The organism is Microvirga zambiensis WSM3693 (assembly GCF_016735695.1).
Lineage (GTDB): Bacteria > Pseudomonadota > Alphaproteobacteria > Rhizobiales > Beijerinckiaceae > Microvirga > Microvirga zambiensis.
On sequence record NZ_JAERQD010000005.1, the window covers coordinates 56,186 to 112,251 of the forward strand.

Annotated in this window: 54 protein-coding genes (1 of these 54 cut by a window edge); 25 read left to right on the forward strand and 29 right to left on the reverse strand. The window is 65.2% G+C overall.

Features of this window, described 5'->3' with window-relative positions; translation table 11 throughout:
• The 5 genes from JKL46_RS05870 to JKL46_RS05890 form a co-directional block, all read left to right on the forward strand.
• A protein-coding gene (locus JKL46_RS05870; protein ID WP_201830774.1) for a DMT family transporter crosses the window boundary here: on the forward strand, positions 1–33 show its final stretch. The gene continues 813 nt to the left of window position 1, outside the view; only the last 33 of its 846 coding nucleotides appear in the window; its start codon lies off the left edge, out of view; it ends in the stop codon at positions 31–33.
• A gap of 81 nt (positions 34–114) precedes the next feature.
• Positions 115–837, forward strand: a complete 723-nt coding sequence (locus JKL46_RS05875) for a DUF4142 domain-containing protein (RefSeq protein ID WP_201830775.1) — start codon at positions 115–117, stop codon at positions 835–837.
• A gap of 91 nt (positions 838–928) precedes the next feature.
• Positions 929–1,441: a hypothetical protein gene (locus JKL46_RS05880; protein WP_201830776.1), complete on the forward strand. Its 513-nt coding sequence runs from the start codon at positions 929–931 to the stop codon at positions 1,439–1,441.
• Between the two features lie 345 nt (positions 1,442–1,786).
• On the forward strand, positions 1,787–2,878 hold the full coding sequence (locus tag JKL46_RS05885) for a TRAP transporter substrate-binding protein (RefSeq protein WP_201830781.1): 1,092 nt from the start codon (positions 1,787–1,789) through the stop codon (positions 2,876–2,878).
• A gap of 124 nt (positions 2,879–3,002) precedes the next feature.
• Positions 3,003–3,164: a hypothetical protein gene (locus JKL46_RS05890; RefSeq protein ID WP_201830783.1), complete on the forward strand. Its 162-nt coding sequence runs from the start codon at positions 3,003–3,005 to the stop codon at positions 3,162–3,164.
• A 173-nt stretch (positions 3,165–3,337) separates the two neighbouring features.
• Here the strand turns inward: JKL46_RS05890 and JKL46_RS05895 are convergent, their stop codons facing one another.
• Positions 3,338–4,204 (reverse strand): DMT family transporter, encoded by an 867-nt coding sequence (locus JKL46_RS05895; protein WP_201830785.1) that lies wholly within the window; start codon positions 4,202–4,204, stop codon positions 3,338–3,340.
• Positions 4,205–4,508: 304 nt separating this feature from the next.
• Between JKL46_RS05895 and JKL46_RS05900 the strand changes: the two genes are divergently transcribed.
• Positions 4,509–5,399: a YihY/virulence factor BrkB family protein gene (locus JKL46_RS05900; RefSeq protein WP_201830787.1), complete on the forward strand. Its 891-nt coding sequence runs from the start codon at positions 4,509–4,511 to the stop codon at positions 5,397–5,399.
• Positions 5,400–5,425: 26 nt separating this feature from the next.
• On the opposite strand, the gene JKL46_RS05905 is transcribed toward JKL46_RS05900, so the two are convergent.
• The 6 genes from JKL46_RS05905 to JKL46_RS05930 all read right to left on the reverse strand — a co-directional run bounded on the left by JKL46_RS05905 (position 5,426) and on the right by JKL46_RS05930 (position 10,917).
• Positions 5,426–5,578, reverse strand: coding sequence for a hypothetical protein (locus JKL46_RS05905; protein WP_201830789.1), 153 nt, complete (start codon positions 5,576–5,578; stop codon positions 5,426–5,428).
• Between the two features lie 106 nt (positions 5,579–5,684).
• A complete protein-coding gene (locus JKL46_RS05910) occupies positions 5,685–5,927 on the reverse strand; it encodes a hypothetical protein (protein WP_201830791.1) in 243 nt (80 codons plus the stop codon).
• Between the two features lie 337 nt (positions 5,928–6,264).
• The gene (locus tag JKL46_RS05915; protein ID WP_201830793.1) at positions 6,265–6,489 is read right to left on the reverse strand and encodes a hypothetical protein; all 225 of its coding nucleotides are present in this window, start codon (positions 6,487–6,489) and stop codon (positions 6,265–6,267) included.
• Between the two features lie 74 nt (positions 6,490–6,563).
• Positions 6,564–7,286, reverse strand: a complete 723-nt coding sequence (locus JKL46_RS05920; protein ID WP_201830795.1) for a hypothetical protein — start codon at positions 7,284–7,286, stop codon at positions 6,564–6,566.
• A gap of 290 nt (positions 7,287–7,576) precedes the next feature.
• The gene (locus JKL46_RS05925; RefSeq protein ID WP_201830797.1) at positions 7,577–9,520 is read right to left on the reverse strand and encodes a bifunctional 2',3'-cyclic-nucleotide 2'-phosphodiesterase/3'-nucleotidase; all 1,944 of its coding nucleotides are present in this window, start codon (positions 9,518–9,520) and stop codon (positions 7,577–7,579) included.
• Positions 9,521–9,765: 245 nt separating this feature from the next.
• Positions 9,766–10,917 (reverse strand): trans-sulfuration enzyme family protein, encoded by a 1,152-nt coding sequence (locus tag JKL46_RS05930; protein WP_201830799.1) that lies wholly within the window; start codon positions 10,915–10,917, stop codon positions 9,766–9,768.
• 72 nt (positions 10,918–10,989) lie between these two features.
• Here JKL46_RS05930 and JKL46_RS05935 point away from each other — a divergent pair, with 72 nt between their 5' ends.
• Positions 10,990–11,499 (forward strand): TspO/MBR family protein, encoded by a 510-nt coding sequence (locus JKL46_RS05935; protein ID WP_201830800.1) that lies wholly within the window; start codon positions 10,990–10,992, stop codon positions 11,497–11,499.
• A gap of 213 nt (positions 11,500–11,712) precedes the next feature.
• Here the strand turns inward: JKL46_RS05935 and hpt are convergent, their stop codons facing one another.
• Entirely contained in the window at positions 11,713–12,282 is a 570-nt protein-coding gene (gene hpt, locus JKL46_RS05940; RefSeq protein WP_201830801.1) for a hypoxanthine phosphoribosyltransferase, read from the reverse strand.
• 390 nt (positions 12,283–12,672) lie between these two features.
• Here hpt and ftsE point away from each other — a divergent pair, with 390 nt between their 5' ends.
• The 5 genes from ftsE to JKL46_RS05965 all read left to right on the forward strand — a co-directional run bounded on the left by ftsE (position 12,673) and on the right by JKL46_RS05965 (position 16,773).
• Complete coding sequence (ftsE, locus tag JKL46_RS05945) at positions 12,673–13,377, forward strand: cell division ATP-binding protein FtsE (RefSeq protein WP_201830802.1); 705 nt, start codon at positions 12,673–12,675, stop codon at positions 13,375–13,377.
• A gap of 4 nt (positions 13,378–13,381) precedes the next feature.
• Positions 13,382–14,356 (forward strand): cell division protein FtsX, encoded by a 975-nt coding sequence (locus JKL46_RS05950; protein WP_201830803.1) that lies wholly within the window; start codon positions 13,382–13,384, stop codon positions 14,354–14,356.
• A 127-nt stretch (positions 14,357–14,483) separates the two neighbouring features.
• Positions 14,484–15,224, forward strand: a complete 741-nt coding sequence (locus tag JKL46_RS05955) for a YdcF family protein (RefSeq protein WP_246529172.1) — start codon at positions 14,484–14,486, stop codon at positions 15,222–15,224.
• 73 nt (positions 15,225–15,297) lie between these two features.
• Positions 15,298–16,065, forward strand: coding sequence for a lysophospholipid acyltransferase family protein (locus JKL46_RS05960; RefSeq protein WP_201830805.1), 768 nt, complete (start codon positions 15,298–15,300; stop codon positions 16,063–16,065).
• Positions 16,066–16,413: 348 nt separating this feature from the next.
• Complete coding sequence (locus tag JKL46_RS05965) at positions 16,414–16,773, forward strand: hypothetical protein (RefSeq protein WP_343074022.1); 360 nt, start codon at positions 16,414–16,416, stop codon at positions 16,771–16,773.
• Here JKL46_RS05965 and JKL46_RS05970 read toward each other — a convergent pair.
• Positions 16,761–17,324 carry a gamma-glutamylcyclotransferase gene (locus JKL46_RS05970; protein ID WP_201830814.1) on the reverse strand — a complete coding sequence of 188 codons (564 nt, stop codon included), beginning with the start codon at positions 17,322–17,324 and terminating at the stop codon, positions 16,761–16,763. The two genes, JKL46_RS05965 and JKL46_RS05970, sit on opposite strands and share 13 nt — an antisense overlap.
• A 148-nt stretch (positions 17,325–17,472) precedes the next feature.
• Here JKL46_RS05970 and JKL46_RS05975 point away from each other — a divergent pair, with 148 nt between their 5' ends.
• A complete protein-coding gene (locus tag JKL46_RS05975; RefSeq protein ID WP_201830816.1) occupies positions 17,473–18,528 on the forward strand; it encodes a DUF2125 domain-containing protein in 1,056 nt (351 codons plus the stop codon).
• Positions 18,529–18,797: 269 nt separating this feature from the next.
• On the opposite strand, the gene JKL46_RS05980 is transcribed toward JKL46_RS05975, so the two are convergent.
• Genes JKL46_RS05980 through JKL46_RS05990 form a run of 3 tightly spaced genes read right to left on the reverse strand, consistent with a single transcriptional unit; the run spans position 18,798 to position 21,749 of the window.
• The gene (locus JKL46_RS05980) at positions 18,798–19,748 is read right to left on the reverse strand and encodes a prephenate/arogenate dehydrogenase family protein (protein WP_201830818.1); all 951 of its coding nucleotides are present in this window, start codon (positions 19,746–19,748) and stop codon (positions 18,798–18,800) included.
• Positions 19,741–20,841, reverse strand: a complete 1,101-nt coding sequence (hisC, locus tag JKL46_RS05985; RefSeq protein ID WP_201830820.1) for a histidinol-phosphate transaminase — start codon at positions 20,839–20,841, stop codon at positions 19,741–19,743. The genes JKL46_RS05980 and hisC overlap by 8 nt, the downstream gene beginning before the upstream one ends.
• 56 nt (positions 20,842–20,897) lie before the next feature.
• Complete coding sequence (locus tag JKL46_RS05990; protein WP_201830824.1) at positions 20,898–21,749, reverse strand: chorismate mutase; 852 nt, start codon at positions 21,747–21,749, stop codon at positions 20,898–20,900.
• 365 nt (positions 21,750–22,114) lie between these two features.
• On the opposite strand from JKL46_RS05990, the gene metX reads away from it, so the two are divergent.
• Together metX and metW are read left to right on the forward strand one after the other, a co-directional pair.
• A complete protein-coding gene (gene metX / locus JKL46_RS05995) occupies positions 22,115–23,284 on the forward strand; it encodes a homoserine O-acetyltransferase MetX (RefSeq protein ID WP_201830826.1) in 1,170 nt (389 codons plus the stop codon).
• A complete protein-coding gene (gene metW, locus JKL46_RS06000) occupies positions 23,281–23,928 on the forward strand; it encodes a methionine biosynthesis protein MetW (protein WP_201830828.1) in 648 nt (215 codons plus the stop codon). The genes metX and metW overlap by 4 nt, the downstream gene beginning before the upstream one ends.
• 154 nt (positions 23,929–24,082) lie before the next feature.
• On the opposite strand, the gene xerD is transcribed toward metW, so the two are convergent.
• Both xerD and JKL46_RS06010 read right to left on the reverse strand, forming a co-directional pair.
• A complete protein-coding gene (xerD, locus tag JKL46_RS06005; protein ID WP_201830830.1) occupies positions 24,083–25,018 on the reverse strand; it encodes a site-specific tyrosine recombinase XerD in 936 nt (311 codons plus the stop codon).
• Positions 25,015–25,164 carry a histidine kinase gene (locus JKL46_RS06010; protein ID WP_201830832.1) on the reverse strand — a complete coding sequence of 50 codons (150 nt, stop codon included), beginning with the start codon at positions 25,162–25,164 and terminating at the stop codon, positions 25,015–25,017. Before JKL46_RS06010 ends, xerD begins: the two co-directional genes overlap by 4 nt.
• A gap of 137 nt (positions 25,165–25,301) precedes the next feature.
• Between JKL46_RS06010 and JKL46_RS06015 the strand changes: the two genes are divergently transcribed.
• The 3 genes from JKL46_RS06015 to JKL46_RS06025 are packed head-to-tail and all read left to right on the forward strand — an operon-like array spanning position 25,302 to position 28,371.
• Positions 25,302–25,934: a shikimate kinase gene (locus JKL46_RS06015; RefSeq protein WP_201830834.1), complete on the forward strand. Its 633-nt coding sequence runs from the start codon at positions 25,302–25,304 to the stop codon at positions 25,932–25,934.
• Complete coding sequence (gene aroB, locus JKL46_RS06020) at positions 25,931–27,076, forward strand: 3-dehydroquinate synthase (RefSeq protein WP_201830835.1); 1,146 nt, start codon at positions 25,931–25,933, stop codon at positions 27,074–27,076. The genes JKL46_RS06015 and aroB overlap by 4 nt, the downstream gene beginning before the upstream one ends.
• Positions 27,073–28,371, forward strand: coding sequence for an HlyC/CorC family transporter (locus JKL46_RS06025; RefSeq protein WP_201830837.1), 1,299 nt, complete (start codon positions 27,073–27,075; stop codon positions 28,369–28,371). Before aroB ends, JKL46_RS06025 begins: the two co-directional genes overlap by 4 nt.
• A 280-nt stretch (positions 28,372–28,651) precedes the next feature.
• On the opposite strand, the gene JKL46_RS06030 is transcribed toward JKL46_RS06025, so the two are convergent.
• The 6 genes from JKL46_RS06030 to JKL46_RS06055 all read right to left on the reverse strand — a co-directional run bounded on the left by JKL46_RS06030 (position 28,652) and on the right by JKL46_RS06055 (position 36,943).
• On the reverse strand, positions 28,652–29,521 hold the full coding sequence (locus JKL46_RS06030) for an alpha/beta fold hydrolase (RefSeq protein ID WP_201830839.1): 870 nt from the start codon (positions 29,519–29,521) through the stop codon (positions 28,652–28,654).
• Positions 29,518–31,314, reverse strand: a complete 1,797-nt coding sequence (locus tag JKL46_RS06035) for a glucan ABC transporter ATP-binding protein/ permease (RefSeq protein WP_201830842.1) — start codon at positions 31,312–31,314, stop codon at positions 29,518–29,520. The genes JKL46_RS06030 and JKL46_RS06035 overlap by 4 nt, the downstream gene beginning before the upstream one ends.
• Positions 31,315–31,421: 107 nt before the next feature.
• The gene (locus JKL46_RS06040) at positions 31,422–33,389 is read right to left on the reverse strand and encodes an ABC transporter ATP-binding protein/permease (RefSeq protein WP_210381282.1); all 1,968 of its coding nucleotides are present in this window, start codon (positions 33,387–33,389) and stop codon (positions 31,422–31,424) included.
• Positions 33,390–33,490: 101 nt separating this feature from the next.
• Positions 33,491–33,988 (reverse strand): CAP domain-containing protein, encoded by a 498-nt coding sequence (locus JKL46_RS06045; protein ID WP_201830846.1) that lies wholly within the window; start codon positions 33,986–33,988, stop codon positions 33,491–33,493.
• On the reverse strand, positions 33,985–36,498 hold the full coding sequence (locus JKL46_RS06050; protein ID WP_201830848.1) for a DUF3772 domain-containing protein: 2,514 nt from the start codon (positions 36,496–36,498) through the stop codon (positions 33,985–33,987). Before JKL46_RS06050 ends, JKL46_RS06045 begins: the two co-directional genes overlap by 4 nt.
• Positions 36,499–36,655: 157 nt before the next feature.
• Entirely contained in the window at positions 36,656–36,943 is a 288-nt protein-coding gene (locus tag JKL46_RS06055) for a hypothetical protein (protein ID WP_201830850.1), read from the reverse strand.
• A 330-nt stretch (positions 36,944–37,273) separates the two neighbouring features.
• Here JKL46_RS06055 and JKL46_RS06060 point away from each other — a divergent pair, with 330 nt between their 5' ends.
• Positions 37,274–40,024, forward strand: coding sequence for a glycoside hydrolase family 2 protein (locus JKL46_RS06060; RefSeq protein ID WP_201830852.1), 2,751 nt, complete (start codon positions 37,274–37,276; stop codon positions 40,022–40,024).
• Between the two features lie 76 nt (positions 40,025–40,100).
• Here JKL46_RS06060 and glf read toward each other — a convergent pair whose 3' ends face one another.
• From glf to JKL46_RS06095, 7 genes are all read right to left on the reverse strand, one after another.
• Positions 40,101–41,255 carry a UDP-galactopyranose mutase gene (glf, locus tag JKL46_RS06065; protein ID WP_201830860.1) on the reverse strand — a complete coding sequence of 385 codons (1,155 nt, stop codon included), beginning with the start codon at positions 41,253–41,255 and terminating at the stop codon, positions 40,101–40,103.
• A gap of 5 nt (positions 41,256–41,260) precedes the next feature.
• The gene (locus tag JKL46_RS06070) at positions 41,261–42,478 is read right to left on the reverse strand and encodes a glycosyltransferase family 1 protein (protein ID WP_201830862.1); all 1,218 of its coding nucleotides are present in this window, start codon (positions 42,476–42,478) and stop codon (positions 41,261–41,263) included.
• A gap of 194 nt (positions 42,479–42,672) precedes the next feature.
• Positions 42,673–42,984: a polyhydroxyalkanoic acid system family protein gene (locus JKL46_RS06075; RefSeq protein ID WP_201830865.1), complete on the reverse strand. Its 312-nt coding sequence runs from the start codon at positions 42,982–42,984 to the stop codon at positions 42,673–42,675.
• Between the two features lie 70 nt (positions 42,985–43,054).
• Positions 43,055–43,360: a hypothetical protein gene (locus tag JKL46_RS06080; protein ID WP_201830867.1), complete on the reverse strand. Its 306-nt coding sequence runs from the start codon at positions 43,358–43,360 to the stop codon at positions 43,055–43,057.
• 112 nt (positions 43,361–43,472) lie between these two features.
• Positions 43,473–43,829: a hypothetical protein gene (locus JKL46_RS06085; RefSeq protein ID WP_201830869.1), complete on the reverse strand. Its 357-nt coding sequence runs from the start codon at positions 43,827–43,829 to the stop codon at positions 43,473–43,475.
• A gap of 58 nt (positions 43,830–43,887) precedes the next feature.
• Entirely contained in the window at positions 43,888–44,307 is a 420-nt protein-coding gene (locus tag JKL46_RS06090) for a septal ring lytic transglycosylase RlpA family protein (RefSeq protein WP_246529173.1), read from the reverse strand.
• A 451-nt stretch (positions 44,308–44,758) separates the two neighbouring features.
• Positions 44,759–46,180 carry an MATE family efflux transporter gene (locus JKL46_RS06095; protein WP_201830871.1) on the reverse strand — a complete coding sequence of 474 codons (1,422 nt, stop codon included), beginning with the start codon at positions 46,178–46,180 and terminating at the stop codon, positions 44,759–44,761.
• Positions 46,181–46,322: 142 nt separating this feature from the next.
• Here JKL46_RS06095 and JKL46_RS06100 point away from each other — a divergent pair, with 142 nt between their 5' ends.
• Both JKL46_RS06100 and JKL46_RS06105 read left to right on the forward strand, forming a co-directional pair.
• Entirely contained in the window at positions 46,323–47,300 is a 978-nt protein-coding gene (locus JKL46_RS06100; RefSeq protein WP_201830873.1) for an amidoligase family protein, read from the forward strand.
• The gene (locus JKL46_RS06105) at positions 47,297–48,004 is read left to right on the forward strand and encodes a gamma-glutamyl-gamma-aminobutyrate hydrolase family protein (RefSeq protein ID WP_201830875.1); all 708 of its coding nucleotides are present in this window, start codon (positions 47,297–47,299) and stop codon (positions 48,002–48,004) included. Before JKL46_RS06100 ends, JKL46_RS06105 begins: the two co-directional genes overlap by 4 nt.
• 97 nt (positions 48,005–48,101) lie before the next feature.
• Here JKL46_RS06105 and JKL46_RS06110 read toward each other — a convergent pair whose 3' ends face one another.
• Positions 48,102–48,863: an alpha/beta fold hydrolase gene (locus JKL46_RS06110; RefSeq protein ID WP_201830877.1), complete on the reverse strand. Its 762-nt coding sequence runs from the start codon at positions 48,861–48,863 to the stop codon at positions 48,102–48,104.
• 81 nt (positions 48,864–48,944) lie between these two features.
• Positions 48,945–50,465 (reverse strand): response regulator, encoded by a 1,521-nt coding sequence (locus JKL46_RS06115; RefSeq protein WP_201830879.1) that lies wholly within the window; start codon positions 50,463–50,465, stop codon positions 48,945–48,947.
• A 142-nt stretch (positions 50,466–50,607) separates the two neighbouring features.
• Between JKL46_RS06115 and JKL46_RS06120 the strand changes: the two genes are divergently transcribed.
• From JKL46_RS06120 to JKL46_RS06135, 4 genes are all read left to right on the forward strand, one after another.
• Positions 50,608–52,851: a glycoside hydrolase family 3 N-terminal domain-containing protein gene (locus tag JKL46_RS06120; RefSeq protein WP_201830881.1), complete on the forward strand. Its 2,244-nt coding sequence runs from the start codon at positions 50,608–50,610 to the stop codon at positions 52,849–52,851.
• 87 nt (positions 52,852–52,938) lie between these two features.
• Positions 52,939–53,730 carry a YoaK family protein gene (locus JKL46_RS06125; protein WP_201830883.1) on the forward strand — a complete coding sequence of 264 codons (792 nt, stop codon included), beginning with the start codon at positions 52,939–52,941 and terminating at the stop codon, positions 53,728–53,730.
• 126 nt (positions 53,731–53,856) lie between these two features.
• Positions 53,857–54,876 (forward strand): AI-2E family transporter, encoded by a 1,020-nt coding sequence (locus tag JKL46_RS06130; RefSeq protein WP_343074023.1) that lies wholly within the window; start codon positions 53,857–53,859, stop codon positions 54,874–54,876.
• Positions 54,877–54,956: 80 nt separating this feature from the next.
• The gene (locus JKL46_RS06135) at positions 54,957–55,796 is read left to right on the forward strand and encodes a DUF1206 domain-containing protein (protein WP_201830886.1); all 840 of its coding nucleotides are present in this window, start codon (positions 54,957–54,959) and stop codon (positions 55,794–55,796) included.
• Positions 55,797–56,066: the final 270 nt, after the last annotated feature.

A 56,066-nucleotide genomic window follows, 5' to 3' on the forward strand; every position in this document is an offset into this window, starting at 1 on the left:
GTGGCCGGCCTGGGACTCGTGAAGGCGGGATAGGGCCGGCAAACCCAGTCCTTTCCGAACCAAACCCTCCCGCAAGCGTTCGCTCTCACACCTCGCTTGCAGGAGAATCAAGGAATGTCACGCCGCCTCGTGATCGCCGGCCTCATGACCGCTCTCAGCCTGCCCGTCCTCGCTCAGCAGCAGAACCCCTCCATTGCTCAGCCTGTCACGCCGCAGCCGGCCGAGACGCAGCCCAACCCCGCTCTCGGACAGAACGCGCAGGAGCGCCAGCAGCGCACGCAGCAGGGCGGCGCGCCGCAAGATACCCGGACCCCGATGCGTCAAGGACAGGCGAGCGCACCGGCCGCCATGGGCCAGCAGCAATCGCAGGCGGACCAGCAATACATTCAGCAGATGCTGGCGCTCAGCACCGTCTCGCTGCAGCAATCGAATTTCGCCCATAGCAAGGCTCAGAATCCGCGTGTGAAACAGTTCGCGGAGTTCGAGATCGGCGAACAGAACCTGCTCACCGACATCATGCATTCCTTCGCCGACCCGAACGCGACCGCCTCCACCACGCAAGGCGCGCGGCAATCCGCGGCAACCGCGCCGGAACTGCCGCAAAAGGATGCGCAGACGATGGAGCGCCTGTCGAAGGCCCAGCCCGGTGCTGACTTCGACAAGGATTACGTTGCCCTGCAGATCGAGGGACATCAGCAATTGCTGAAGCTGCAGGAAAGCCATTTGTCGCAAAGCGCGGGCAATCGTGAAATGACCAACGTGGCCAAGCTCGCGCAGGGACAGATCAAGGAACACCTGGTTCTGCTGCAGGATCTGCAGAAGGAACTCGGCAAGTAGGAAAGGCAGAGCCGGAACGTCCGTCCTCGAGAGGACGTTGCTCCCTGGAAATGCGGACTGAGGTCCGCCCGATCATGAAGAGGAACAACTCATGGCGCGAGACAAACGCGGACAGCCCACCGAACCGGATGTGGATGAGGCGATGAACGACCTGGCCCCGGAAGAGACCGGCGACGACTTCATTGCCGGTCCGACCCAGCGCAATGACGTCGGCAATGCCAAGCGTGCCGCGGCCAAGGCCACCGGTGCCATGGGCGCCTCGAAGAAGCTCGATCCCGATCTCGACATCGATCATGTGGACGACAACCGCGTGACCAGCGGCTCGAAGGCGGGACTGCGCTCGTTCAAGGATGTGGCGCCCGAGAAAGGCGCGAACGATGCCGGCTTCGAACTCTCCAACGAGGAGATCGCAGAAGCTGCGAACACCACCGCCGCGAAGAGTCCCGCACCGCGCGGGGCGCAGACCGAAGGCCCGACCGGTCCGACCGGCATGAGCGGCGGCGCCACCTCCCGCGCCCGCGTTCCGGCGCCGGGCAATGCGGTGGACGTGACCAAGGGGGCCTTGGTGCGCGGCAAGGCCAAGGGCGGCAAGGAGGAGCGGTGATTCTCGCCTCACCGTCTCCATAGGCTGCCTCAGCGGCGCTAACTCTCTTACGTCATGGCCGCCCCCGGACTTGATCCGGGGATCATCCCGGCCATCCCGATGCAGAAAAAGCGTTATGCTTCAATCGATCGGGATCACCGGCACCGATCCCCGGATCAAGTCCGGGGAGGTGATGACGTGGCGGTTTTAACCGGACGCCATCGTCGATGACCCCATTGCATGGCCTGCCCCCTCCCGCCGCATAGCTGCCCTAACGGAAGACGGAGTGACATCCGCCCTCCTCCCGCTTTATGGATTGTTCAGCCGAACCGGCAGTGACGACATAAATCGGTCGAGGAAATGCTCATGGACAGAAGAAAAGTTCTCAAAGGCGCGGGCCTTGCGGCAGTGGCTGGCGCCGTTGCCTCCCCCGCCATCGCGCAGGCGCAGCCGGAAATCCGCTGGCGCATGACTTCGGCCTATCCGAAGAGCCTCGACACCCTCTTCGGCGCGGGCGAGATGATCTCCAAGCGCGTCGCCGCGGCGACCGACAACAAGTTCCAGATCCAGCCCTTCGCCGCTGGCGAGATCGTCGGCGCGCTCCAGAGCCTCGACGCCGCGCAGAACGGCACGGTCGAGTGCGCCTACACCCTGTCGAGCTTCTTCATCGGCAAGGACCCGACCTTCATGTTCGAGACCTCGGTGCCGTGGGGCATGAATGTGCGCCAGCACAATGCCTGGATGTATTACGGCGGCGGTCTCGACCTCGTGCGCGAGTTCATGAAGGACTACAATATCTATCCGATCCCGGCCGGCCAGACCGGCGCGCAGATGGGCGGCTGGTTCCGCAAGGAGATCAAGTCCATCGCCGACCTGCAGGGCCTCAAGATGCGCATCGCCGGCATGGGCGGCCAGATCATGGCCAAGCTCGGCGTGGTGCCGCAGGTGCTCGCCGCCGGCGACATCTATCCGGCGCTCGAGCGCGGCACCCTCGACGCGGTCGAGTTCTCCGGCCCGCATGACGACGAGAAGCTCGGCTTCGTGAAGGTCGCACAGTACTATTACTATCCCGGCTTCTGGGAAGGCGGCGCGCAGCCCTCGCTCTACGTGAACATGAACAAGTGGAACGAGCTGCCGGCGAGCTACAAGGCGATTCTCGAAGCGGCCTGCGCCGAGGCGAATGCCATGTGCGTTGCGAAATATGACGCCCAGAACGCCGATGCGATCCGCCGGCTCGCGAGCCAGGGCGTGCAGCTGCGCCCGTTCCCGCGCGACGTGATGGAGCAGAGCTACAAGGAAGCCTACAAGCTCTACGGCGAGCTCGCCGCCTCCAATCCCAAGTTCAAGAAGATCTACGATTCCTGGAACGCCTTCCGCGAGAAGGAGCTGACCTGGTTCCGCATCGCCGAGCTGCCCTTCGACTATTTCGTCAACCAGCAGCAGGGCCAGCCGCGCTGACCATCGTCAAGGAATGCAAGACGGCGCCGAAAGGCGCCGTTTTCGTTTTCGCGCATGACAAGGATCGAAGCTTGGCCTGACGCGTTGTCTCTTCAAGTGGAGTTCCCATCCGAACGGAGACATCATGATGGACAAGGACCGCAAGCAGGATGCCTCGAAGGACAAACACGAGCGCAAGGACGACAAGCAGGCGGAGAAGAAGAAGCACCAGGACGAGCTGCTCGACGAGGGCGTGGAAGAGACCTTTCCGGCGAGCGATCCCGTCTCGGTGAAGATTTCGAAGTAGTTCAATGTCAAAGGCCGGCTCATAAACGGCATGCGCCCCATAGCCCTCATCCTGAGGAGGACCGTCAGGTCCGTCTCGAAGGACGAGGGCGTCTCCAGTGCCTACTGGACCCTCCTTCGAGACGCGGCTTCGCCGCTCCTCAGGATGAGGTACGAGCAATATGAGTTTGCCCGTCAGTTCCGGCTCGCCACGGCGACACCCGTCGCCGCAAGCGCCATGCCGGCGAGCTGGATCGGGCTCAGGGTCTCGCCGAAGAGCGCGAAGGCCATCAGGGCTGCAACCGGCGGCACCAGATAGAGCAGGGTCGCCACGCCCACCACCGCACCCTGGCGGATGAGGAAGAGCAGCAGCCCGATCGCGCCGATGGACAGGCCGAACACCGCCCAGGCGAGCGCGCCGAGAAGCGGCAGGCTCAGCTCCATATGCCCTTCCTCGGTCAGAAGCATGAGAGGCAGGGTCACGGCAGCTGCGCCGACATATTGAATCGCCGCATTGACGCGCAGGTCGAGTTTGCTGCCGGTGCGCTTCTGCCAGATCGTGCCGAGGGTGATCGACAACATGCCGAGCACGCAGATGCCGAGCGCGACCGGTGGAACGCCGCCGCCGCCGAGCTTGGGCGCCACAACGAAAGCGGCGCCTAAGAAACCGATGCCGATGCCGATCCAGCGCCCGCGCGAGACCCGCTCGCCCAGGAGCGGCCCGGCGAGAAGCCCGGTCGCGAGCGGCTGGAGGCCGGCGACGAGAGCCGAGATCCCGGCCGGTAACCCGTGCTTTACCGACCAGAACACGCCGCCGAGATAAAGCCCGTGCAGCAGGATCCCGGCGATCAGGCTGTTGCGCCAGTCGTGCCAGTTGCGCGGCCAGGACACCCGCGCGACCGCCACGATGACCGCGAGGACGAGGGTCGCCAGCACGTAGCGGACGAACAGGAAGGTCAGCGGCTCGGCATAAGGCACCACGAACCGCGCCACGATGAAGCCCGTCGCCCAGATGAGCACGAAGAGCGGCGGGGCGAGACGGGCGAAGTTTGTGGGGTTCATGGCGGGAGCGGGATTCGGGACCTGAAAATCTGGATGCCTTGTAGGCTCCCGGCTCGATCCTTGTCGATGCGCGAAGCCTCATCCAAACGTCGACCCTTGAACCTCGTTCGGGAGAACAGCGCGGATGTCCCCTCCCCCCTTGTGGGGGAGGGCTAGGGAGGGGGGTGCTGGCGCCGGAGCCCGAGAGGTTTGCGCTCACACCCCCCTCTCCAACTCTCCCCCACAAGGGGGGGAGAGGGCTGGTCGTGATTCACTTGCCCTCGGCCTTCGTCGCACCATCTCCAGCAGCCTGGAGACCTTTCGTTTGAATCGCCTGCGCCTCTCGCTCGAACTCCTCGCCATCGCCTCGACCCGCTTCGTGCTGCACGACGCCTGGGCGATTGCGAGCCATATCGCCCTGTCGGTCCTGACCTCGCTGTTCCCGTTCCTGATCCTGGTCACGGCGCTGGCGAGCCTGTTCGGCACCGGCTCGCTCGCCGACGAGGTGGCGGACATCGTCCTGGAGGCTTGGCCGCAGGAGGTGGCGGGGCCGATCGCCAGCGAAGTGCACCGGATCCTCACAGGCCGGCGTAGCGACGTGCTGACCCTCGGCCTGGTGCTCGCGCTCTATTTCGCTTCGAGCGGCGTCGAGAGCCTCAGGGTCGGGCTCAACCGTGCCTATGGCGTGCGCGAAACCCGCGCCTGGTGGCTGACGCGGCTCGAATCCATCGCCTTCGTGATCGCCGGCGCCTTCATGCTGATCGCCCTGGCCTTCCTCGTGGTGCTCGGCCCCTTCATCTGGCGCGTCGTGCTGTCCTGGGTGCCGGCGCTCATGCCCTTCGACGGCCTGATCGCCTTCCTGCGGATCGGCGTGGCGACCATCGTGATCATCGCGGGCCTGCTCCTATCCCATAAGCTCGTTCCCGCGGGACGACGGAGCTTCCGCGCGGTGCTGCCGGGGGTCTGCGTGACGCTGGTGCTGTGGCTCCTCGGCGGCTTCGCCTTCAGTTGGTATCTCGAATTCTATCCCGGCGCCTATGCCTCGACCTATGGCGGGCTTGCCACCGCCATGGTGGCCCTGATCTTCCTCTACACGCTCGGCGCGATCTTCCTCTTCGGCGGCGAGCTCAACGGCACGATCCTCCTCGCCAAGCGTCGGCGCCTGGACAAGGAGCCGAAGCCTGAGAACCTGGGCGACGTGATCACCCTGCCTTAGGGCGTCAGCCGGCGAGGAACGCCGGCCTAGATTGGCAGAAATCCGAGCTTGTAGGTCCACAGAAGCAGCCCCACCGCGACGGCAACCGCAAGCCAATTCAAGGAACGGCCCAGCAGCAGGTTGAAGGAGGCTTCAGTGGAAAGGACGGGCTTCTTGTGTGGGGGCATATCGACTGGCATCGCTGGTTCTCCAAAGCCCAAAAAAGCTTCGAGACGCGCCATGCGCCCAAAAGGGCAGCGGCCGACTAGGGAACCGCTGATGGACGCACCATACGACGGGGAGGCATCATTTGTAAGAGCGCATCGGCGCTTCAGCGAAGATCGCATGCCGTCCGGTCTGCAGCGGCGGGAATGAGCCAACCAGTTCAGCGTTGTGCCAAAGTTCCACGCGGCACGACTGCGCCAGGCAGCGCGCCCATTCGACGGCGAGCGCATGGTCTTCGCTGTTCAGACGATGGGTGAAGAACGCTCCCGTGGAGCGGTCGATGATGAGGGCATTATAGCCTTCAGAGCGCGACAACATATTCATGGAACACCTCGAAAGGTAAGGGCTTCGAGGTGCAGGATTGCGCCTAAAAGAGCGGCGGCCTCATGGTCCGCCGAGTTCCGAGGTCTAGACCTGCAATGCGGCTTTTAGGAGGTCGCTTGTGCTTGATCGGCTAGAGCATCGGACGGAAAAGTGGATCCGGTTTTCCGTCTCGATCGATGCTCTGATTCAAAGAGAAAGCATCGGATTCACCCCAAAAGTGCAAGTCCACTTTTGGGTCCGATGCTTTAGAGCTGTTTCCACTGACATGGAATCAGCTCCCCTCTTTACTTTGCCGCATTTTTTGACGGCGAACCGGATCCGCTTCGCCAAAAATGCTCTAAATGATGGTCGAGCCGTCGGAGCGCAGATGGGCATCACCGATCTGACGGGCGAGCTTGTCCGCTTCTTCGCTGCTCACCTTGATGCGCACAAGAGTCCATTCCTTCTCGGATTTCCACATGCGGAATGAGAGCCGGAAGCCATCGCCGTCCTGTTGCGCTTCGACATGTGTCGCGTCAGGCAGATCGTAGGGCCCGAGTCCCTCGAAGGTCAGTTGTCCCACAGCTCTCTCCGGTCGGTGTTCAGGAACCAAACGGCCAGGAGCCTGACAGGTTCAGAAAGGCCAGGCCGCGCCGATCAGAGATTCGGCGCGATCCGCAATTCCAGCTTCGCGGACGCCACCGGCCTGGTGTTCTGGGCCAGACCATAGCCCAGCCTGACATTGAGTTCGGACCGGAAGCGGTCCGTGGGAGAGTTCAGCCGCGTCTGGCCGACGATCTCCGACAGAAGCGCGGTGCCGATATCTCCGCTCAGGCTGTCCAGATTCATGCTGGGAGAGAACCGCAGCTCCGTGCTCCATGTGTGCAGGGACAGATCGAGCGGGATGTCCATCGTGCCGCCGATGGATTGCGAATAGCCGTTTCGAACGCTGTCGACGGAGCCTGCGGTCGTCAGGCCGACACTGACGCCGAGACGCTCCCAATCCCGCTTCAGAAGAGCCTCCCAGCTCCCCTTCGACGACAGGACGCTGGTTTCACCACCGCCGCGGACGAGTTCGGTGCCGACCAGGAAATTGTAGTCTTGAAAAGGCTGCATCTTGGCACCCACCGCACGATCGAAATCGGTCGGCAGGAATGCATGCAGATCGGAGCGGGCGACGCCGCTCGCCCAGACCTGCAGGCGGTTCAGCCGGGTCGACCGGCGCGGACGATTGGCACGCGTTGCAGCAGCGACGTTTTCGTCAAGCCATGCGGGATTGATGTTCTCGCTCCAGATCTCCGCTTCCTCGGCGAAAGAGGCCGCGGATATGGCGGTCAGCGTGAGCAGAAATGCGAATAATCGGCAAATGAGCAAAACCATCGACGAACCGGAACGAAATGAGGAACGAATGAGCAGGCAATGTCGTCATTCGATGGGTTGCTGGTTAATGCGGGATTAAGCTCGCCTCAATTGTCGGACGTGCCGATTTTTCAGGCGGAGCATGCGTGAAAGAGGCACGCGATTTCAGCCGTGGCATCAATCGTATGGCGGAATGCGCTGCCTGCTTTATCGGCAGCCGTCAAAGTGACGCAGTGCCTTTCTCAGCGGGCACAAACGAAAACGGCCGGGCATGAGCCCGGCCGATTCGCGTATCGATTTTGAGCGAACGATCAGCTCACGATGCGGTACTTCACGAAACCTTCCGGCGCATCGCCCATCTTCTCGACCTTGATTCCCGCCGGCTGATAGTTGGCGGCGTTCGGGCCGGTGGTGAAGGTCATTGTGACGCCGGCGGGTGCGGCGAGCGACCAGGATCCGTCGGCCTTAGGCGACACTTCCTTCTTCTCGATGATGTAGCGCATGATCGCATCGCGGGTCAGATCGGGCGCCTCGAACACGATGGTGGTGCCGTCAGCGCCGGGGAAGTTGCCGCCGCCGCCGGCGCGGTAGTTGTTGGTCACGACGATGAACTGCTGGTCGTCCGTCACCGGCTTGCCGTTATAGGTCAGATCCTTGATGCGGTGCGCATCCGCATTCACGACCTTGCCGTTGTCGTCGTAGCGCGAGGCCTGCGTGGGATCGATCTTGTACTGCACGCCGGCGATGACGTCGAAATTGTAGGCCGGGAATTTCTGGTTGATCAGTTCCTGCTCGCCGCCCTTCGCCACATCGATCTGGTTGTACACGCCAGCCGAGCGCTCGAGCCATTCGCGCACCTGCGCGCCGGTGATCTTCACCACGCGGATCGTGTTCGGATAGATGTAGATGTCCGCCATGTCCTTGATGGCGAGCGGGCCCGGCTTGATCTCGGTGAAGTAGTTCGGACCGCCGCGGCCGCCGGCCTTGAAGGGCGCGGCGGCGGAGAGAATCGGCAGATCCTTGAAGGCCGAAGCCTTCAGCTGATCGGCCACGTACCACGCCTGCGCCTCGGCGACGAGCTTCACGGAAGCATCGTCCGCGACGAGCGAATAATAGGAGTGGATCGGCACCGCCGTCGTGCCGACGGGCTCGCGCACGTATTTCAGCGTGGCGTCGTGGCCCGCCTGCGCCGCTGCGATCACCAACGCATCGGAATCGACCTTCGGCACGATCTTGCGATCGACGCGGTCGTAGATCGGACGCGCCTCGGTGCGGAAATTCGCAACCTTCCAGGCATTGCCCTCCTTGGTCAGCTCGAGATCGATGAGGCCGAGATGACTGCCCCAGAAGCCGGCCATGACGGCAGGCTTGCCGTGCAGCGTGCCGGCCTTCACGTCGACGCCGGGGATGTTGTTGAATTCCTTGCCGCCCGGGAACGTGAAATGCTGGTGGCCGGTGAGGATCACGTCGATGCCGTCGACCTTGGCGAGATAGAGCGCCGCATTCTCCTCGCCGCCTTTCCGCTCGCCGCCGGCGATGCCGGAATGGCAGAGAGCGACGATGACGTCGGCGCCGGCCTTCTTCAGATCCGGCACATGCTTGTTCGCCGCATCGACGATGTCGATGGTGGTGGCCTTGCCGTCGAGATGCGCCTTGTCCCACTGCACGATCTGCGGCGGCACGAAGCCGATCACGCCGACCTTGATCTTCTGCTTCGCGCCCGATTCATCGGTGAACTCGCGGTCGAGCACGAGCCAGGGCTTCAGAAGCGTCTCGCCGTTCGCCTTGATCACGTTGGCGCAGACGAGCGGGAATTTCGCGGCGCCGAGCGAATTCTGCAGGAACTCGAGGCCGTAATTGAACTCGTGGTTGCCGAGCGTGCCGCAATCGTAGTTGAGCTCGTTCATGGCGGCGACCATCGGATGCACGTCGCCGGCCTTCATACCCTTACGATAGGCGACGAAGTCGCCGAGCGGCGAGCCCTGGATCAGATCGCCGTTGTCGAAGAGCAGGCTGTTCTTGGCCTCGGCCCTGGCGCCCTTCACGAGAGTCGCGGTGCGCGCCAGGCCCACCGTGTCGTCGGGCGCGTCGCGATAGTAGTCGTAAGGGAAGATGTTCACATGCAGGTCGGTGGTCTCCAGGATGCGGAGCTTCACGACCGGACCGGCGGCCCAGGCGAACCGGGGCATTCCGGCAATGGCGGCGGCGGCCACGCCCGTCTGCAGGGCGCGGCGGCGGGTAATGGATTGTGTCATGGGTCTTCCCTCGGCTTGTCTTTTTGCGAAACAGAATTCGCCTGTAGCGGAGAGAAGCACAGGTTTTATGACAAGATCAATATAGCTGGCTAAGGGGCCACCGTTATTCACTGGCCCTCGCTCAACCGTCATGGCCGTCCCCGGACTTGATCCGGGGATCAGTCCCGGCCACCCACGCCTTGGGAACCACAGCGTTGCCAAGACGTGGGTGCCCGCAACAAGTGCGGGCATGACGTGAGAGGGTGTCAGCCCCTCAGCGCCTCATCGAGATCGCGATAGAGATCCTCCACATCCTCGATGCCCGTGGAGAGGCGCAGGAGGTCGGGCGGGCACGGGGTGCCGGGGCCCTCGATGGAGGCGCGGTGCTCGATCAGGCTCTCGACGCCGCCGAGCGAGGTGGCGCGCTTCCACAGGCCGACCCGCGCCGCGGTGCGGATCGCGGCGGCCTCGCCCTCGGAGACCTGGATCGAGAGCATGTAGCCGAAGCCGTTCTCCATCTGCCGGGCGGCGATGTCGTGGCCGGGATGCTGCGGCAGGCCGGGATAGAGCACGCGGGCGACCTTGGGGTGCGCCGAGAAGCGCTGCGCCAGATCGAGCGCGCTTTTCGCCTGGGCGGCGGTGCGCACGTGGAGCGTGCGCATGCCGCGCATGAGCAGATAGGCCTCGAAGGGACCGAGGATCGCGCCCTGCATCTTGCGGATCGAGGCGACCCGCGCCCAGAACGCGTCGGCCTTGGCGCCGGCAAGGGCTCCCGCCACCACGTCGGAATGGCCGTTCAGCACCTTGGTCGCCGCATGCATGACGATGTCGGCGCCGAGGTTGAGCGGCCGGGTGTGGACCGGCGAGGCGGTGGTGGAATCGACCGCGAGCCGGGCACCTGCCGCATGCGCGATCTCGGCGGCGGCGGCGATGTCGGTGATGGTCCAGAGCGGGTTCGAGGGCGTCTCGATCCAGACGAGCTTGGTCTCGCCGGGTTTTACGGCGGCCTTCAGGGCATCGAGGTTGTCGGTCTCGACGAAATCGACCTTGAGGCCCCAGCGCACGGCTTCCGTCATCAGCCAGCTGCGGAGCGCCCAGTACATGACCTTGGAGGCGACGATGTGATCGCCCGGATCGAGGGCCTGGAACACGGCGGTCGCCGCCGCCATGCCGGAGGAGAACAGGAGGGCGCCGGCCTCGGCCTCCTCGAGCATCGCCAGCACCTCTTCCGCCTCGCGGATGGTGGCGTTGTCAGGCCGGCCATAGACGAAGCCGGAGGAATAGGCGTTGTCCTCGTCGCGGATATAGGTGGTCGCCACATGGATCGGCGGCACGACCGCCTTGGTGATCGGGTCCACATGGCCCATGGCCTGCGCGGTCAGGCTGCGCTTCGACCACGGGGAACGCGATGACGACATGGGGGAACCTCCGCAGAGCTTGACTGGTTGCATCACAGGAAACGACGCGCCGTCTTTAAAGGGATTTTGCGCATGCATACAGACCAAACTGTGCCGGGCAGCCATGCAATGCCGCGGCTGCCGCGCTTCCTGGTGGCGGTGCTGCCGGTGGCGGCTGTGGCCGTGTCGGCAAGCCTGATCACGGAGCCGAACATCCCGACCTGGTATGCAAGCCTGCAGAAGCCCGGCTTCACCCCGCCGAACTGGGCCTTTCCCGTCGCCTGGACCATTCTTTACGCCATGATGGCCTATGCCCTCTGGCGCATCTTGAGCCTGCCTGAAGGCCGGCCCGGCCGCGGGGCGGCAATCGTTGCCTTCTTCGCGCAGCTGACCTTAAACGGGATGTGGTCCTTCGCCTTCTTCGGCGGCAAAAGCCCGCTCGCGGGCCTCGTCGTCATCGTCACCCTGATCGTGGCGATCCTGGCGACGATCCGCACCTTCTGGCGGCTCGACCGCACGGCCGGCCTCCTGCTCCTGCCCTATCTCGCCTGGGTCTCTTACGCGACCCTGCTCAACGGGACGATCTGGCGGCTCAACGGCTAGCCTTACATCTCCCGGGGGAGCTTACCCTGAGAGTCTGGCTCGAAAAGGGTTTCTGCCCCCTAGCCCTCCATCCTGATGAGCGTAGCGTCTCGAAGGACGAGGGCGCCTCCAGTGCGCTCTGGACCCTCCTTCGAGACGCAACTTCGTGGCTCCTCAGGATGAGGCGAGAGATTGATGAGCCAGACACTGAGGAATGTATGCGGGACGTCTTCTTTATTCCGGCTTGTCGAACAGGTCCGGGCTGCTGTCGTGGTGGTCGACGACGCCGACGTAAGGCAGCTGGCGGTAGGAATGGGCCACGTCCATGCCGTAGCCGACGACGAACACGTCGGGGCAGGTGAAGCCCACATAATCCGGGTGGATCTGCACCGCGCGCTTGCCGGGCTTTTCCAGAAGCACGGCGGTCTTCACGCTCTTGGCGCCGCGGGCCATCAGGAGGTCCTTGGCGAAGGTAACCGTGCGGCCGGATTCGAGGATGTCGTCCACGAGCAGCACGTCGCGGCCGCGCACGTCGCTTTCCACATCGCGCAGGATGGCGACATTGCCGGTGGAGATTGTGCCGTCGAGATAGCTGGACAGGTGCACGAATTCGACCTGGGGCGCGAGGCCCGTGCGGTGCAGGGCGCGGATCAGGTCGGCCGCGAACATGAAGCTGCCCTTGAGCACGGCGACGACGAGCAGGTTCTGCGGCTTGTCCGCCGCGATCTCCTGGGCCAGCGTCTCGTTGCGCTTGGCAATGGTGCCTTCGTCGAAGAGAACCCGGATACGGGGTGCAGCGGTCATCGCGATCGTCCAGAAATCCAAAAGTGTTTGCGCTTTCCTCTTCACGACCATGCTTGGCCGAGGATGTCAAACGGACTTGCGGCTTAGGGTTTAAAGAAGGGCTCGCCGAGGATGAGCCCTCCCACGTCATGGCCGGCCTTGTGCCGGCCATCCCGACACTGAAAGGCACAGCGCTTTTCTGGATCGAGATCACCGGCACAAGGCCGGTGATGACGGCGTGGAGGATTGCCCTCCCTCCCCTCTCCTGCGGCAATGTCCCGCGAGAGGCTCGCTTCCCGTGGCCGCCTGCCGAGTTTATGGCTTGCTAACCATGTCGGGGCGATAAGGAAGCGAATCGCGGATTTCCCCCGCCATTAAGACCGACAGCTTCCAAGGATGGTTCGAGCACGCGTGAGGGCGCTTTACGACGAGGACTACGACGAGAGCGCGGCCCCGGCCGTGCATTTCGAGAATGTGGGCGTGCGCTACGGCATGGGGCCCGAGGTCCTGCGCGACCTGACCTTCTCCATCGAACCCAACTCCTTCCAGTTCCTCACAGGCCCCTCCGGCGCCGGCAAGACGACCCTGCTGCGGCTCATTCTGCTCTCGGTGAAGCCGACCCGCGGCCTGATCTCCCTCTTCGGCGATGACGTGTCGCGGATCTCCAAGGACGAGCTGACCGGCGTCCGCCGCCGCATGGGCGTGGTGTTCCAGGATTTCCGCCTCCTCGACCACCTGACCACCTACGAGAACGTCGCCCTGCCTCTGCGGGTCCAGGGCAAGGAGGAGGCGAGCTACCGGGCCGAAGTGGTCGAGCTGCTGCGCTGGGTCGGCCTGGGGGACCGCATGCACATGCTGCCTCCGGTGCTCTCGGGCGGCGAGAAGCAGCGCGCCGCCATCGCCCGCGCGCTGATCGTGCGCCCCGACCTGCTGCTCGCCGACGAGCCGACCGGCAATGTGGATCCCTCCCTCGCCCGCCGCCTCCTGCGCCTCTTCATCGAGCTCAACCGGCTCGGAACCTCGGTGGTGATCGCGACCCACGATTTCAGCCTCATGGATCAGCTCGACGTCCGCCGCCTCGTGCTCGGCGACGGCCGGCTGCATATCGACGGGTGAGCGGATGAGCGCCCCCCAACCCCGCCTGAGAAAGGCTGCCGCGACAGCGGAAGGGCAGAAGCGCTCCCTGCCAGCCTCCTTGAGCCGGAACGCCCCGCTCGTGCCGGTGGATTCCGCCGGCGGGCAGGCGCTCGCCGCCGTCATCGCCATCCTGACCTTCCTCGCCGCCCTCTGCGCCGGCGGCGCCGAGCTGGTCTCCGCAAGCTCCGCCCAATGGCGCTCGGAGATCGCCCGGGAGGTCACGATCCAGATCCGCCCCAATGCCCAGCGCGCCATCGACCAGGACGTGGACAGGGCCGTTACGCTCGCCCGGCAGGTGCCGGGGGTGGAGCAGGCCCAGGCCTTTTCCAAGGAGGAATCGGAGCGCCTGCTCGAGCCCTGGCTCGGGACCGGCCTCGATTTCAAGGATCTGCCGGTGCCGCGCCTGATCGTGATCAAGCTGCGGGAGGACGCGCGGCCCGATTTCAGCGGGTTGCGGCAATCCCTGCAGCGCGAGGTGCCGGGCGCGACCCTCGACGATCATGCCCTCTGGGTCTCAAGGCTCTCGACCATGGCCAACACCATCATCGGTATCGGGGTGTCCCTCGTGGTCCTCGTGCTGGTGGCCGCGGGGCTCGCCGTCATCTTCGCCACCCGCGGCGCCATGGCGGGCAACCGCGAAGTGGTGGAGGTGCTGCATTTCGTCGGCGCCAACGACGATTTCATCGCCAAGGAGTTCCAGCGCCGCTTCTTCCGGCTGGGCTTACGCGGCAGCGTCATCGGGGCGGGCGCCGCCCTGCTTCTCATCCTGGTCCTCGGCTTCGTGGCGCGCTCCTGGCGGGCGAGCCCCACGGGCGACCAGATCGAGGCGCTCTTCGGGGCCTTCATCATCAGCTGGAGCGGCTATGCGGTCGTTATCGTCATCGCCCTGCTGGTGGCGCTCATCACGGGCATCGTCTCCCGCTTGACCGTGAGACGCTTTCTTAACGAAGATGGTTGATGCTGACGGTTAACCGGACCCGGCGCGCGATCCGATGTTCAAAAGGGCTGCCTCTCCCTTGCCGCAATCTCCATTACATTCGTCGAGGATGACCTCGCGAACGCAGAGTTGGGTAGCGCCGAGCGCCATGGACACCACGGAAGCCGTCGGTTGGGGCTGGACGACTCCCGCATCCCCCAAGCAGCCTGCCCGGAGATCCCTGCTGAAACGCGGGCTCGCCATCGGCTTATGGAGCGCCGTAGCCCTTCTCGTGGTCGGGCTCCTCGGCTTTCTCGGCTTCGTCTACAGCCTCGACCGGTTCGAGCAGCCGCCCGAGACCCGGGCGGACGGCATCGTCGCCATGACCGGCGGCGCGCAGCGGATCGGCGACGCCATCGATCTCCTGGCCAAGGGCTATGCCAAGCGGCTCCTGATCTCCGGCGTCAACGAGAACACCAGCCGGGACCAGATCGCCCGCCTCAACCCCGGCCAGCGGCGGCTGTTCGATTGCTGCGTGGATCTCGACTACCGGGCCCGCAACACCATCGGCAACGCCATCGAGACCCGGCGCTGGGCGGAGCGGAACGGATTCGACGCCATCATCGTGGTCACCTCGAACTACCACATGCCCCGCACCCTGGTGGAGCTCGACCACGCCCTGCCGAACCTGCAGAAGATCCCCTATCCGGTCGCGGCCACCATCGATCCGCACGAATGGTGGCACAATCCATCCGTCACGAAGGTGATCTTCACCGAATATCTCAAGTTCCTGGCGGTCTGGCTCCGGACCCGCTTCGAGGGCGACCCGGAACGCTCCTCCGTGGCGCAGATCATCAGCGGCGGCTCTCCCATCAAGGGACAGCTTATCGCCGAGCCTCTATGGCGCTAGAGAAGTCCACCAAACCGCATTAAAGTGCCGCGCTCGCGGAGCCTCATGCTCCGCTTTTCGTTTTCAAGAAGCCATGCTGATCGTCCGCTCCCTGCTGTTCAACGTCGCCTTCTACGCTAACCTGATCCTGTGGCTGATCATCCTGATCCCTGGGGTTCTGATGCCGCGCAGGGTTTTCATCGAGCTCGTCAAGCTCTGGGGACGGACCTCGATCTGGCTTCTGCGCGTCATCGCCGGAACCAAGGTCGAGATCACCGGCCTCGAGAAGATCCCGCCGGGCGGGGCGCTGGTCGCGGCCAAGCACCAGTCGTTTCTCGAAACCTTCGCCCTTTTGACGCTCTTCGACGACCCCACCTACATCCTCAAGCGCGAGCTGATGTGGATCCCCTTCTTCGGCTGGTATCTGGCCAAAGCGCGCTGCGTGCCGGTCGACCGCAAGGCCGGATCGCAGGCACTCGTGCAGATGACGGCGCGGGCGAAGGACGAAGCCCAGCACGGGCGCCAGATCATCATCTTTCCCGAGGGCACCCGCCGTCCGCCGGGGGCGCCGCCGGCCTACAAATACGGCGTGGCGCATCTCTACCAGAATCTCGGCTTTCCCTGCATTCCGGTCGGCATGAATTCGGGCCTTTACTGGCCGCGCCGCCAGTTCATCCGCCGTCCCGGCACCGTCCGCATCGAGGTGCTCGACCCGATCGCGCCCGGCCTCCCCCGCGAAGCGTTCTTCAAGCTGCTGCAGGAGCGGGTCGAGGAATCCTCCAACCGATTGCTGGAGGAGGGCCGCAAGGAGCTCGGCCTCGGATCCGCCTCCGCCTCGGAAGCGTCGCTGTCGAAGGTCTAGCAGGACTTCGGCACGTCATGGCCGGCCTCGTGCCGTCGGGGATGACACCCGGAACGTCATGGCCGCACTTGTTGCGGCCACCCACGCCTTGAGAACCGCCACGTTGCAAAGACGTGGGTCCCCGGGATGATCCTCGGATCAAGTCCGGGGACGGGGACGACGCGCCATACACAGCACATCATCCGCGATGTGCCAAAAAGCACGCAAACCCAAGCACAGCCAAGCTTTCAGCGACTTGACGACTCACTCGCCGATTCTTACATATAAGAACATATGGCGAACAAACGAACCATATCCTGGAACGCGGCAATGCGGGACCTCCGCAACGACCGAACGCGGAGGACGGGTGTGCGCGAGGAAAGGCTACGGGCGACCGCAGGGCTTCGCTCCTCTTCCACCCTCAGCTCCTGGCGCGGTCATTCGGGACGCCGCTACATCGTCGGCGTGCATGCGCTGAACGAGGCTGAACTGCTGGACGTGACCGATGCGGTGATCCTCGCCGTCAAACGCGACCGGACCGGCACCGGCATGGTGATCGATGCCGCCATGGCGGCTGCCGATCCCAGCGAGGAGATCCGGCTGCGCTGGCTGAAGAAGGCTCAAGGCCGCGGCGCCACCGAACTGCACATCCACCGCCTTGCCGCCACCGAGGCCGACCGCCGCGCCATCTTCGAGGATCTGCGCGAGAACGAGACTCAAGGCTCCTGAGCAAGCGAGTCGACGATCCGGTGCAGCAGCGGATCGACCACGTGCATGCCGATGAGATGATCGTAAGTCGAGCGCACGTAATCCGGGTTGCGGCCCGAAACGCCCTGCCCCTGCCGCACCAGCCTCAGGACTTCCTCATAGGACAGGCGGCCGGCATATTGCCCATGGTTGCGGTCGACCACATAGGCGAGCGCGCGGATCCGGCGGGCATCGGCCAGCCTGACCGGCAGATGCCGTTCCAGATAGACCGCCGTCACCTGCTCGCGGTCCCGGAGATACTGGATCGTGGCCTGCTCGTTCTCGGGGGCGACACGGAAGGCGACCCCGTGGCAGCGCCCGCCTCTGTCCAGCCCCAGGACGAGCCCGGGATGCTCCGGCGTCCCGCGATGGACGTGGGAGAACACGCAGAGCGAACGGTGATAGCCGTAGAGATGGGCATGGGCGCGCTCCACGAAGTCGAAGCCCGGCCGCCATATGAGCGAGCCATAGCCGAATACCCAGAGATCTTCCGAGACGTCCTTCATGTCGCGATGCCCGAACCCCGTCCGCATCGGGCCTATACCATCGCTCCCGAAAGGCGGCACCATTTTTGGGGCGAAATCGCCGCTTAGTTTCGCGGCAGGCGCTTCGCCCGCACGAATGTGGGTCCACTTTTTCGTCCGATCCTCTAGAGGTACGGGCATCACAACAGGAGTTCGCATGGATCAGGCCGCCCCGGCGCGACAGGTTCGCCGCAGCCGTTTCTGGCTCTACACCCCTTTCGTCCTGCTGCTGCTCCTCGCCATCGCCTGGAGCGTCGCGTGGTTCGCGATCCGCAACCGCGCGGCCGAAGCGCTCGACGGCTGGATCGCGGCGGAGGCGCGGGGCGGACGGCAATGGACCTGCGGCGACCGCACCATCGCCGGCTATCCCTTCCGCGTTGAAATCATCTGCAACACCCTTGATCTGAAGCGCGGCGCCGTGACCGCCTCTTTCGGCCGCACCGAGGCCGTCGCCCAGGTCTATCAGCCACGCCGCATCATCACCGAGGTCGCCGGCCCCTTGCGCGTCAGCGACGGCAGGGTGACGGTGGACGGCAGCTGGGACCTGCTGCAGGCGAGCATCAACGTCTCCCCGACGGGCGGGCTGCAGCGTGTCTCCGTCGCCGCCGACGCACCGAAGGTCAGCATCGCCGGTCTCGGCACGGGCGAGATCGCCGGATCCGGCAAGCACCTGGAACTGCACGTGCGGCCCAACCCGTCGCGGATGGCGGAGCAGGCCCGCGACGTCGCGGCCTCGGTGACGGAAGCGCGCATTCCGATCCTCGACGCGCTGATCGGCGGCAGCGAGCCGGCCAATCTGAACGCGGACATCACGGTCACGCAGGCGGATGGCTTCAAGGGCGGCACCATCGTCGAGGAGTTGGAGCTCTGGCGCAACGCGGGCGGCAAGATCGACATCCTGATGCTCGCGGCGGACAAGGGGCAGCGTCGGATCGAGACCAAGGGCGATCTGCGCCTCGACGACCAGCACCGGCCGGCAGGCCAGCTCACGCTCGCCGCCGCGGGCCTCGAGGGACTTCTGAGCAACCTCACCGGCGGCCGCGTCGGCGGCAACCTGATCGGCATGCTGCTCGGGCAGGGATCGCGCTCCAACACAGGCCAGCCCAATGCCAAACCCCAGCTCGCCACCCTGCCCCCGCTGCGGCTCGAGAACGGCTTGATCGCCATGGGGCCGTTCGTGATCCCGAACGTGAGGCTGCAGCCACTTTATTGAGGCTGCAGCCTCTCACGTCATGGCCGCACTTGGTTTACGGCCACCCAGGTCTTGGGAACCACAGCGCCGTAAAGGCGTGGATCCCCGGGACGAGCCCGGGGATGACGAAGGTGGGTGTCATGAGGGACAGTGTCATTCCCGTCCGGAGCGCAGCGGAGGGGAAGGGAATCCATCGGCTCGGCGCTTGATCGTGGATCCCCTTCCCGGCCCTCCGGGCCGCCGGGGATGACATCGGAAAGGCTCCTCTCCTCTCGACCGATCAATGCCGCCTAAGCCTTGTCTTCGCGCCGGCGGCCGAAATCCGGCTCGGGGGTTTCCTGGCCCGACGAGATGATGCCGCGGCGGATGGCGCGGGTGCGGGTGAAGAGGTCGAAGAGCTTGTCGCCCTCGCCCCAGCGGATGGCCCGCGCCAGCAGCGCGATGTCCTCGTTGAGGCGCCCGAGCATCTCCAGCACGGCCTCGCGGTTGTGCAGGAAGACGTCGCGCCACATGGTCGGATCGGAGGCGGCGATGCGGGTGAAATCGCGAAAGCCGCCGGCGGAGAACTTGATCACCTCGCCTTGCGTGACGGTCTCCAGATCCGCCGCCGTGCCGACGATGTTGTAGGCGATCAGGTGCGGCACGTGGCTGGTGATGGCGAGCACCAAGTCATGATGCTGCGCGGTCATGACCTCCACGTTGGAGCCCATCGCCTCCCAGAAGGCGCGCACGCGCTCGGTGGCCGCCTCGTCCGTGCCCTCGGGCGGGGTCAGGATGCACCAGCGATTGTGGAACAGCGTCGCAAAGCCCGCATCAGGCCCCGAATGCTCGGTGCCCGCCACCGGATGCGCCGGCACGAAGGACACGCCGGGCGGCAGGTGCGGCTGCACCTGCGCCACGACGGAGGCCTTCACCGAGCCCACGTCGGACACGATGCAGCCGGGCTTGAGGCCAGGGCTCATGGCTTCCGCCACCTTGCCGCAGACGCCGACCGGCACGCAGAGGATGACGAGATCCGCATCCCTCACGCCGGCCGCCGCATCGGTCGTCGCCTCGTCGGCGAAACCGAGTTCGCGCACGCGCTCGACCACCTGTTCGCTCGCATCGATGGCGACGATGGTGCGCGCGAGATTGAGATGGCGTGCGGCGCGGGCGATCGACGAGCCGATCAGCCCGATGCCGACGAGGCTGAGGCGCTCGAAGAGCGGTTCTTCACGCGGAGGACCGAGACGCTCAGGCATGTTTACCGCCCAGGAAATCGCGCAAAGCCGCCACCACGAGGCCGTTCGCCTCCTCATTGCCGACGGTCAGGCGCAGGGCATCGGGAAGACCGTAGGCATCGATCCGGCGCAGGATCAGGCCGCGCGAGGAGAGAAAGGCATCCGCATCCTTCGCGGTCCGGCCTGCCTCCTTCGGGAAATGGATCAGCAGGAAGTTGCCCACGCTCGGCGTCACCTTGAGGCCGAGCGCCTCGATCTCTCGGGTGAGCCAAGCGAGCCATTGTTCGTTGTGCTCGACGGCTTTTGCGATATGGGCCTCGTCCTGGATCGCGGCGATGCCTGCCGCCATGGCCGGGCCGCTCACGTTGAAAGGACCGCGGATACGGTTGACCGCATCGACGATGTGGGGCGGCGCCACCATCCAGCCGAGCCGCAGGTTGGCAAGGCCGTAGATCTTCGAGAAGGTGCGGGTCATCACCACGTTCTCGGATGTGGCGACGAGCTCGAGTCCGGACTCGTAATCGTTGCGGCGGACATATTCCGCATAGGCCGCATCGAGCACCAGCACCACATGCGGCGGCAGGGCCGCGTGCAGGCGCTTGACCTCGTCGAAGGGAATGTAGGTGCCCGTCGGGTTGTTGGGATTGGCGAGGAAGACGATCTTGGTCTTCTCCGTCACCTTGGCGAGGATCGCGTCCACATCGGTGCGCAGGTCCTTTTCCGGCGCCACGACGGGCACGCCGCCGGCCGCCAGGATCGCGATGCGGTAGACCAGGAATCCGTGCTCGGTGAAGATGCCCTCGTCGCCTGGGCCCACATAGGCATGGGTGATGAGCGCGAGCAACTCGTCCGAGCCCGCGCCGCAGATGATGCGGTTCGGGTCGAGCCCGTACCGGCCCGCGATCGCTTCCCGCAGCTTGCCGGCGCCGCCATCCGGATAAAGCTCGAGATGGTCGAAGGTCCGGATCGCCTCGGCCGCCTTCGGCGAGGGGCCGAGCGGGGTCTCGTTCGAGGAGAGCTTATGGATCTTCGCAACCCCTTCAGCCTTGCTCTTGCCGGGCACATAGGCCTCGATCTGCATCACGCCGGGACGGGGCTGGGGACGGGTGGACATAAGGTCTTTCCTGATCACGAATGGTCTCGCGGGAAGCGTCTAGCGCAGGTCTGATTTCATTTCACGCGGAAACGTTCGGCATGGCTGCCGATCTCGGCGAGCTGGGCGAGGCTCGCGCCGGCCTTGGTGAGCGCCGCCTTGAGCGAAGCGGGCTCGACATGGCCCGGCACGGCGATCAGCTCCGACAGGCCGTTGGTGTCGGCGGCGCTTGCCACCACCTCGCCCCCGAGCTGGGTGAGAGCCTCGTTGGCGCCCTTGTGCCAGCGCTCGAACTGGGCCGCATAGAGCACCACGTCGCGCACGGCCGCATCGGTCAGGGGCTTCGAGATCACGAAGACCGGGGTGCCGGCCGGATGATCGGGCCGCTCGATGAAGGGCAGGCGCGCGATGATCTTCGGGCGGCGCTTGTCGGCGAGCGTGCGCCACCAGGCGCCGCTGGTCGCGCCCTGGTCGAGGCGGAAGATGCCGAGATCGCCGCGGGAGGACGCCACCGCCTCGATCACCGCCGCGGCGCTCGGATGGGTGATGTAGGGCACCGTGAAGCCGAAATGGAACCGGGCCGAATCGCGCATGGGCGCATCGCCGCCGGAAATATCGGCATGGACGGCGTAGCTGGACTGGACATAGGTGAAGGTGCCGATGATCACCCGCCAGATGCTCTCCACCGTATCGAGTGGCAGGAGACCCTCGTGACGCTCGGCCAGCGCCTTCATCATCGAGGCTTCGCGCCCGGGCCGGAAGGCTGAAGCGATGCCGGTCTTGGAGGCTTTCTTGGAAGCGATCAGCCGGTCGATGATGGTGCCGCGCTCCATGAGCAGCCGGTGCATCGCCTCGTCGATGCGGTCGATCTCCTGGCGCAGATCGGCGAGAGATGGAGCGGAGGTCTCGGCAGGGTTCTCGGCGGACATGAGCTTACATCCTCGGGGTCGGGCGCCTCTCTTTGGCTTTTTTGGTCCGTCTTGTCATCATTGATTGACTGGTGGGTTCGCGGGGCAGCGGTAGACAGGAAGTGAGGCCACTTTTCGTGATGCACTCCCCGTCACCCCGGCTCGGCTGCGCTGTCCAGGATGACGTTTCCCTCGCCGTCATCCCCGGACTTGGTCCGGGGACCCACGTCTTATGCGGCATCGTCGCTCCCAAGGCGTGGGTGGCCGGAACAAGTCCGGCCATGACGTGAGGTGTGTCAGTGTGTTGGCGAGGCGTCATGCGCGTTGACGCGGCAGCCGCTCCGCAGTACCGGTTGTTCGAAAGAACGAACATTTCCGTTTAAAGCATGTCATTTGCGCCCCTGTCCTCCGAACCGCGAAGCCAGGTCGACGACCCGTCGAGCCTGCTCATGCGCTTTGGCGCGGACGAGCCCCTCATGATGGATGCGGGCATCGCGCTTAGCCCCTGGCAGATCGCCTACCAGACCTACGGCACCCTCAATGCCGACAAGTCCAACGCCGTCCTGATCTGCCACGCGCTCACCGGCGACCAGCATGTGGCGAACGACAATCCCGTGACCGGCAAGCCTGGCTGGTGGCTGACCATGGTCGGGCCCGGCCGGCCGGTGGATACGGACCGCTTCTTCGTGATCTGCGCCAACGTGATCGGCGGCTGCATGGGCACCACGGGGCCCGCCTCGCTCAATCCGGCCACGGGCAAGCCCTATGCCCTCGATTTCCCGGTCGTGACGATCCGCGACATAGTGCGCTCGCAGGCTGCCCTCATCGACCGGCTCGGCATCGAGAAGCTGTTCTGCGTCATCGGCGGGTCGATGGGCGGCATGCAGGTGCTGCAATGGGCCGTGGACTATCCCGACCGGGTCTTCTCTGCCCTGCCCATCGCCGCCGCGGCCCGTCATTCGGCCCAGAACATCGCCTTCCACGAGGTCGGCCGCCAGGCGGTGATGGCCGATCCCGAATGGCGCGGCGGACGCTACCAGACCGAGGGCACCCGCCCCTCCAAGGGCCTCGCCGTCGCCCGCATGGGCGCGCACATCACCTATCTCTCCGAGATGGCCCTGCACCGGAAGTTCGGGCGCAATTTCCAGGACCGGTCCGCCCTGACCTTCTCCTTCGACGCCGATTTCCAGATCGAGAGCTACCTGCGCTACCAGGGCATTTCCTTCGTGGAGCGTTTCGACGCCAATTCCTATCTCTACGTCACCCGGGCGATGGATTATTTCGACCTCGCCGCCGAGCATGGCGGCTCGCTCGCCAAGGCGTTCAAGGGAACGCCGACGCGCTTCTGCGTGATTTCGTTCACCTCCGACTGGCTCTTCCCGACTTCGGATTCCCGCGCCATCGTGCATGCCTTGAACGCCGCTGCCGCCTCCGTCGCCTTCGTCGAGGTGGAGAGCGACAAGGGCCACGATGCCTTCCTGCTCGAGGAGCCCGAAATGTTCGCGGCAGCGCGAGGCTTCATCGACGCGGCCGCGCGGGTCAGGGGAATCGCATGACGCTTCCCACCGTTTCCCTGCCCCTGACCGACACGGACAGCGGCCACCGGCTCGACTTTCTCCTGCTCGCCGACATGGTGGAGCCGGGCTCGCGCGTGCTCGATGTCGGCTGCGGCGACGGCTCGCTGCTTGCGCTCCTGCGCGACACCAAGCAGGTCGACGGGCGCGGCATCGAAATCTCCCGCGAGGGCGTGAATGCCTGCCTCGCCAAGGGGCTTCCCGTGATCCAGGGCGATGCCGACACGGATCTCGCCGATTATCCGGACGACGCCTTCGACTACGTGATCCTGTCGCAGACGATCCAGGCGACGCGCCAGCCCAAGGTGGTGCTGGAGCATCTGCTGCGCATCGGCCGACGCGCCATCGTCTCCTTCCCGAATTTCGGTCACTGGCGCGTGCGCTTCGAACTCGGCATGCGCGGCCGCATGCCGATGACCGAGAACCTGCCCTATTCCTGGTACGACACCCCCAACATCCATTTCTGCACCATTCGGGACTTCGTGGAACTGTGCCGCGAGGTCGGCGCGCAGATGGAAAAGGCGGTTGCCCTCAACGCCGGCGGCCAGCCGATCCGCGTGAGCCTGCCCTGGTGGGTGTGGAACCTGCTCGGCGACCAGGGCGTGTTTCTGCTGAAGCGGCGGTAACGCTCAACGATCGTTATGGCCAGCATGCGCCCGTCGGCGCTGACACCTGCCACGTCATGGCCGGCCCTGTGCCGGCCATCCCGATCAGGAAGAGCGCCGTGTCTCGATCAATCGGGATCACCGGCACGAGGCCGGTGATGACGTGAGAGGGAGATCAGCCCTCCCCGCCCTCCGCGAGCGGGTGCAGATCCCGCACCATGCTCTTCAGGCGCTCGTCGAGCACATGGGTGTAGATCTGCGTCGTCGAGATGTCGGAATGGCCCAGAAGCTCCTGCACCACGCGCAGGTCGGCGCCGTTCTGAAGCAGGTGGCTGGCGAAGGCGTGGCGCAGCACGTGGGGGCTGATCTTGTCGGCGCGCAGGCCCGCGGCGCCGGCAATCGCCTTCAGGTCGCGGGCGAAGGCCTGGCGGGTGAGATGGCCGCTCTCGCTGTCCGCCGGGAACAGCCAGGGGCCGACGGCCTTCTTCTGCTCCTCCAGCAGGGCGAGATAGGCCCGCGCCGCATCCTGCGCCGCCTCGGTGAGCGGAACGAGCCGTTCCTTGGCGCCCTTGCCGCGCACCACGAGAAAGCGGTCGCGGGTCTTGGCGGCGCTGCGCGGCAGCGCCACGAGCTCCGAGACGCGCAGACCGGTGGCGTAGAGGAGCTCCAGCAGGCAGGCCATGCGGGCCGCGCGCAGCCGCTCGGCCGGTGAGGCCTCTGGACTCTGGATGCCCTCGTAGGCGACCTGCAGCAGGCGGTCGACCTCGGCGACGGAGAGAACTTTCGGCAGCGCCCTGCCCCGCTTCGGCGCCGAGACGGCGGCCGTCGGGTCGAGGGAGGCATAGCCCTCCACATAGAGGAACTTGTGGAACTGGCGCACGGCGGAGAGCCTGCGGGCGGCCGACGATGCCTTCAGGCCCCGCTCCTCGAGGCTCGCCATGAAACCCCGGATCGTCACCGAGGCGGCGTTGTCGGGCGCAGCGCCGGCTTCCCCGAGATAGGCCAGATAATCGTCGAGATCGCGCCGATAGGCCTCGAGCGTATTCTTGGAGGCGCCGCGCTCGGCGGCGAGCATGTCGAGGAAGAGGCTGGCGTGGCGGGCGCCGCTCATGAAGACGAGGAGTTGCGGCTGGTGGGAACCGGAACGGTGATCTCACGCGGATCGGGCTTGACGAAGGTCGCCAGGGCAAACATGGCGGCAAAGCCAAGGCCCGCGAGAATGGCGACGACGAGGAGAAACCGGAACAGGGTGGGCACGTGAGCCTCTTGATGCGTTAAGTCGCTAGAACCATGCCCAAGCCTTCAAGGCAAGTCCTTCTCTGCGGTTAAGTTTGCCAGGGATAGGCGAATAACGCCCTTGTGACAGGCCGCCGCGCCCGTGCTAGGACTAACTCATGAACAATATCAGCCGCTTCAATTCACTCGATGAAGTCGGCGGGCAAGACCAGGCAAGTCAGCGCGGCCAGCCCATAAGCCTCCGGCTTGGCGCGCGATCGCTCGTGCTCGTCGGTCTCATGGGTGCCGGAAAGAGCACCGTGGGCCGCCGGCTTGCGCAGACGCTCCAATTGCCGTTCCGCGACGCGGACCACGAGATCGAGGCTGCCGCCGGCATGACCATCCCGGAAATCTTCGCCATCCATGGCGAGGACCATTTTCGCGACGGCGAGCGTCGGGTGATCGCCCGGCTGCTGCAGGAGGGGCCGATCGTGCTTGCCACCGGCGGCGGCGCCTTCATGAACGACGAGACGCGCCTTCGCATCGCCGAGCACGGCGTCTCGCTCTGGCTCAAGGCCGATCTCGACGTGCTCATGCGCCGCGTGCGCAAGCGGACCACCCGCCCGCTTCTGCAGAACCCTGACCCGGAAGGAACCATGCGCCGCCTCATGGAGATCCGCTATCCGGTCTATGCCACCGCCGACATCACCATCGATTCCCACGAGGCCCCGCACGACCGGGTGGTGGCCGACATCGTCAAAGCCCTGGGCGAATGGCTCGAGAAGGACAACGAGGGAAACGCCGAACCATGACGAGCGCAGCAGCCCTGCGAGACATCTCGCCGATCAATGTTCACGTCCCCCTCGGCGACCGGGCCTATCACATCCTGGTCGGGCGCGGCCTGATCGAAACCGCCGGGTCGCGCATCGCGGCGCTTGGCGCGCGTGCCGCAGCCATCGTGACCGACGAGCATGTGGGCCCGCTCTATGCCGATGCGCTGGCCCAAGCCCTCACGGCGCAGGGCCTGCGCGTCTCCGTCGTCACGCTCCCTCCGGGAGAGGCGACCAAGTCCTATGCCAACCTGGAAAAGGTCTGCGATGCGGTGCTTTCGGCCAAGATCGAGCGCGGCGATCTCGTGGTGGCGCTCGGCGGCGGCGTGATCGGCGACCTTGCCGGATTTGCCGCCGCCGTGGTGCGCCGGGGCGTGCGCTTCGTCCAGGTGCCGACGAGCCTCCTGTCCCAGGTCGATTCGTCGGTCGGCGGCAAGACCGGCATCAATTCGCGCCACGGCAAGAACCTCGTCGGCGCCTTCCATCAGCCGAGCCTGGTCATCGCCGACACCGCCCTTCTCGACACGCTGCCGCTCCGCGAGATGCGCGCCGGCTATGCGGAGGTGGCGAAATACGGCCTCATCGACGATGCCCGCTTCTTCGCCTGGTGCGAGGCCAACTGGCAGAGCATCTTCGCCGGCGGGCCGGAGCGGGACGAGGCGGTGGCGCAGAGCTGCCGCGCCAAGGCCGATGTGGTGGTGCGCGACGAGCACGAAACCGGCGACCGCGCCCTGCTCAATCTCGGCCACACCTTCGGCCACGCGCTCGAGAAGATCACGGCCTACGATTCCGCGCGCCTCGTCCATGGCGAGGGTGTCGCCATCGGCCTTAGCCTCGCCTTCCGCTTCTCCGCCTTCCTCGGGCTTGCGCCTGCAACGGATGCGGAGCGTGTTGAGCGGCATCTGAAGGCCGCCGGCCTGCCCACGCGCCTCGGCGACGTTCCGGGCGGCTGCGGCACCGTCGATCAATTGCTAGACGCCATGGCGCAGGACAAGAAAGTGAAGGGCGGCGCGCTGACCTTCATCCTCGCCCGCGCCATCGGCCAGAGCTTCATCGCGCCCGGCATCGACCCGGACAAGGTCCGCGCCTTCCTGGGCCGTGAAATCGACGCATTGCACCCATGATCGAAGACTCCTCCGTCGATCTTTTGTTTGCGGCCGCAGTCGTCATCTTCTGCCTTCTGCTCTCCGCCTTCTTCTCGGCGGGCGAGACGGCCTTCACGGGCGCTTCGCGCTCCCGCATGCTGGTGCTGGAAAAGAGCGGCGACAAGCGCGCCAAGCTGGTGAACCGCCTGCTCGAAATGCGCGAGCGCTTCATCGGCACGGTGCTGATCGGCAACAACATCGTCAATATCGGCGTCTCGGCGTTCGCGACCAGCGTGCTCGTCGCGATCTTCGGGCAGGAAGGCGCGATCTACGCCACCGTCATCATGTCGGTGCTCGTGATCGTCTTCGCCGAGGTCCTGCCGAAGACCGTCGCGATCTCCTCTCCGGAGACCGTCTCGCTCTTCCTCTCGCGTCCGATGTCATGGGCCGTGGCGATCATCGGTCCGCTCGCCATCGCCATCGAGCGCATCGTGAAGCTCATGCTGCGGCCCTTCGGCATCCGGATCGGCGAGAACACGCCGATCCTCTCGGCATCGGAGGAGATCCGCGGCCAGGTCGCCCTGCTGCACAAGGAAGGCGGCGTCGCGAAGGTCGAGCGCGACATGCTCGGCGGGCTCCTCGATCTCGAAGATCTCACGGTCTCGGAAGTGATGGTCCACCGCACCAAGATGCGCACGATCAATGCCGACCTCTCGTCCGAGGAGATCGTGCGCGAGGTGCTCTCCTCGCCCTATACGCGCCTGCCGCTCTGGCGCGGAAGCCAGGAAAACATCGTCGGCGTGTTGCACGCCAAGGATCTGCTGCGCGCGCTCGATGCGGTCGGCGGCGATGCGAGCAAGCTGAAAGTGGAGGCGATCGCCCTCGAAACCTGGTTCGTGCCCGACACCACCTCGCTCAAGGACCAGCTGAGGGCGTTCCTGGCCAAGAAGACGCATTTCGCCCTCGTCGTCGACGAATACGGCGAGGTGATGGGTCTCGTCACGCTCGAGGACATCCTCGAGGAGATCGTCGGCGACATCAAGGACGAGCACGACCTCTCCGTCCAGGGCGTGCGGCCGCAGCCCAACGGCTCGGTGAACGTGGACGGCTCCGTGCCGATCCGCGACCTCAACCGCGCCATGGACTGGAACCTGCCGGACGAGGAAGCCACCACCATCGCGGGCCTCGTGATCCACAAGGCGCAGACCATTCCCGACACCGGCCAGATCTTCACCTTCGACAACTTCCGCTTCCAGGTGCTGCGCAAGTCGCGCAACCGGATCATGGCGCTGAGGATCACGCCGCTCGCACAGGTACGCGCCAGGGCTGAGTGAGTTTCACGTCTTAATCTGACTGGCCATTGAACTACGACGTCATCACCGGCCTCGTGCCGGTGATCCCGATGTGAGAGGCGCCGCGCTTTTCTTAATCGGTATGGCCGGCACGAGGCCGGTGATGACGTGGTGGGTGTCATCCCCGGCGGCCGCAGGCCGGGAAGGGAATCCACTCTCATGCATTGCGCTATGGATTCCCTTCCCCTCCGCGGCGCTCCGGCCGGGAATGACATTGCCGTCTGTTGCTGTCCGGTTCCTCAGGCTGAGGGCAGAGATTGAGTCAGACACTCAGAAACTCCACCAGCGCCGCATTCACCCTCTCCGGCTTCTCGTGCTGCACCCCATGAGAGGCGTTGTCGATCCAGACGACATCGCCCGAGCGACACAAGGCGAGGCTCGCCTCGGCGAGGCCTTGCTCCAGAAACTGATCTTTGACGCCCCAGATGACGCGGGTCGGCGGCGCGATGCCTGGATCGCTCATGTCGGGTTTGAACGGCAGGGCGCGGTACCAGTTCAGCATCGCCGTGAGCGCGCCTGGCTGCGACCAGGCCTGTTCGTAGCGCGCGATATCCTCCTCGGAAAACGTGCCGGGCCGGCTCGTGCGCAGAAGCGCATCCTTCAGGCTGCGATAATCGTCCGCCGAGAGCATCGCTTCGGGCAGGCGCGGGATCTGGAAGAATCCGACATAGAAGCTGCGAAACATCTGGCTCGGATGCCGGCGCAGATAGGATCCGGCAACGGAGGGATGCGGCGCGTTGAGGATGGCGAGCTTCGCCACGCGGTCCGGATAGCGAGAGGCGGTCCACCACGCGACGAGACCGCCCCAGTCGTGACCGACGAGAGCGAAGGTTCTTCGCCCGACGGCATCAACCAGACCGATCACATCCTTCGCCAGAATATCGAGACCGTAGGCGCGCCGGCCTTTGGGCTTGTCGCTGAGATTGTAGCCGCGCTGGTCCGGCACGACGACGCGGAAGCCGGCCTGTGCCAGCGGCGCGATCTGGAAGCGCCATCCCCACCAGAATTCCGGAAAGCCGTGCAGCAGGATCACGAGCGGCCCATCCTCGGGACCCGCCTCGATCATATGGAGCGTGAGATTGCCGACACGGCGCCGAATGCTCTTCTGGTGCAGTTCGAGGGCAAGGCTCATGCGTGCGCAGAGACGCGGACGCGCTTCGCCGGCGGTTCGTCGGATGCCATGAACTGCGCCTTGGCGAGTTCCGCGAAGCGCCCGCCCCGTGCCACGAGTTCTTCGAAGGTGCCGCTCTCGATCACCCGGCCGTGGTCGAAGACGAGGATGCGGTTGGCGTTGCGGATGGTGGCGAGGCGGTGGGCGATGACGAAGGTGGTGCGGCCCTTCATCACCTCGTCAAGCGCCATCTGCAGCTTGCGCTCGGTCGCGGCATCGAGCGCGCTCGTCGCCTCGTCGAGGATCAGGATCGGCGGGTTCTTGAGGAGGGCACGGGCGATCGACAGGCGCTGGCGCTCGCCGCCGGAGAGCGAGCGGCCGCGTTCGCCGACGATCGTGTCGAGGCCTTCCGCCTGCCTGTTGATGAACTCGATGGCCTGCGCCCGCTCCAGCGCCTCGATCATCTCGGCGTCGGTCGCATCGGGACGCCCGACCTGCAGGTTCTCGCGGATGGTGCGGGCGAACAGCATCGGCTCCTGGAACACCACGCCGATGTTGCGCCGCAGGGATGCGAGCGTCACGTCGCGGATGTCGAGCCCGTCGACGCGGATCGCGCCCGATTGTGGATCGAAGGCCCGGTGCAGAAGACCCAGGGTGGTGGACTTTCCGGATCCCGTGGCGCCGACGAGAGCGACGTTCTCGCCCGCATTGACGATGAAGGATACGTCCTGCACCGCGGAGCGCTTGCCGTCATAGGAGAAGCTCACATTGTCGAAGGCGACCTCGCCCTTGTAGCGCTCGACGTGCCGTGCATTGGGCCGGTCGTGCACCGCCGGCGCCGTGTCGAGGATCTCGAAGAATTCCTGCAGCTTCGGGCCCTGCATGAAGAGCTGGTTGACGAAGCTCACCGCCTGTTCAAGCCGCGCGATCAGCATGGTCGCCATGCTCATGAACATCACGATCTCGCCGATGGTGGCGAGCCCGTTGAGATGCAGCCAGGTGCCGAGCAGGAAGATCGCGGTAACAGTGATCGTGGCCGAGGCACGGGATGCGACGGAGGCGAGCGCCCACCAGGACAGGACCGGGTTCTGCGCCTGCAGCAATTGCTGGATGATGATGCCGAGCGAGCGCGTCTCGGCCTCGACGCGGGTGAAGGACTGGATCACCGGCACGTTGCCGAGCGCATCGGAAGCGTGTTCCGCAAGGCTCGAATGATAGCGCTCGACGGAGCCCTGCAGCTTTTCCGTCTTGCGCAGAACAAAGGCCGTGAGAACCGAGAAGATGACCATGAGGGCGACGAGCAGGAGCCCGAGACGCCAGTTCAGGAAGACGGTGAGCGGCAGCAGGATGACGAGGGCGATGAGCGCCGCGAAATGCTCGCGGAAGAAGCCGAGCCAGAGCCAGGACATGGCGCCCGATCCTTCCAGCATCACCTTCAGCACGCGGCCGGAATGGGTGGAAGTGTGGAAGGCGAGCGGCAATTCGAGCACATGCTCGAAGTAGTTCGCCATCACGGCGAGGCGCCGGCGATGGGCGAGCCGGTCCGCATGCAGCGCCACGAGGGCACCCGCGCCGATGGAAAACAGGCCGAAGGCGACCCAGGCGAGAATGAGCGGCGTCAGCGCGCCGAAGGTCACGGGCGGCGTGCCCGGCACCTGGCCGCGGGTGAGCACGTCGATGATGCGGCCGAACAGGATCGGTTCCGCGAAGGCGGAGATGGCGAGCCCGACATTGGCAAGCGCGAGCAGCGCGCCGACGCGCATATCCGAGCCGAGCTGTCCGAGAACGCGGATGTAAAGCCTGACCAGCCTCATGCGGATCACCCTGCGGGAGGACGGGCTTCCCTCCGGAAGCTCCGCTGCCGATGGAGAGTTGCGCCTTTCGCGCCGTTTGAAAAGCCTCGGTGGATTCTATGCACCGATCAGCCCTCCTGCGCCCGAGGCTGCAGCTTGCGGCGGAAGCGGCCGATCCAGCGCGGCCCCAGTTTCGGCCCCGAGGAGCGTGCCCTCTGCTTTTGCGGCCGCGCGAGAAGGACCGCGCCCTCCTCCGTCTTGCGGATGTGCAGGGTGCGGGTATGAAACTCCTCAAGACCCGGCCGATGCCCGATTGAAAGCACGCTCGCACCCTTCAGCTCGTTGTCGAAGAGAGAGAGCATGGAGGCCTGGTTCTCCTCGTCGAGGGCGGAGGTCGCCTCGTCCATGAAGACCCATTTCGGCTTGTGCAGCAGCACGCGGGCAAAGGCCACCCGCTGCTGCTGGCCGAGCGACAGGCTCCGGTCCCAGCGCTCGTGCTTGTCGAGCATGGGAATGAACTCGCCGAGACCGCAGCGCTCCAGCGCCTCCTTGACCTTGGCATCCTCGAAGGTTTCAGGCGAGGCCGGATAGCTGATCGCGGCGCGCAAGGTTCCGAGCGGCAGATACGGCCGCTGCGGCAAGAACATCATCTCCTCGGGCTTGGGCACGCGGATCTTGCCCGAGCCCCAGGGCCAGAGGCCTGAGATGGCGCGAAACAGCGTGCTCTTGCCCGCACCCGATTCACCCATGATCAGCACGCGCTCGCCGGGGCTGATTTCCGCCGTCGCATCCTCGATGAGGATGCTGCCGTCGCTGAGCGCGATGGAGACACCCTCGAAACTGAGGCGGCCTTGCGGGTGCGCAGCGATATCGATCCGCCGGCTCTCGGCCGCGACCTCGTCGAGGTCGAGAGCGGTCTGCCGGAAGGTGGCGACGCGCAGGACGGCGGAGCGCCAATCGGCGATCTTCGGGAAATTGTCGACGAAATAGCGCAGGGCCGACTGCACCTGATTGAAGGCGCCGACCACCATCATCATCTCGCCGAAGGACAGGCGGCCGGAGAAGTAATCGGGCGCAGCCGCCAGGATCGGCACGACGATGGCGAGCCAGCCATAACCCGAGGTGATCCAGGTCAGCCGCGCAAGGCCGCCGGAGAGGCGGCGCGAGGCCTTGAGCACGGCCTCGACGAACTCGTCGAGATTGCGCCGCTCGTCGGGCTCACCGTTGTAGAGGGCGACGCTCTCGGCGCTCTCGTTGACCCGCACCAGGGCGAAGCGCAGCTCGGCCTCGCGGGCATAGCGCAGAGTATTGAGACGGATGAGCGGGCGCCCCACGAGCCAGGTCAGCCCCGAGCCGATGCCCGCGTAGCCCAGGGCCACCCAGACCATGTAGCCGGGGATGGTGATCTCGCGGCCGCCGAGGGGGAAGCTGACCGGACCCGACAGCGCCCAGAGGACGCCGATGAAGCTGATGAGCAGCAGAAACGCCTGCAGCATGCCGACACCGAGTTCCGTCGACAGCTCCGAGAAGAGGCGGCAATCCTCCTGCATGCGCTGATCGGGTTGGGCTCCGTTCTCGCCCATGAAGCCGAGCTGATAGGCCCTGTTCGGCTTGAGCCAGAGATCGAGCAGCACCTGCGTCAGGCGCTGGCGCAGGCGGATCTTGAGGCGCTCCTGCAGCCAGGTCTGCGCGACCACGAGGGCAAGCAGCACCGCGACGATGACGAGGAACACGACCAGCTGATGCAGGAAGGAGGAGGTATCGCGCTTCGCGACCGCGTCGAAAAAGGCGCCGTTCCACTCGTTGAGCCGCACCTGGCCGAACATGTTGCCGATCAGGATGACCACGATGGCGATGCCGAGCCGGAGCATCGACCATCCCTTGCCGCCCCTGAACATGTCGCGGAAGAGCAAGTACAATTCCTGAACGATGCTCGGCCTCACCTCATGGGGAGGAACGGCCTCAGCGTCGTGAGCGGCGGCATGGTCCGCCTCCTTCGCCAGGGTGCTGTTCTGCCCCGGACCGACCTCCTGATCGCTGCCGATCACCGGCGGCGGAGGCAGCTGCTTGCCCAATTTGGGATCGAAATCCGGCATGTGTCGAAACGCGCACTGATTCAGCTTGGAAATTTCTCAAGCTAAAGCGTTCTAGCATGGGTTAGGTTCCAAACCGGGCCTTTCTCCGGTCGCGGCCGGGATCAGCGCCGGTCGGCGGCGACCGCCAGGACCCAGTAGACCTTGTACTTGGAATTCGGCGTGTAGGCCGTCGCGATGCCGATCCGGGTGGCCTTGGCATCGAGCATCACCCTGTTGTGCTGCGGGCTCTCGCGCCAGCCGGAAAACGCCTCGGCCAAGGTGTGGTAACCGGCGGAGACATTGGCCGCCGGTGACGCGAAGCCAGACTTCGCGAGACGCGTCTTGAAGGCATCGGCCGAGCTCGGCTTGTCCGCGCGGGCCATGGTGTCGGCCTCGGCCTGCGCGGCGGCCTGAAGGTCGGGATCGAGGGTCAGGCGGCCAAGACCGTTGTTGCCCCGGTAGGCGCCGATCATGTCGCGGGCCATGGCCGCATCCACCTGGGCGGCGGGGTCGGCCATGGAGACGTAGAAGCTCGGTGTCTGGCTGCTTGGCGCGCGGGCCTCGTTCTGGCAGGCGGCAAGAGCGAGGGCGGAAAGGCTGAGAATTAGGAGACGCTTCATGCGGGCGTCTTATCCTTGAGAAGGGTTAAGGCTTCGTCCTCCTTCTCCTCGGCCTTCGACGCCTTGTCCGCAGGCTCCTCCTCCGCCTCGGCGGCCGGGGCCGGCGCGGGGGCGCCGATGCCCGCCTTGCGCAGGCCGCGGAAGATCTCGAAATAGATGTCGCTCGAAACCCGGCCCGCCGCATCGATGTCGTCGACGAAGCAGACGACGTCGAAATCGATGGTGTTCTCCGTCACCTTCTTGAACAGGACCCGCGGCGCCGGTTCGCTCATGACCTCGCGATGCGCGAGCGCGGCCTTGCGCATGATCTCCGCCACCTGGTCGGGATCGGAGGCGCGAGGCACCGGAATCGAGACGAGAACGCGCCCGACGCGGTCGTTGCGCACGCGGTTGCGGACGATCCCGGAGATCAGGTTCGAGTTCGGCACGATGATCGTCGAGCGGTCGAAGGCCTGGATCTCGGTCGAGCGCACGTTGATCCGGCGCACATAGCCCTCGCCGTCGCCGACCACGACGAGATCGCCGACGCGGATCGGGCGCTCCCAGAGCAGGATGAGGCCGGAGATGAAGTTGTTGACGATGGATTGCAGGCCGAAACCGATACCGACCGAGAGGGCACCGGCGACGATGGTCACGCGCTCCAGGCTGAGGCCCAGATAGGTGAAGGCGAGCATGCCGGCCGTGATGATGCCGATATAGCCCGCCGCCGTGCTGATCGAATTGCGCAGACCCGCATCGAGATCCGTTGCCGGCAGGAAGGTGTTGCTGAGCCAGCGCTGGATCACGCGCGTGACGGCGAAAGTCGCAGCGAACAGCAGCGCCGCAAGGAGAATCGACGACAGGGAGATCGTGACGTCGCCCACATTGAAGCCGAAGAACATGGCCCTCAGGGAGCCCGTCACATCCGTCGATTCGATTCCCCAGGGCGCCAGCACCAGCAGGACGCCGATGATGATGAGGGCGAGCCGCGCAATGCCGCTGCCGAGCACGCCGATCTGCTCGATGGAACGGCGGCGCAGGCCGGTATTGGCCTGCAGTGCCGTCGAAATCCTGGTCTGGCCGCGCAGGGAGCCGCCGATGAACTCGTCCGCGAGGGCAATGCCGAGGACAAGCAGGGCGACGACGATGGAAATCCAGACCGCCTGATCGATCAGGAAGGTGGCCAGCGCCACATAGCCGCCAAGCACGCTGCCGACGATGAGGGCGACGACGAACCAGCCGAGACTGCGCAGGGGGCCGCCGATATCGACATCCTGCGCGACGTAGGGCCCGAGGCAGGCCTCGTCCTGGTTCTCCCGGGCAGCGAAGCGGCGCAGAAGCTCGGCGAAGACAAGACCGACCACCAGGGCGAAGACCGCCCGGGTGATCACGGTGACGGGCAAGGCCGCGGCGATGGCGGTGTTGAACGACTCGATCACCTTGCCGACGACCATGACGGTGGCCAGGGTCACGGAGAAGCTCATGATCCGCGTGGCGGAGGCATCCCGGACCGGAATCAGCCGCCAGGAGGTGTGATCCGGCGCCAGGATCGCATCGATCAGGGCACGCACGAAAGCGATGAAGGCGAGGCCGCTCAGCATCGCCCTGACGACGAGCTCCAGCCGGGGCGGAACGAGATCGGCGGAATCGAAGGCCACCCAGACGATCCAGCTGCCGGCGATGGCCGGGCCGGCACCCAGGGCCAGCACCCCGAGCGCCGCCAGAAGGCGGCTGCGCCGCGAGGGCTCGGCGATGGCGGGGTCGCGCCTGACGAGGCGCGGTGCGATCGAGCGCCGTCCGGCATAAAGGGCGATGGCCACGCCGATGGACAGGCCGAGAAGAAGCAGAATGCCGAGCGAGGTGTTCCGCTGAAGCTGCTCGAGGGCATCGCCCAGAACGATGCCCAGCGCCCGCAATTCCCGCGGAACGGCCTGCACTACGTTCATCCAGAGGCTCGGGCTCAAGATGCCGTCGCTCTGCTCGAACAGGGCGCGGGTGAAGCCGGCCCGGCGCAGATCGCCGATCTGGGTGTTCAGCTGCTCGGCCTGGACGAGCAGGGCGCGCCCGAGCCGCTGGGTCTCGTCGAGCTCGGCCACGGCGGCTTCGCGCTCGGCCCGGTCCCTGGCGACGTCGGCGCTTTCCTCGGGCTGGCCCTTGTCCGGCTTCGGCCCCAGCTGCGTCAGGCGCTGCCGGCTCGCCTCGAGCTTCGGGGCCTGCTCCTCGATGACCGTGCGGATATCGGCGATGACAGGCTCGATCTGCTGACGGATGTTCTGCAGATCCGCATCCGGCATGACACGGCCCTGGATGGCCGCTTCCTTCTGGTCGAGATCGGCCTTGATTCCGTCGAGCTTGGCGCGGGCCGCCTTCGTTTCCGCGGAAATCGGCGCCGGGGCCGGCGTTGCCTGCGGCTGGGCCGGGGCTTGCGCCTGCGGCTGAGCATTGGGAGCGGACGGCGCCTGCTGGGCGTAAGACGTCCCGCCGGCTGCAACGCTCAATACGATCGCGGCGGCCTGCAGAAGCCGTTTCATGCCAATACTCGTCATTCAGTCTGACCCCTGTCGCATTCCCTTGCGGGGCGGTTCTTTGCGAATCATTACGGCGAAAAGTCGCCGCCCGGTTGACGAAGCGCAACAAAAAAGCCGGGAGGAACCAGCGTTCCTCCCGGCTTCCGTAAGGGAAAATCCGTTATTGTTTCGGGGCTTCGCCGGCCGAAGGCTGCGCGCCGGGCACAGGATAGGCCGGGTTTGCCGGCGACGTCCGGTTGGTGGGATTGGCACTCGAGCCCGTCGTCGAGCCCGTCACATTGGCCCGGGCGGCATCGGTCCCGGGATCGTCGGGCGATGTCGACCCGACCCACATCATGTAGCCTGAGATCGCGACGCCTGCGAGCAGCAGCGCACCGATCAGAACGGCCAGAACCGGGCGGCCGGGAGGTGCCTGCCGGGCACGATCGTCGGAAATCTGTTGAGCCATCTCTAGCCTCTCGAATGACTGGTTTATGGGGCGAGCAGCGCGGCTCGGCGTTGTTGGGGCAACGCGAGACCGTTGAGGCGGTTCCTGACGGCTTGGCCGCAGGATCCTGTACGCGCGCTGCCCGTTCGACTGCTCCGGGATCAAATGCATGCGTTTCCCGTTGTCCGAAACGGGCTGCCAACTGCGGTCTGGGACGAGGGGACGATGCGCCGCGCAAGCGTTACTGGCACGAGGTGTCGCAGCATGCGAGACGGCCGCGCCATGCGCGCTTCGAGCCATGTTTTCGCCGTTTTCAAAACCCTTGGCTAATCTCTGATTCAAGGAGAGAACATGCAGGACAATCGCATCAGCCTGGATGGCACCTGGGAGTTCCTGCACGTGGCCGACGACCGTCTGTCGGGGCCGGCGGAGGTTCGCCAGATCGAGGTGCCAAGTCCGTGGCAGGCGCAGTTCTCGGACCTGCGCATGCGGGCCGGCATCGGCATCTACCGCAGGAGCATCGAGATCGACCCGTCGTGGCTGCACGACAGCGTCTGGATCCGCTTCGGCGCCGTCTTTCACAACACGAAGGTTTTCGTCAACGGCGAGCTCGTGGGCCACAACGAAGGCGGCTTCCTGCCCTTCTCCTTCGATGCCACGCCCTATCTCAAGCCGGGCGCGAACGAGATCAAGGTCCGCGTCGACAGCCCCACCGACAACCCGGCCGAATTCCCGGATTCGCCGTTCGCCGAAATCCCCTTCGGCAAGCAGAGCTGGTACGGTCCGCTCTCCGGCATCTGGCAATCGGTTTATCTCGAGCGCCGCGTTTCGGATCACATGAGCCGTGTCCGCCTCGTTCCAAATCTCACCACGGGGCGGGTGGCGTCCGGCGTCTTCTTTGCGCGGCCGCTGACGGAGGCGACGCAGATCCGGATCCGGGTGACCGATCCTTCCGGTGACGCCGTGCTCGACGAGATGCACGGGACGCAGATCGGCGTCACCTCGATGCCGTTCGAGTTCACCCTCGACAACGTGCGCGCATGGTCGCCCGATCATCCCAACCTCTATCGCATCAGCCTGGAGATGATCCGCGGCGGCGAGGTGAGAGACGAAATCGCCGATCATTTCGGCTTCCGCTCCTTCGAGACGCGCAACGGCAAGTTCTATCTCAACGGCGAACCGCTCTACCTGCGCTCGGCTCTCGACCAGGATTATTACCCGGGCACGATCTGCACCGTGCCGTCGGTGGAATTTCTTGAGGATCAGTTCCGCAAGGCGAAGGAACTCGGACTCAACTGCCTGCGCTGCCACATCAAGGCGGCCGATCCGCGCTATTACGAGGTGGCCGATCGGCTCGGCATGCTCATCTGGACGGAGCTGCCCAACGGCGGCATGGCCACCGACCGCTCGCGCGGGCGCAAGGAAAAACTTCTGAAGGGCATCGTCGACCGCGACGCGAACCATCCCTCCATCGTCATCTGGACGATCATCAACGAGAACTGGGGCGTCGATCTCGTCAACGACGCGGATCACCGCGACTGGCTCAAGCGCACCTTCGCATGGCTCAAGGCCTATGACCCGACGCGGCTCGTGGTCGACAACTCGCCGCTGGCACCCAGCTTCCACGTGGAATCCGACATCGCGGATTATCACTTCTACGCCGCCTATCCCGATCACCGGGCGCAGTGGGACCACTTCGTTGACGAATTGTCCGGTCGCGCCTCCTGGCTCTACTCGCCCTATGGCGATGCGGTGATCACCGGGCGCGAGCCGCTGATGTGCTCCGAATTCGGCAATTGGGGCCTGCCCTATCCGAAGGACCTGCGCGACGAGAAGGGCGAGGAACCCTGGTGGTTCGAGACCGGCCACGATTGGGGCGAGGGCGTGATGTATGCGCACGGCGTCGAGAACCGCTTCTCCGACTGGAGCCTCGACCGCGTCTTCGGCGATCTGCGCCGCTTCGTCATCGCCGCGCAATGGCAGCAGTTTCGTGCTCTCAAATATGAGATCGAGTCCATGCGCCGCAAGCCGAACCTCGCGGGCTACGTGATCACCGAGCTGCACGACTGTCACTGGGAATCGAACGGTCTTCTCGACATGCGCCGCAATCCGCGCGTGTTCCACGAGCTCTTCCACATCGTCAATTCGGACACGGTGATCGTGCCGAAATGGGAGCGCGCCTCCTACTGGTCCGGGGAGACGGCGGCACTGCAGCTTTCGCTCGCGCATGGTGCAGGTCCGGTTCTGGAAGACTGCAAGCTCGAAGTCTCGATCTGCGGCGAGAGCCAGAGTCTCTCGCTGCCGCGCATCGAGGCGCCAGACGTTCACGATCTCGGCCGCATCGAGATGGCTCTCCCTGATATGAGCGAGCCGTCGCTTCGGCGCATCAGCCTCGACCTGCGCAGCGCCGACGGGCGTTTGATCGCACACAACCACCACGACATCGCCATTCATCCCAAGCGCAGCAAGCCGGTTCACGCCCGCGAGCTGGTCTGGTCACCGGACGAGGATATCCGCGAACACTTCCGCGCACTCGGCTACAATCTCGCCCGCGCCTTCGAGGAATCGACCGTCATCGTCTCCCGCACGCACAACAAGGCGATTGCGGACCATGTGCGCGCCGGCGCCAAGCTCCTGCTGCTGCCGGAAAGCGACATGAGCCTCTACCCGTTCTTCCCGCATTGGCAGGCGGTGCGGGTGCAGGGCCGCGGCGGCACGCTCTGGTCGGGCGACTGGGCTTCGTCCTTCGGCTGGCTGCGGCGCTCGGGCCATTTCGCCGGGCTGCCCTCCGGCCCCCTGCTCGACGAGACCATGGACCGGGTGCTGCCGGAGCATGTGATCGTCAACTGCAACCTGCTCGACTTCCAGGCCCGCGTTTTCGCCGGCCTCGTGGTCGGATGGATCCACAAGCCGGTGGCGCTCGGCGTCGAGCGCTCCTACGGACGCGGCCGCATGGTCGCCTCGACCCTGCGCCTGCTGCGCGACGAGCCCCTTGCGGACCCGACTGCGACCATGCTCACCGACGCGCTGGTGGAGCTTGCCGTTGAATCGCGCGCCTCCCGCTTGGAAGAAGCAGTGCGCGCTGCGGAGGCAGCGGCTTAAGTCACTCGCAGGTGCCAACGAAAAAGCGGCGCGGAGAATTCCGCGCCGCTTTGTCATGCCGATCGTCGCTCAGGGCTCACGAAATCCGCGCGGCCGATGGCGATACGACCTTGACGGCCGTCGTATCCGCGCCGACGGGCAGGGATTCGTTGATGCGCCGGAATGTGGCAAGCGCCTGACCGACGATCTGGTCCATGTTGTAGTAGCGGTAGGTGGCGAGACGGCCGACGAACCACACATCGGGCGTTGCGAGCGCCAGGCGTTCGTACTTCTTGAACAGCTCCTGATTCTCGGCCTTCGGAATCGGATAATAGGGATCGCCCTCGGCGGAAGGAAACTCGTAGGTGAGCGCCGTCTTGGCGTGATCCTGACCGGTCAGATGCTTGTATTCGGTGATGCGGGTATAGGCATGTGTTTGCGGATAGTTCACGACCCCGACCGGCTGATGCCAGCGCTTGTTGAGCGTCACGTGTTCGAAGCGCAGGGATCGGTAAGGGAGCCGGCCGAACTGGAAATTGAAATACTCGTCGATGGGACCGGTAAAGATGACGCGACGGTGGGGAACGAGGCCCTTCACGTCCTTGTAGTCCGTCTGCGTCATGACGTGGATGTTGGGATGGCGCACCATCCTTTCGAACATCCGCGTGTAGCCGTGCTTCGGCATGAGCTGGAATTCGTCGGTGAAATAGCGGTCGTCCCGGCTGGTGCGTGTCGGTACCCGCGCCGTCACCGATTTGTCGAGTTCCGAAGGGTCGAGCCCCCATTGCTTGCGGGTATAGCCACGGAAGAATTTTTCGTAGAGCTCACGGCCGACGACGGAGACCACCACATCCTCCGACGTCTTGATCTCGTCCTTCTTCTCGGCCCGCTCCGCGAACCAGCCCTGCAGCTCTTCCGATGTGAGGCTCAGATTGTAGAGCTTGTTGACCGTATCCAGATTGATCGGGATCGGCACGAGCATGCCGTCCACCTCCGCCAGCACCCGATGCTCGTAAGGACGCCAGTCGGTGAAGCGCGAGAGATACTCGACGATCTGCTTGGAGTTCGTATGGAAGATGTGCGGGCCATATTGATGGATCAACAGCCCGTCATCGTCATAGCGGTCATAGGCGTTTCCGCCGATATGGCTGCGACGATCGATGAGAAGAACACGCTCATTGCGCTCGTTTGCCAGGCGCTCCGCGAGAACGCTGCCCGCGAAGCCGGCACCGACGATCAGCCAATCATACATGCCGGTCACTCCGCGGGCGTCGTGGCGTAAACGGGGAGTGAGGACGTCGCGCGCTCGGGAGCTGTATCGCCGGAGGCGTCGAGCATCAGCTTATGCATGGATGCCCATGTCTTGTCCCAGGATCCCGCGGCGAGATGCCGGTCGACCTTGGCGAGCCAAGGCTCCTTCGGCCGTGCGAGGATGGCCTCGACCTTCGTCACCACCTCGCCCGCATCCTTCGTGATCTCGACCAGACCTTTCTCGCCATAGGGCCGCACCACGTCGGTGATCGGCGTCGAGACCACGGGCACGCCGGCGGCGAGGAATTCGGGCGTCTTGGTCGGGCTGATGAAGCGCGTCGCTTCGTTCAGGGCGAAGTTCATGAATCCGACATCCCAGCCCGACAGGTAACGCGGCAGCTCATCGTAGGATTTTCCGCCGAGCCAATGGATGTTGGACCGCCGCGGCAAGGTCGCGGAGTCGATCTTCACCACCGGCCCGATCATCACGAAATGCCAGTCGGGGCGCAGCTCGGCGACGCTTGCCAGAAGATCGATGTCCATGCGCTCGTCGATCACGCCGAAGAAGCCGAGGCGGATGTGGGGAATTCCGGCCTGGTCTTCGGGATCGGCGTGAATCGTGCGCGCCTGCGAGAAATGGTGGGCATCGATCGAGGATGGGAAGCCATGAACGCTGCGGTGACGATGGCGCTTGGCCTCGTAAAGGCTCATTCCGCCGGTGAACACGAGGTCGCAGCGCGTGAACAGCGCATTCTCGAGATCGAGCAGTTCCTGCGACGCGCCGCGGAAGAGCGACAGCTCGTCCATGTTGTCGTAGACGCACAGATCGCATTCGAGGTCGCTGGTGAAGGCCATCGCCATGGGCGTGTAGTACCAGAACACGCGCGGTCCCGCCGCTTCGCGTCCGATCAGCTCCTCGATCAGGTCGTGCTGCTCGACAATGACATCCTCATGCGGGATCCCTTCCGGCAGAATCGGAACCGCAACCGTGACGCCTTGCGGCCGCTCGCTCAGATCCATATGCGGGCTCACGCCGGACTTGAAAATCGGCTCTTCGATGAACAGAACGTCGTAATGCTTGACGGCTCGGCTGAGGAGATGCTGAGGGCGCTGCCACACGAAATCCCATCGCAAATGGGAAAAACATACGAGAAGGGGCTTGTCGGGATCGGTTTTTAACGGCGAACGAAAGGCATAGGAATGCGTCGTCAAACGCTCATGCATAGCGCCATCCTCAAAAAGAGATATCTGTCGCGATCGGGCGGAAGAACACGGCCGGGATGATAAAGAGCGATGTCTTTTACGTGACGTGCACCGGCAAGGCGGGCCCGGTCGCAATCGATTTAACAACGCTGACGGGGCCGTTTAGTTCCCTTTGCGTTCATCTTCATGAACATGTGTTCATCGACAGATCGGCATCATTTCTTTTCCAGGAGAAGCGTTCCCTGCTTCTGGATGAAGGTCTTTGCCTTTTCCGCAACCATGGCAAGAATCCACGGCAGTTGCAGCTCGACGCGCACCTGATCCTGCATCACTTCGAGATGGCCGTTGACGTTCTGGCCCATGGCACCGACGCGGAAATCCATGCGGTTCGCGTTCCAGCTCTCGTTGATGGATGCGACCTTATCGCCGAACTGCGACTTCAGGCTCGTCATGCCACCCTGCAGCCGCCGCTGGGCTTCGGCTTGGCCGAGATTGTGGGGAATGGAAACGACGAGAGGCTTGGCCATCGAAATACTCCGCTTTCGACGGAACAAGCGAAGCGGGGCCGCTCCGGTTCCGATGGCTTGCCCGCAATCGCTACAGCATCTCGACGCGGATCGCGCGGACGACGATGGTTTCCTGATCGAAGCGTCGCTCGAGCTCGGCGCGATAGCGCTCCCACCAGGCATGGTCGATCTCGCGCGCCATGACCTCGAACACCACGATGTCGTCGTGCGCCGTGTGGCCGCCTTCCCGCCACATCCCGTCCGCCGGAGCGCGCGTGAAGCTCGTGATTCCACCGAACCGCTCGGACAGTTCCGTGCGGACCCGTCCATAGGTCTTGCCGTCGAAGCGACGGCGGGCGTTGTCGGCAAGCGGCAGCAGAATCTGAACCAGATGCATCACCATCCCCGTAAGCCATGGACCGATGCGGAAAGATAGTTCAGACCTTTTGGAAGGCGAGCCCCTCGGTAGCGCCGGAGGAAAAGTTAAAATCCACGCAGGTGGAACGGCGCTACGCCTGCAGGGCAGCGAAAAGCTCGCGATCGGTCCGGGGCATGCGCTCGTCGAGGCGATAGCGGCCGGACGGCTTGGAGATGCGCCAGGGCCGGGCGGTGCAGGTGTGAAAAGCCTCGGACGGACGGAGACGGCGCAGGGTGCCATCCACCTGCACCTCGTCGATCACGACGAAGCCGAAAATGGTGAGCCGTGTCGCCGCGACCTTGGCTGCGCGGTCCTCAGCCTCGATCGGCAGAGTGCCCGCCGCATAGACTGCATCCATCAGCGCGCGTTGATCGCGGTGAGGATTGGTCGACGCGCGCGCGCCCGGAAAGCGGACGACATTCGCCGCCTGAAACGATTTCGATTCCATCTACGCAACCCTTGGTCCCGAATCGAACCAAGAATCGCCGCAAGGAATTAAGAAGCGCCTAATCCAACCGATGCAGGGAGACGTAGGCCGTGCCCACGCTCGTCAGGCCGAGCGCCTGAGCCGGCCCCTTGGCAAGATCGATGATGCGCCGGTGGGCGAAAGGACCGCGGTCGTTGACCCGGACCACGACCGAGCGGCCGTTGGTTTCGTTGGTGACCTTGAGCCGCGTGCCGAACGGCAGGGAGCGGTGGGCGGCCGTCATGTCGTAGGAGTTGAAGCGTTCGCCGCTGGCGGTCTTGCGCCCGTGGAAGCCAGGTCCGTACCAGGACGCGGTGCCGCGCTGGAACGCGTTACCCGCCTCGATATTCGCCTGTGAGATCGATCCGGTGATCGAAGGATCGTTGGATGCGGTCGTATTGCACGCCGCAACAAAAAGTAGTGGCACCATCGCAGATGCCCGGGTGAGCTTATTCTTCAAGGACGGTCTCCCCTTCCGTTTTCCTTGGAAGTGAAGCTCAACTTTAAGAAGGCAAGAATAAGGCGCCTGGCTATTTTTCTACGCTCACTCATCCTTTGGAGGTGGCGAACTATTGGCAAAATTAGCCTGATAAAAATTTTTGCGTCGCACTATAGCCTGGATAATGTTTCCTTATCTCAACGAAAATTCGATCACAATTCCGTGATCACGATACCCAAACGGCCAAGCCGACCTAGTTCAGACTTTTGCCGTTTCCCGAAGGTCAATCAGCGGATTCACGTCGAATCGTCCGGGCGCCGCCAGCAGGATGCTCCCATATGGTCAGGGCCGCGGCAGATCGCAGTGCACAGGCCTGCGCTCGAAGCACAGTCCAAAGCCGTCTCACCGATGTGGGGATGTCCGACCTGAGAGGGCACGTGATTCGGAAGAGTGGCCTGTCACGGCCGGCCGCTCAGCCTGCGAATGCTTCCTGAACGTCGCGCGGCACGGCGGTGACCAGCCCCAGCCGGTCGCGGCGCAGCCAGCGCCACAGCATCAGCGAGGCCACGACCGCGAGGGCGGTGGCAAGCCCGATCCAGATGCCGACGCCGCGAAGGCCGGTGCCGAAGGCCAGGACGGCGCCGAGAGGCAGGCCGATCCCCCAATAGCCGAAGGCCGCATAGAGCATGGGGATGCGGGTGTCCTGCAATCCGCGCAGCATTCCGGCGCCGACCGCCTGCGCACCATCGGCCAGCTGGAAGATGGCGGCCAGCAGCAGGAACGAGCGCGCCAGATCGACAACGAGCGCGTTCTTCGGATCGGTCACGTCCATGAAGGCGCCGATCAGAAGGTTCGGCGCGAACAGCATGAGCGCTGCCGTGATGGTCATGAAGCCGGTACCGAGCGCGAAGGAGGTCCAGCCGGCGCGTGTGACCCCGTCCGGATCCTGCGCGCCATAGGCTCGCCCCACGCGCACCGTCACCGCCTGCCCGATTCCGAGCGGAACCGAGAAGCAAAAGGAGGCGATCTGCAGAGCGATGGCATGAGCCGCCAGCTCGTTCTCGCCGATCCGGCCCATGAGCATGGCTGCGGCATTGAAGATCGTAACCTCGAAGGTCAGAGTCAGGCCGATGGGAAGGCCGATCTGCCAGAGCGTGCGATAGCGCGGCCAGTCGGCCCGCCAGAAGCGCCCGAAGATGTGATAGCGCTTGAGCCTCGGGTGAAAGGCGATCACCAGGGCGAGCGCCACGAACATGAAGGTGCTGGACAACACCGTGCCGAGCCCCGCGCCGATCAGGCCCAAGGCCGGCAGGCCGAGAGCCCCGAACATCAGCGCATAGGCGGCGGCGAAATTGACCGGGATGGCGAGCAGGCCGATGAACAGCGCCCAGCCGGGGCGCTCCAGCGCCGCCAGGAACGAGCGCAGCACCAGGAAGAGCAGGAATGGCAGGATGCTCCACTGGAGCGCGCGCACATATTCGCCGGCGCTTTGGGCAAGCCCGGGCGCCTGCCCGATAGCCAGCAGCAGCTTTTCGCCGTTCCAAGTCACGATCCAGATCGGAATGGCGATGGTGACCGAAGACCATAGGCCCTGGCGTACCGTGCGGCGGACCTCGCGCACGGAATGGCGCTTGCGGCCCAGCTCCTCGGCGATCATCGGCGAGGTTGCGTTGACGAGGCCGATGCCGAAGATGAGGAAGGCGAAATAGAGATTCGTGCCGAGCGCACCCGCCGCCAGGGCTTCCGAGCCCATCCAGCCCATCAGGATCACGTCCGACGTGATCAGGGCGGTCTGGGCCAGGGTTGCGAGCACCAGCGGCCAGCCCAGGGACAAGGTGGCCCGCAGCTCCGCCAGCCAGGCGGCTCTTTCAAAGGTCGAATCTCTCACGATCATGGTGGCGCGTTTCTAGCCAACCTGCCGTCGGAAAGCCACACCTTGGCCGGCACGGTGGACCCGCGCCGTCCCAAGGAACCTGAGCCGAAGCGCGCCCGTTCAACGGTATTCACGTTTCCGTGTTGTTTTTCCGGAGTTCACGATGGCGCAACCGGCGCTCTCGACCGAGATCGAATTCGACCTGCCCCCGATCCTGCACAATGCCCGGGGTGGCATGCGCACGGTCGGCGTCGAGATCGAATTCGTCGGCCCTTCCGCGGAGCGGGCCGTGCAGGCCTTGCAGGAAGCCCTCGGCGGAAGGCTGATCGAGGAGGATCCCCACGCCTTCGCCCTCAAGGAATCGGCTATCGGCGACCTCGTCGTGGAGCTCGACAGCCGGATCCTGCATCCCGGCAAGGAGGCTGGAACCAGGCACGGGGTCCTGCCCAAGATTGCCGCCCTTTTCGGCTTCGCAGCGCGCTATCTCGTCCCGTGCGAACTCGTCACCTCTCCCATCCCCCTCGACCGGCTGCAGGAGCTCAACCGGATCCTTGCCGTTCTGCGCGGCGCCGGCGCCAAGGGCACGCAGGATGCGCTCGTCTATGCCTTCGGTCTGCATTTCAACCCGGAGGTTCCGCGTCTGGACGCGGCCACGATCACGGCTTTCATGAAGAGCTTCGCGCTGCTCAATTCATGGCTCCGGCGCGAGGCCTCGCCTGATCCGACCCGCAGCCTCCTCGGCTTCGCCGATCCTTTTCCGGTAGATTACGTGCGCAGGATCGCGGCGCCGGATTACTGGCCGGACATCCCCGCCTTCATCGACGACTACCTCACTTTCAATCCGACCCGGAACCGCGATCTCGATCTCTTGCCGCTCCTGCATCATTTCGACGAGAAACGGGTGCGCGCGGTGCTGCCGAACGAGAAGATCAACGGGCGCCCGACCTTTCATTACCGCCTGCCCGATGCCCGCCTGAGCGATCCCGGCTGGAGCATCGCGCCGGACTGGAACCGCTGGGTCTGCGTCGAGCGTCTCGCCGCCGACCGCGAGCGGCTCGATGCCTTCGGCGTAGCCTTTCTTGCCTTCGAGGGCGAGGACAAGAGCTGGGCCAACGTGGCGGAACAGGTACTGAAGTCATGACGCGTCCGCTCATCGGCGTCACCACGTCCCGGAGCGGCGGCTGGCGCAGCTACCTGATGCATCGGCTGGCGCTGTATCGCGCAGGCGCGCGCTCGGTTCGTCTCATGCCCGGGGATCCGATGCCCTCCGAGCCGATGCAGGGCCTCGTCATCGGCGGCGGCGACGATATCGGTGCGGAGATCTATGGCGGCAAGGTCCTGCCGGACGTGCGCATCGATCCCGAGCGCGACAAGATGGAGCTCGGCCTGCTCAAGGCCGCCATTCCCGCAGGGCTGCCGGTTCTCGGCATCTGCCGCGGCTCGCAGATGATCAACGTAGCGCTCGGCGGCACCCTGCACACCGACATTTACGAGGTCTATGTGCAGGCGCCGAAGATGCGCACGGTTCTGCCGCGCAAGACGGTCTCCGTCGAATCCGGATCGCGCTTGAATCGCATCCTGCGCTGCAATCCCTGCCTGGTGAATGCGCTTCACCACCAATCGGTCGACCGGCTCGGCCGAAACCTGACAATCGCCGCGCGCGACGAAAGCGGTATCGTGCAGGCGATCGAGAGCGAGACCGCTCCGTTCCTGCTCGGCGTGCAATGGCATCCCGAGCTTCTGGTCTGGAAAAAGCCGCAGCAGCGGCTGTTCGAAGCGCTGGCGGACGCAGCCCGGAAGGCCGTGATTCCACTCTCCGCTGAAGTGCTCGCAGGAAGCGTTTAGAGCATTATTCGGCGAAGTGGATCCGGTTCGCCGTCCAAAAATGCGGCAAAGCAAGGAAGAGAGCTGATTCCACCCAGATGGAAACGGCTCTAGCGCGTTACTGGCCCGCCGCCTTCAGGATCAACGTGGCGATGATGTCGGGCTGCGAGATGAGCGAGAGATGGCTCGCCTTCACCTCGATCGTCTCCGCGCCCATTCGCTTGGCCATGAAGCGCTGCAGATCGGGATTGATCGTCCGGTCCTCGGTCGAGACCGCATAGAAGCTCGGCTTCGACCGCCATGCCGCCTGCTTCGTCCTGCCGGTCAGCAAGGCCTTGTGAAACGGCTCCTGCACCGCATAGAGCACCTTCGCCCGCGCCTCCGGCAGATCGCCTGCGAAGTCGCGCAGGAACGCGGCCTCGCTGAGCCGCCCCTCGTCGCCGTCGTAGACGATGCCTGCCGTTGCAGGCGGCGTCGGATATTGCATGGCGAGCGCCGCGTAGTCCTCGCCTGGATCCGGAGCCCGCGCGGCCACGTACACCAGTGCCGAAACCTTTGGATCGACACCTGCCTCCGTGACGATCATGCCGGCGAAGGAATGTCCGACCAGGACGGTCGGCCCTTCCTGCCGCGCCAGCACGCGCTGGGTCACTGCTACGGCCTCGTCGAGGGTCGTCAGCGGATTTTGCACGGATGTGACGTTGAGCCCCGCGGCCTGCAGGCGGGGAATGACTTCAGTCCAGCACGAACCGTCGGCGAACAGCCCATGCACCAGCACCACGTTCCTTGCCGCGGGAACAGGATCTGCTGCGCGCGCAGAACTCCAAGGGAGCGGCGCGGCGGCGGCCGCGAGCAGTCCGAGAAAGAACCGGCGATCCATCGTGGAGGGCTCCCGGGTACAGATGTTTTTAGAGCATCGGATTCATCCCAAAAGTGCAAATCCACTTTTGGGTCCGATGCTTTAGCGCGCACGCCTCGATGCGCGCGGGAACAGGGGGATGACCTTGTTGTCGTTCTCTCTCTGCACGCTCAGCTGCCGCTGGATCGCCGCATGCAGATCGCGGCTGAGGATCGGCTTTTGCAGGAGCGGAAACTCGCTGTCCTCGCCGGCAACGACGGGATTGCCGGTGATCAGCACCACCAGCAGGCTCGGGAAGGTCTGACGCACTTCACGAGCCAGCATGACGCCGTTCATCGTGCCGGGCATGGCCACATCCGCCAGGACGAGAGAGGGCCGGCGCAGGTTCAGGCTCTTCACCGCCTGCGCGGCGTCGGTCGCGATGCTCGTTACGTAACCGAACTCCTCGAGCGTCGATTGCAGGGCGAGCGCCACTTCGAGCTCGTCGTCCACCACGAGAATTTCCGTGTGGTTCGGCACGCTCGCCTCCGCCACGTCTTCCTCGCTCGCGGTGCCGGCCGGCAGCATGGTCGCGGCGTCGGCGCGGGGCAGATACAGGATGATCGCGGTGCCGGCCGCGTCCCGGCGCACTTCCGAGGCGCCGCCGATGCCCTGCAGGAAATGCAGGCTCTGGCGCAGGGAGAGCCAGGACGACAGATCCAGATCGCGTAGGGCGAAGCTCGGCTCCAGCTCGACGCCGGAACCCGTCGGCCGCTCCTCGTCCGGCCCGGCGCTGTGGATCGTGAGCTGCACGAAATCCCCTTCGCGCGTCAGGTCCGGAAGCGACCCCTTTTCGACCTGCACATTACGGGCCTCCATCGTGATGAAACCGCCCTGCGGCAGGGCATCGCGCGCATGGGCGCTCAAGGTCACGATGGCGGTCTGGATGTCGTCGGGATTGGCCTCGATGGACCACAGGTCCTCCGCGAGCGACAGGCGCAGCTCGACCGTGTCGCGCAGGAGCGAGCGACTCAACAGATCGGCCACCGAACCCACCTGCTCCGCGATGTTCACATATTGAAGCTTGGTTTCGCCCTGCCGCGCGAAAGCACTCGATTGCGCGATGAGCTTGGCGGCCTGATCGGCCGCCACGAGCGCCGAGAGCAGCTTGCGCTGCAGGATCGGCTGATCCTTGAGCTGGCGCGCCGCCGCATCGATGTTGGCGCCGATCACCATCAGCTTGTTGTTGAGGTCGTGGGTGATGCCTTCGCGCAGGCGGTCTACGGCCTGCGCCTTCTGCATGCGGCGCAGGGCATCGTCCTCGTCGGGCGCGGGCGTTTCCTCGAAGGCGGAAAATTCGCCGAAAGGTGGCACTTCGACGACCGGCGGCTCGAAGGAGGCGACCGTCACCTCGTCGAACACCGCGAAATCATCCGATGGGCTGTCGTCACGCTCGCGCACGGCCTGTTTGATTTGCCGGCCGATCAGCAGCGGAGCCCCGGCGGCGAGCAGCAGGAAGAGCCCTGCGGAGGCCGCCACGAGAGCCGAGCTTCTGACATAGGCAGCCACCGCCAGCCCGAAACCCGACATGATCAGGGCGCAGGACAGGCTCAGGAGGGTCAGCTTCAGCGAGACGGGCAGCAAGGGAATTCCGCTTTTCGAAAATATGAATTGACCTGACGCCCCCCAGACGCCACTTGCAACGCCTATCTTGGCTAACGCAATCAGGACGACAAGCGAGCACGGCCTCGCAATAAAGTGTTAGTGCCCGACAAAGGAGATAATTGTGCGGCTTTCTGATGTCCCTGGCTTGACGCAACTGACCCTTGCCTTGGCTATGACGGCCACATTTCTCCCGAAAGCAGGCGCCCAGGAGGCGATCGAGCGCCGCGTGAACGACCTCCTCGCCCAGATGACCCTGGAGGAGAAGGTCGGCCAGCTGAATCTTGTCTCCCACGGTCCGCCGCTGCGCTGGGAGGACATCTCGGAGGGGAAGGCTGGAGCCCTCCTCAACTTCAACAGCGCGCAGGACGTGGCCCGCGCCCAGGCCCTGGCGCGCCAGAGCCGCCTCAAGATCCCGCCGCTCTTCGGCCTCGACGTGCTGCACGGGTTTCGTACCCAGTTCCCGCTTCCCTTGGGCGAGGCTGCCGCCTTCAGCCCACGCATCTCCCGGTTCGCCTCCGAATGGGCCGCCAGGGAAGCGTCCTATGTGGGCGTGAACTGGACTTTCGCGCCGATGGCGGATCTTTCGCGCGACAGCCGCTGGGGCCGCATCGTCGAAGGCTTCGGCGAGGATCCGACGCTGGGTGCCGCTCTCACGGCGGCCCGCGTCGAAGGGTTCCGCGCGGGCGGCCTCGCCGCCGCGGCAAAGCATTTCGCGGGCTACGGCGCCCCCCAGGGCGGGCGCGACTACGACACCACCTACATCCCGCGCGCGGAGATGTACGACACCTATCTGCCGCCCTTCCGCGCCGCGGTGGAGGCCGGCACGGCAAGCTTCATGGCTGCGTTCAATGCGCTCAACGGCGAGCCCTCGACCGCCAATCCCTGGCTGCTGACGGACGTGCTGCGCAAGCAATGGGGCTTCGACGGTTTCGTCACCTCCGACTGGGTCGGCATCGGCGAACTGATCAACCACGGCATCGCGGCGGATGGCGCCGAGGCCGCGCGCAAGGCGATCCTCGCCGGCGTCGACATGGACATGATGGGCCTGCTCTACATCAAGCACCTGCCGGACGAGGTGCGCGCCGGCCGGGTGCCGGAAAGCGTCGTCGACGAATCCGTGCGCCGCGTGCTGCGCACCAAGTTCCGCATGGGCCTGTTCGACGGTCCGGACATCGATACGTCCCATCTCGACAGCGCCTTCCCGTCACCGGAATCGCGCCAGGCCGCGCGCGAGGTGGCGCGCGAAACCTTCGTGCTGCTGCAGAACCGTGGCGACGTGCTGCCGATCCCCTCGAGCGTGCGCTCCGTTGCGGTGGTCGGTCCGCTTGCCGATGCGCCGCACGACCAGATGGGTCCGCACGCCGCGCGCGGGCATAAGGAGGACAGCGTCTCGATCCTCGAGGGCATCCGCCGCCGCGCGGAAGGTGTCGGCATCGCCGTGCGCCATGCTCCGGCCTGCGACCTCTTCTGCCGCGACACGGCGGGCCTGCAGGCGGCCCTCGATGCGGCAAAGCAATCGGACTTCGTCATCGCCGTCTTCGGCGAGCCGCAGGAACTCTCCGGCGAGGCCGCGTCCCGCGCGCATATGGAGCTCAACGGCAAGCAGATCGAGGTTCTGGAAGCCCTCGCCAAGGCCGGCAAGCCGGTGGCCCTCGTGATCATGGGCGGCCGCCCGCAGATACTGGGACCGGTGGCAGAGAGCATCCCGTCGATCCTGATGGCCTGGTATCCGGGCACGGAAGCCGGCCCCGCCGTGGCCGACGTGCTGTTCGGCGACGTGAACCCGAGCGGCAAGCTGCCCGTCACCTGGCCGCGCGCCACCGGCCAGATGCCGATCTACTACAACCGCCTGCCCACCGGGCGCCCGACCCTGCCGAACAACCGCTTCACCCTGCATTACATCGACGAGGAGATCACGCCGCTCTATCCGTTCGGCTGGGGCCTGAGCTATACCCGCTTCGCCTATTCCGACACGGTGATGGCTCAGAAGCAGATCGGCGAAGGTGAGATGCTGGAGGTTTCCTTGACCGTGAAGAACACGGGCGCAAGGGACGGCCAGGAGGTGGTGCAGCTCTATACCCGCGATCCTGTGGCGAGCCGCAGCCGGCCCTTGCGCGAGTTGAAGGCCTTCGAGAAGATCGCCCTCAAGGCCGGCGAGGCGAAGCGCGTGACCCTGCAGGTGCCGGTCGAATCCCTCGGCTTCCATCTCGACGACGGCACCTATCTCGTCGAGGCCGGCACGATCCAGGTCTTCGTCGGCGGCAATTCGCTCGCGGAGCCCGTGGGCGATGTGGAGATCGTGAAGACCTTCCGCATTCCGCCCATGGAGCGGCGCGCCTCGGCCGCGACCGGCATCGTGCAGTAGGGGACAGAGCGCGCCGCCGGGACACTCGCCTCGGGCCGCGTGCCCGGGCCCTGGCTGTGCTGAGGGATCGGCCCTACACTGGAGCCGATGAATGCACCGCCGACGATCCGAGAGCACCGCAGCTTCGCCACCCGCTCCGTCCGGTCGGTGAAGGGCATCGCCGCCTCCGAACGCTCCGACGCGGCCGACACCCTGCTCGGCCTGGTGCTGACCTTCGTCGCCGGCGCGATCAATGCCGGCGGCTTTCTCGCCGTCGGCCAATATACCTCGCACATGTCCGGCATCCTCTCGTCCATGGCCGACAATCTGGCCCTGGGGGCGCTCAGCGTGGTGGGGCTCGGATTCGCGGCCTTCCTGCCCTTCGTTCTCGGCGCCGCCTGCTCCGCCATCCTGATCAACTGGGGCCGCCGGCACAGCCTGCACAGCCGCTTCGCCATGCCCCTCATGCTGGAGGCACTCCTGCTCCTCGGCTTCGGAATCCTCGGCTGGCTCGCTCATTCCTCTCAGGCTTTCATCGCGACTGCGATACCGCTCCTGTGCTTCATCATGGGCCTGCAGAACGCCACCATCACCAAGATCTCGGGCGCCCGGATGCGCACCACTCATGTGACCGGCATCGTCACCGACATCGGCATCGAACTCGGCAAGCTCGCCTATTGGAACCGGGATGGCAGGCGGCCTGATCGCGTCGTCGCGGACCGTCACAAGCTGCGTCTCTTAAGCCTGCTGCTGTGCTCGTTCTTCACCGGCGGCGTCATCGGCGCCATCGGCTTCGACCGGATCGGCCTGCTCTTCGCGCTGCCTTTCGCAGCCCTGCTTCTTCTGATTTCGGTGCCGCCTCTGGTGGAGGACCTGCTCTCACGGTCGCACCCAGGCTGAGCGGGATTGGCGGGCGCGATCGCAGGTCTAGTTTCCTTGGCTATGCCAGAGAAAGCCGCGGCTCCCCTCCCCCCGCCGTCCGACGAAAGCACCCCTGATGTCCGCATTCGCCGGACGAGGCGTTTCGTGGGCGCAGCGCTGCTGCTGCTGCTGGCGTTCTGGATGATCCAGTCCTATCTGATCACCCTCGGCTGGGCGGTGATCATCGCCATCAGCGTCTGGCCGCTGTACCGCCGGATCCGGAGCCGCCTCGGAGGATCGCGCATCGCGGCACCGCTCCTCGTGACGGCGAGCCTCGCCCTCCTGCTCATGATCCCCTTCGCGCTGGCCCTCGCCGAGATCGGCCGCGAGGGCGAGTTCATGATCGGATGGCTGACGCGTCTTCAGCAGAACGGCCTGCCGGTGCCCGAATGGCTCCACGGCCTGCCGCTGGCCGGCGAGCGTCTGGCACAATGGTGGCAGGCCCATCTGGCGAGGCCGCAGCTTGCCGAGCAATTCCTGAGCGGCCTCGACAGCCAGACCGTCACCGCGTGGTCGAAAACGCTCGGCGGCGCGCTGGCATCCCACCTTCTGCACGCCTTTCTGACCTTCCTTACCCTCTTCATCCTGCTGCGCAGCGGCGACGAGATCGGCCATCACGTTCTGACGGTCATCGACCGCTGGTTCGGGCATCCGGGCGAGCGTCTCGCCGAGAGCATGGCCGTCGCCGTGCGGGGCACCGTGAACGGAACGATCCTGGTCGCCGTCGGCGAAGGCATCCTGATTGGCATCGGCTACGTCATGGCAGGGGTGCCGAACGCGATCTTCTTCGCCGTTCTCACCATCGCCTTCGCCATGCTGCCCCTCGGCGCATGGCTCGCCTTCGGCACCGCCGCCATCGTCCTGGTCCTGACGGGCGGGTCCATGGCGGCCGCCGCCGGGATCGTCGCCTGGGGCGCCGCCGTGATGCTGATCGGCGACAATTTCGTTCAGCCCGCCCTGATCGGCGGCGCCGTCGAGCTGCCCTTCCTGTGGACCCTGCTCGGCATTCTAGGAGGCCTCGAAACCTTCGGCCTGATCGGCCTCTTCCTCGGCCCGGTGCTGATGGCAGCCCTGCTCACCATTTGGCGCCAGCAGAGCACGCCGGTTCCGGGTCGATATCCCTGATCGATGCCCGGCCGAACCGTTCGGTCGGGAACATCCGCAAAGGCATGGCGGTTCACCGTGACACGAAGGAGCCGCAATCCATGCCCGATCCCACCCGCAATCCCGTCGAGACCCTCGCTCGCTTGGGCTATGGCGCGCGGGGCTTGGTCTACGGTCTCGTCGGTGCGCTCGCTCTGCTGGCCGCCATCGGCTCGGGCGGCCGGACGGACGGCAGCCGCGGTGCGCTCCAGACCGTGCTCGCACAGCCCTTCGGCCGGTTCTGGCTCACTCTGATTGCGCTTGGCCTGTTCGGCTTCTGCGCCTGGCGGCTCCTGGAGGCGCTGACCGACGCCGATCGCCGCGGATCCGACATGAAAGGTTGGGGCGTGCGCGCCGCCCATCTGATCAGCGGGTTCATTTATGCCGGGCTTGCGCTCTCGGCTCTCAACCTCGCCCTCGGACATGGCTCTGGCGGCGGGGAAGACCAAGCCGCCCAGGACTGGACCGCCTGGCTCATGGGCCAGCCCTTCGGCCGATGGCTGGTGGGCCTCGTCGGCCTCGCCATCATCGGGACTGGGCTGGCCTTCCTGGCCAAGGCGTGGCGCGGCAACGTAGCGGAGCGCCTCCAGCTGCCGGCCGACAAGCAGACATGGGTCTGCAGCGTCGGTCGACTGGGCTTTGCCGCCCGCGGTGTGGTGTTTGTCCTGATCGGTGGCTTCGTAGGGCTTGCCGCCCTTCACGCCACGTCTTCGGAGGTGCACGGCCTCGGCGGTGCGCTCCAGACGCTGCAGCAGCAGCCCTATGGCTGGGTACTCCTGGCTCTCACCGCACTCGGCCTCTTCGCCTTCGGCCTTTTCGGCCTCGTCCAGGCCCGCTACCGGCACATCGACCCGCCGGATCTAGACGACGCCAGAGCCGCCGTGGCACGGCTGGGACTATAAGCGCAGGATGGTCGGAAGATTAAGCTGTTGGACGCGCAACGAGGAAGTACAGTGATGGCCTGGTTACCGATGAGGACGATCTTACAGGGATCTTGCTCGGCAATCTCGACGCAGAATTCGATAAGCAGATCGACGGCCTCATGTGGTCCAGTTCGGTTGTTCGCCATCGGCGTTGAGTAGCTTCCGAGGAAAACCAGATTGGTGCTGACTTCGTAATCCATATATCTGTGCAAACGCCCATACAAAAATATTCGAAGGATGTCCTTGTAC

Coding starts and splice junctions, on each gene's coding strand:
- JKL46_RS06055 (WP_201830850.1), bottom strand. CDS start 36,943: ATGGCTCAACAGATTTCCGACGATCGTGCCCGGCAGGCACCTCCCGGC.
- JKL46_RS05970 (WP_201830814.1), bottom strand. CDS start 17,324: ATGCGGACGGGGTTCGGGCATCGCGACATGAAGGACGTCTCGGAAGAT.
- glf (WP_201830860.1), bottom strand. CDS start 41,255: ATGTATGATTGGCTGATCGTCGGTGCCGGCTTCGCGGGCAGCGTTCTC.
- hpt (WP_201830801.1), bottom strand. CDS start 12,282: ATGACCGCTGCACCCCGTATCCGGGTTCTCTTCGACGAAGGCACCATT.
- aroB (WP_201830835.1), top strand. CDS start 25,931: ATGACGAGCGCAGCAGCCCTGCGAGACATCTCGCCGATCAATGTTCAC.
- JKL46_RS06095 (WP_201830871.1), bottom strand. CDS start 46,180: ATGATCGTGAGAGATTCGACCTTTGAAAGAGCCGCCTGGCTGGCGGAG.
- JKL46_RS06135 (WP_201830886.1), top strand. CDS start 54,957: ATGCCCGATCCCACCCGCAATCCCGTCGAGACCCTCGCTCGCTTGGGC.
- JKL46_RS05955 (WP_246529172.1), top strand. CDS start 14,484: ATGGACACCACGGAAGCCGTCGGTTGGGGCTGGACGACTCCCGCATCC.
- JKL46_RS06060 (WP_201830852.1), top strand. CDS start 37,274: ATGCAGGACAATCGCATCAGCCTGGATGGCACCTGGGAGTTCCTGCAC.
- JKL46_RS05975 (WP_201830816.1), top strand. CDS start 17,473: ATGGATCAGGCCGCCCCGGCGCGACAGGTTCGCCGCAGCCGTTTCTGG.
- JKL46_RS05880 (WP_201830776.1), top strand. CDS start 929: ATGGCGCGAGACAAACGCGGACAGCCCACCGAACCGGATGTGGATGAG.
- JKL46_RS06050 (WP_201830848.1), bottom strand. CDS start 36,498: ATGAAACGGCTTCTGCAGGCCGCCGCGATCGTATTGAGCGTTGCAGCC.
- JKL46_RS06110 (WP_201830877.1), bottom strand. CDS start 48,863: ATGGATCGCCGGTTCTTTCTCGGACTGCTCGCGGCCGCCGCCGCGCCG.
- hisC (WP_201830820.1), bottom strand. CDS start 20,841: ATGTCCACCCGTCCCCAGCCCCGTCCCGGCGTGATGCAGATCGAGGCC.
- JKL46_RS06025 (WP_201830837.1), top strand. CDS start 27,073: ATGATCGAAGACTCCTCCGTCGATCTTTTGTTTGCGGCCGCAGTCGTC.
- JKL46_RS05875 (WP_201830775.1), top strand. CDS start 115: ATGTCACGCCGCCTCGTGATCGCCGGCCTCATGACCGCTCTCAGCCTG.
- xerD (WP_201830830.1), bottom strand. CDS start 25,018: ATGAGCGGCGCCCGCCACGCCAGCCTCTTCCTCGACATGCTCGCCGCC.
- JKL46_RS05990 (WP_201830824.1), bottom strand. CDS start 21,749: ATGTCCGCCGAGAACCCTGCCGAGACCTCCGCTCCATCTCTCGCCGAT.
- JKL46_RS06035 (WP_201830842.1), bottom strand. CDS start 31,314: ATGAGGCTGGTCAGGCTTTACATCCGCGTTCTCGGACAGCTCGGCTCG.
- JKL46_RS06015 (WP_201830834.1), top strand. CDS start 25,302: ATGAACAATATCAGCCGCTTCAATTCACTCGATGAAGTCGGCGGGCAA.
- JKL46_RS05895 (WP_201830785.1), bottom strand. CDS start 4,204: ATGAACCCCACAAACTTCGCCCGTCTCGCCCCGCCGCTCTTCGTGCTC.
- JKL46_RS06080 (WP_201830867.1), bottom strand. CDS start 43,360: ATGCATCTGGTTCAGATTCTGCTGCCGCTTGCCGACAACGCCCGCCGT.
- JKL46_RS06100 (WP_201830873.1), top strand. CDS start 46,323: ATGGCGCAACCGGCGCTCTCGACCGAGATCGAATTCGACCTGCCCCCG.
- JKL46_RS06085 (WP_201830869.1), bottom strand. CDS start 43,829: ATGGAATCGAAATCGTTTCAGGCGGCGAATGTCGTCCGCTTTCCGGGC.
- metW (WP_201830828.1), top strand. CDS start 23,281: ATGACGCTTCCCACCGTTTCCCTGCCCCTGACCGACACGGACAGCGGC.
- JKL46_RS06030 (WP_201830839.1), bottom strand. CDS start 29,521: ATGAGCCTTGCCCTCGAACTGCACCAGAAGAGCATTCGGCGCCGTGTC.
- JKL46_RS05960 (WP_201830805.1), top strand. CDS start 15,298: ATGCTGATCGTCCGCTCCCTGCTGTTCAACGTCGCCTTCTACGCTAAC.
- JKL46_RS05925 (WP_201830797.1), bottom strand. CDS start 9,520: ATGACACAATCCATTACCCGCCGCCGCGCCCTGCAGACGGGCGTGGCC.
- JKL46_RS05935 (WP_201830800.1), top strand. CDS start 10,990: ATGCATACAGACCAAACTGTGCCGGGCAGCCATGCAATGCCGCGGCTG.
- JKL46_RS05910 (WP_201830791.1), bottom strand. CDS start 5,927: ATGAATATGTTGTCGCGCTCTGAAGGCTATAATGCCCTCATCATCGAC.
- JKL46_RS05920 (WP_201830795.1), bottom strand. CDS start 7,286: ATGGTTTTGCTCATTTGCCGATTATTCGCATTTCTGCTCACGCTGACC.
- JKL46_RS06045 (WP_201830846.1), bottom strand. CDS start 33,988: ATGAAGCGTCTCCTAATTCTCAGCCTTTCCGCCCTCGCTCTTGCCGCC.
- JKL46_RS06070 (WP_201830862.1), bottom strand. CDS start 42,478: ATGCATGAGCGTTTGACGACGCATTCCTATGCCTTTCGTTCGCCGTTA.
- JKL46_RS05890 (WP_201830783.1), top strand. CDS start 3,003: ATGATGGACAAGGACCGCAAGCAGGATGCCTCGAAGGACAAACACGAG.
- JKL46_RS05930 (WP_201830799.1), bottom strand. CDS start 10,917: ATGTCGTCATCGCGTTCCCCGTGGTCGAAGCGCAGCCTGACCGCGCAG.
- JKL46_RS06040 (WP_210381282.1), bottom strand. CDS start 33,389: ATGCCGGATTTCGATCCCAAATTGGGCAAGCAGCTGCCTCCGCCGCCG.
- JKL46_RS06075 (WP_201830865.1), bottom strand. CDS start 42,984: ATGGCCAAGCCTCTCGTCGTTTCCATTCCCCACAATCTCGGCCAAGCC.
- JKL46_RS06105 (WP_201830875.1), top strand. CDS start 47,297: ATGACGCGTCCGCTCATCGGCGTCACCACGTCCCGGAGCGGCGGCTGG.
- JKL46_RS05885 (WP_201830781.1), top strand. CDS start 1,787: ATGGACAGAAGAAAAGTTCTCAAAGGCGCGGGCCTTGCGGCAGTGGCT.
- metX (WP_201830826.1), top strand. CDS start 22,115: ATGTCATTTGCGCCCCTGTCCTCCGAACCGCGAAGCCAGGTCGACGAC.
- JKL46_RS05905 (WP_201830789.1), bottom strand. CDS start 5,578: ATGCCAGTCGATATGCCCCCACACAAGAAGCCCGTCCTTTCCACTGAA.
- JKL46_RS05950 (WP_201830803.1), top strand. CDS start 13,382: ATGAGCGCCCCCCAACCCCGCCTGAGAAAGGCTGCCGCGACAGCGGAA.
- JKL46_RS06125 (WP_201830883.1), top strand. CDS start 52,939: ATGAATGCACCGCCGACGATCCGAGAGCACCGCAGCTTCGCCACCCGC.
- JKL46_RS05980 (WP_201830818.1), bottom strand. CDS start 19,748: ATGCCTGAGCGTCTCGGTCCTCCGCGTGAAGAACCGCTCTTCGAGCGC.